This is a genomic window from Massilia pinisoli (assembly GCF_024753285.1).
In the GTDB taxonomy this organism is placed as follows: Bacteria; Pseudomonadota; Gammaproteobacteria; order Burkholderiales; family Burkholderiaceae_D; genus Telluria; species Telluria pinisoli.
In genome coordinates this window covers 1-57,671 of the sequence record NZ_JANUGW010000031.1, presented here as the reverse complement: position 1 = coordinate 57,671, position 57,671 = coordinate 1, and the positions used below count along the sequence as shown (strand labels likewise).

Genomic DNA, 57,671 nt, shown 5'->3' with positions numbered 1-57,671 from the left:
CCGCCATGGAAATCCTTGCCGCCGTCCGTGTAATTCCAGTGCTCGCACACGGCCATGTTGGGCGGTCCCTTGTACCAGCGGATGGCTTCGTCGAAACGGGCCCACATGCCGGGGCCGGCGTGCGTCGTCAGGTGCGTGCCGACGAGGCCCGAGCTGTTCGCGAGGCCATGCGGGAAGCGGTCGCACGCGGAATTCAGCAGCAGGCGCGGCGTCTCGATCGCATAGCCCGATACGACGACGTGGCGTGCGCGCTGGAAGCGCCACTGGTCGCTGCGGCGGTAGTGCACGCCCGTCGCGCGGCCATCCGGGCCCAGTTCGATGCGGCCGGCCATCGCCAGGTCGCGCACTTCGGCGCCGGCCGCCAGCGCGCGCGGAATCCAGACGATCAGCGCGCTCTGCTTGGCGTTCGTCGCGCAGCCGAAATTGCAGAAGCCCCGGTAGACGCACGGCGGCGACTTGCCGCGCGGCGCGGACACGGTCGCCAGCGGGACGGCGGCCCACGGGATGCCCATCTTCTCCGCGCCGCGCGCCAGCACGAGGCCGGCCGCGTTCATCTCGTGCTCGCGGTACGGATAGCGCCCGCGCGGCGGGCCCCACGGATAGCGTATCGGCCCGGACACGGCCAGCGCCCGTTCCGCCTCGTCGTAATAGGGCGCCAGCTCGTCGTACGTGATGGGCCAATCGAAGCCGTAGCCCAGCCGGCTGCGCGCCTGCAACCAGTCGGGCCGGAAGCGCAGCGAGATCATGCTGAAGTGGACGGTCGAGCCCCCGACGCCCCAGCCCGAGTTGTTGCCGCCGAGGGCCAGTGCGTCCGCGCCGCCGGAGATGCGTTCATCCGTCCAGTACAGCTGCTGCTGCGCCTCCTCGTCCGACGCGAAGTCTTCCAGTGGCCGCCAGAACGGCCCCGCTTCCAGCACGACGACGGAAAATCCGGCCTCCGCCAGCTTGCACGCGAGCGTGGCGCCACCGGCGCCCGCGCCGACGATGGCGAAATCCACCACCTCGTCGTCGCCGTATTCGCGCATGGTGACCCAGCCGCCGCGCTCGAACACGTCGGGCGCGCGGCCGGCGCCGGTGCGGGGCGCATGCTGTCCGCTCATGGCGCCTCCTTCGCTTCCCATGGGTCGCGGCTGTCGAAACCGAGCCGCACATAGCCGCGCGGGCTGGCGGGACCGCCGAAGCCGATCTCGTTCCACGCGAGCGGGTGGGCGTAATAGATGCCCGCGGCCGTTTTCAGCAGGTGGTGGATGAAGAAACGCTGCGCGTCCAGTCCCTGCCAGCGTGGGGATACGGCGCGGCCGTCGGCCAGGGCCCGCAGCACGGCGTCCTGCGTCGTCTTGTCCAGCCGGACGAACGGGAGGTTGTGCAGGCGGTGCGCTTCGTCGTCGACGGCGGCGAGGCCCTGGCGCCACGCGGCGCGCAGCGGAGGCATGTCCGGGTGGCGGAAGCCTTCGCCGCGGTCGTCGTGCAGCATCGTGTCGATCCACGGCGTGATGGGGATCGGGTGTGCGCGCTCCGGCTGCGGCAGCAGGCGTGCGTTGATCGCTTCCAGCAGGTCCCATTCGGCCTCCGTCAGCCAGCGGCGCGGCGGGACGGCATCGAGGCGGGCTGCGAGGACGCCACGCGTCGTGTCGTCGAACGACGGGCTGTCCCACTTCGCCAATACGTCGTAGCCGGGGAAGCGGGGCGGTGGAGCGTCGGCGTCCCGTGTCATGCGGCCTCCCGCTGCGGGCCTGCTTGCGCCGCGCGCAATGCCAGCGCCGCGCGGCCGGCCAGCGCGAGGGCGCTGAAGCTCGGCGGCGCCGGCAGGGGCGGGCCGGAGAGCACGTTCTGGCTCCAGTTGCGCCAGCCGCCCATCTGGCGCGCGATGCCGCGGGCGTGGAAGCCCATGCCCACTATGCCCAGCCACGTGCACACCTTGAGCAGCGCGTTCGTCAGGCGCCTCGGCCCTGGTGGGCCAGGCAGGGCCGCGCCGGCCAGCATCACGGCCGTCACGGGCGGCACGGTGACCGGGACCCACATGGCCGGATGCTGGAACGTGCCGCGGAAGTGCAGCAGCGCCGCCTCCGCGCTCGTGCCGGCGAGGCCGAACGCGGCGAGGCCGCACAGTGCGCGGCCGCTGGGCAGGCCGGCCAACGTGGGCGCGCCGGCGGCGACGGGGCGCGCGGCGAGCCCGATCACGCCGGCCAGCAGCAGCGCGGCCGGGGCGCCGAGCGGCGCCGCGTAGAACAGGTTGGCCCACGACAGGCCGCCGGGCCGGCGCAACACGTTGTACGCGTGGAAGCCGAGGCCAGCGGCGCCGACGGCGCAGGCGGTGGCGTAGGGCACCGTGGCGGCGGGATGGGCGTCGTCCGCCCGATGGAGGCGTCGCGCGGGCTGGCGGGCGTGTACAGGCGCGCGACTGCGTACGCGGACCGCCGGCGCGCCCAGTTGCGGCGTGGGAGCGGCCCGGGCCGCGTCCCGTCCCGCGCCGCGCAGCGCGCAGGCCAGCACGACTGCCGCGCTGGCGAGCGGCGTGAACATGCCGGGGTTCTCGAAGCCGCCGCGATAATGTTCGAGCGCGCTGTCGCTCAGCACGGACGCGGCCAGCATCGCGGCGGCCTGGTACAGCCGCCGGGCTTGCAGCGCCGACGTCGCGGGGTCGTTGCGGGCGGTGTGCTCGTGGCCGGCGTCGTCCGGCCATGCGGCACCGGTGGACGCGCAGGCGTCCGCGTCTCGCTGGTCCACGTCCGGCGCCAGCGGCAACCGTCGCCGCACCTGCGGACCCGGCACCGCGGCGGACGGCCCACGCCGCGCCAGCAGCAACGCCCCCAGCGCCAGGCCGAAGGTGGCGGCGCCGAGTGCGCGCGCCAGCGGGCGCGCGTCCGCGGGCGCCGCCGCGTTCACGGCTTGTCCCCGGGGAGGATCGCGCTGAGCACCTGGCGTGCCACGCCCGCGAGCATGGAGCCTTCGCTCGGGTCGCCCTTGCCGATGGTGGTCATGAAGTGCTTGGCCTGGTCGAGCGTGATGTGCGACGGCAGCGGCGGCACTTCGGGGTCGGTCTTGAATTCGAGGACGACGGGACGGTCCGCGGCGAGTGCCGCGCGCCACGCTTCGCCCACTTTATCCGGATCGTCGCAGAAGATGCCCTTCAAGCCGATCAATTCGCCGAAGCGGTGATATGGCACGTCGGGGATCTGCTGCGTCGCCTCGAACTTCGGATTGCCTTCCATGACGCGCTGTTCCCATGTGACCTGGTTCAGGTCCTGGTTGTTGAAGACGCAGACGATCCAGCGCGGGTCCTTCCAGCGCTTCCAGTATTTCGATACGGTGATCAGCTCCGCCATGTTATTCATCTGCATGGCGCCGTCGCCGACGAGCGCGATCACGGGGCGGTCCGGGTGGGCGAACTTGGCGGCGATGGCGTACGGCACGGCCGCGCCCATCGACGCGAGGCCGCCGGACAGCGAATACATCTGGCCGCGCTGCACTTTCAGGTCGCGCGCATACCAGTTGGCGCAGGAGCCGGAATCGCTCGTGACGATGGCGTCGCGCGTGAGTAGCGGCGACAGGTCGTGGCACACGCGCTGCGGGTTGATCGGGTTCGCGGACGCGAGCGCCCGTTCCTCCAGCAGCTTGTACGAGTCGCGCACTTCCTTCTCGACCTTTTCGCGCCAGCTTGTCTCGGTCTTTTCCTTCAGCAGCGGCAGCAGCAGGCGCAGGGTCTCCGCGCTGTCGCCGTGCAGGTTGACTTCGGCCGGGTAGCGCACGCTCAGCATCGACGGGTCGATGTCGATCTGGACGGCGCGGCCCTTGCCTTCCTTCGGCAGGAATTCCGAGTAAGGGAAGCCGGTGCCGACCATCAGCAGGGTGTCGCAGTCGCTCATCATTTCCCAGCTGGCCTTCGTGCCCAGCAGGCCGATGGAGCCCGTCACCCACGGCAGATGGTCGGGCAGGGCAGCCTTGCCCAGCAATGCCTTCGCGGCGCCGGCCTTCAGGCGCTCGGCCACGGCGATGACTTCGTCGGTCGCCAGCAGGGCGCCGGCTCCGACGAGGATCGCCACCTTGCTGCCCGCGTTGAGGACGTCGGCAGCGCGCTGCAGGTCGGCTTCGTACGGCACGATGCGGGGCTTCGTGTAGCCGATGCCGGAAAACACGTTGCCGTGCTTGCGCGGCGGGTCCTCATACGCTTTTTCCTGCAGGTCGTTCGGCAGCACGACGACGCTCACGCCGTTGCGGCCGCGCGCCGTGCGCATCGCGCGGTCGAGCAGGTGGCGCACCTGCGACGGCTGGCTCGCCTCGTACACGTAGTCGGCCACGTCCTGGAACAGGCGGTCCAGGTTCAGCTCCTGCTGGTAATGGGCGCCGCGGGACGTCGTCGGCGCCTGGCCGCAGATCGCGAGCACGGGCACGTGATCCATCTTCGCGTCGTACAGGCCCGTCACCATGTGCGCGGCGCCGGGGCCCCCGGTCGACAGGCAAACGCCCGGTTCGCCCGTGAACTTCGCGTGCGCGGAGGCCATGAAGGCGGCCATCTCTTCGTGGCGCACCTGGATGAACTCGATCTTGCCGCCGAAGCGCTGCAGGGCGCCCAGCACGCCGTTGATGCCGTCGCCCGGATAGCCGAAGATGGTCCGGACGCCCCATTCGTACAGGCGTTCGACGAAGAAGTCGCCTACGGTCTTGCTCATGTCTGTCCTCGCTTCGATGGTTGGTCAGTGGCGGCGCAGCTGGCGCAGGCCCAATGCGATGCCGGCGGCGCCCATGCCGGCCAGCAGCCAGCCGCGATGCGTCGTGGCCCACAGCTGCAGGCTTCTCGTACTGGCGCCGGCGTCGAACGTGCCGTGCGCCGCATACGGCCCGGGCACGGGGCGCCACAGGTTGTCGGGCCGGTCGGCCGGAATCGTGTCGGCGCGCTGCTGGCCCGCCACGCCCTTGCGCGCCAGGTAGCGGTCGAGCACGCGCGGGACGAATTTCTCGGCCAGCATCGTGGCCAAGGTGGGGTAGCCGACGCAGATCTCGGCCCGGCGCGCATGGGCGGCCCAGTAGATGGCGCGCGCCGCCAGCTCCGGCTGGTAGTACGTGCCGATGGGTTGGGGGTGGTGCGTGAGCGTCGTCTTGCACCATTCGAATTGCGGCGTGTTCACGCCCGGCATGTCGACGACCGCGACGTGGACGTTGCTGTGGTCGTGCTCCAGCTCCGTGCGGACGGATTGCGTGAAGCCCTTGATCGCATGCTTCGCGCCGCAATACGGCGATTGCAGCGGGATCGAGCGGTACGCGAGCGCGGAGCTCACCTGCACGATCGTGCCGCGGTCGCGGGGCCGCATGCGCTTCAGCGCGGCCATCGTGCCCCACACGAAGCCGTGGTACGTGACGTCGGTGACGCGGCGGAAGTCTTCCGGGGCGATGTCGGCGAACGGCGCGAACACGGTGGCCATCGCGTTGTTGACCCAGATGTCGATGGGGCCCAGCTCGTTTTCCACGCGCTCGGCGGCCGCCTCGACCTGGTCGTGATCGGCCGTGTCGGCCGAGATGGCGATGGCGTGCGGCGAGCCGAGGCGCTCGGCTTCCGCACGGGCCGCCTCCAGCCGGTCCGGGTCGCGCGCGATCAGGGCGATGCGTGCGCCGCGGCGCGCGAACTGCTGGACGGCCGCGCGGCCGATCCCCGCGCTGGCACCCGTGATCACGACGACTTCGTTGCGTGCTTTCGACATGGCGGCCCTCCGATGGTGCTGCATTGCAGGGCAAGCTTAGCACCAAGCGTCGATGAGCCTCGTCACGTTATGTTTGTGCAAAAGTTTTTGAACAAATGCATGGACCGTCGGATCACTCGGCGCGCGGCGTGCTGCGCAAGGTCACGACCGCCGGTTCGAGGCCGGCACCGGCGGCGCGCACCGTGATCGTCCCGCCCGCGCCGGCCCGCGTGCGCACGATGCCCAGCACGAGGCCGTTGAACGCGGCCCGGTCGGGAGACTGGAACGGCGTGAAGTCCGTCGGATCGCCGTTGTCGGTGGCGGCGACTTCTGCAGGCCCGTCGACGGTGAAGCGCACGCGGTCGCGCGCGCGGGGCGCCGGCACACCATCCTTGTCGACGATGCGCACGGTGACGAACGCCAGGTCGCGTCCGTCGCTGGCGAGCGCCGTGCGGTCCGCGTCCGCCCGCAGCGCGGCCGGGGCGCCGGCCGTCCTCACGGTCTCGCGCGCCCACTCGCGGCCGTCCTTGTACGCGACGACGGTGATCTCGCCCGGCGCGTACGTCACGTAATCCCAGCGCAGGCGGTAGGCATACGGCGCCTTTTTCTGGCGGCCCTGCGACTTGCCGTTGACGAACAGCTCGGCCTCGTCGCCCGACGTGAACACGTGCACGGGCGTCACCTGGCCCACGCGTTCCGGCCACGTCCAGTGCGGCAGCACGTGGACCATGGGCACGTCGGGGCGCCAGCGCGACTGGTACAGCCAGTAGCGGTCCTTCGGGAAGCCTGCGAGGTCGACGATGCCGGAGTACGAGCTGCGCGCGTCGTAGTAGGGCGTCGGTTCGCCCAGGTAGTCGAAGCCCGTCCAGACGAATTCGCCGGCCACGGTCGGGTTCTCGTCCAGCGATGCGAACGCGCGGTCGGCCGACGCACCGAAGTCCGCCGCGAACAATTCATAGGCGCTGACCTGGCGCGTGGCCGGATCGCCACCGACGCCGGGACGCACGGCGGCGCTCAGCACGCCGGGGACGGGGAACTGGTATTCGCCCCGGCTGGACAGCGCCGATGCGCTCTCGCTGTGCAGGATCACCTTGTCCGGAAACGCGGCGCGGAACTTCGGGAACTGGCCGGGCAGCGTGCGGATGCCGGTGCCCTGGTAGTTCAGCGAGACGACGTCCAGCACGCGCGGCAGCGGCATGTCGGCCTTCGCGTAATTCATCGCGCTCGTGGCGGGGCGCGTGGGGTCTTCGTCGTGCGCGATCGCGACGAGCTCGCGACCGACGGCGGCACCGTCCTCGCCCGTGTACTGCTCGCCCACCTCGTTCCCCACGCTCCACAGGATGATGGCCGGGTGGTTGCGGTCGCGCCGGATCATGGCGCGCAAGTCCTGCTCGTGCCAGTCGGGGAAGATCAGGTGGAAGTCGAGCGGCGTCTTCTTGCGCTGCCAGGAATCGAATATCTCGTCCATCACGAGGAAGCCCATGCGGTCGGCGAGGTCCAGCAGTTGCGGGTCGGGCGGGTTGTGGCTCATGCGCAGCGCGTTGGCGCCCATCGCCCCCATGATCCGCAGCTGGCGCTCGGCGGCGCGCACGTTGAACGCGGCGCCCAGCGCGCCGAGGTCGTGGTGGTTGTTCACGCCGCGCAGCGGGATGTGCTCGCCATTGACGACGACGCCGCGGTCCGGGTCGAAGCGCACGGTGCGGATGCCGAACGGCGTCTCTTCGCGGTCGACGACGCGGCCATCCTCACGCACGGTCGCGACGAGCAGGTAGCGGTGCGGCCGCTGCGTGGGCGGCGGGCCCCACAGGCGCGGGTGCGCGACGACCGCCGATCCGCTCACGGCGGCGCCGCGGCCGGGGGCGACCGCGACGGGTGCCGACACCGCGGTCGCGACGGGCTTGCCGACCGCGTGGCCGGCGTCGTCGAGCGCATACAGGTCCGTCGTCACGGTGGCGGTGGCCGCAGCCGCGCCGTCGTTGTCGAGCGCGATGCGCCACGTGACGCGCGCGGACGCCGCCGTCGCCTCCGGTGTCGTCACCGTCACGCCCCACTGGCCCACGTGCACGGGCGCCGTCTTCGTCAGCCACACGTCGCGGTACAGGCCCGCGCCCGGATACCAGCGCGCCGATTCCGGCGGGTTGTCGAGGCGGATCGCGAGCTGGTTCGCCGCGCCCGGCTTGAGCCACGGCGTCAGGTCGATGCGGAAGGAGCTGTACCCGTACGGCCAGCCGCCGGCGAGGTGGCCGTTGACCCACACGCTCGCGTACGACATGGCACCGCCCACGTCGAGAAAGATCTTCTTGCCTTTGTCGGTGGCGGGGATGTCGAGCTTGCGCCGGTACCAGACGGGACCCCACGTCTTCAGGCGGCCCATGCCGCCGTACGGACCCGTCGTCAGGAACGGGCCTTCGATGGCCCAGTCGTGCGGCAGGGTGACTGCACGCCAGGAGCCATCGTCGAATGCGGCGCGGGCGAACGGTGCGTCCACGGCCGGTTCCGCGGCGGGCCGCGCGTGGTGCCGCGCCGGGTCGCGGATGAACGGGTTGCCGGTCGGGAGGATCCACGGCTTCAGCACGGGGATATTGGCGCCGGCGACGCGCGCCGCCTCCTCGGGCACGGCGTCGGCCATCTTGCCGTCGGCCGATACGGTCACGGCGGGCCGGACGTCGTACAGATAAGGCGCGGAGTTGCCGTCCGGGTCGCCGGCGTGGAAGCGCCAGCCGTCGTCCAGCAGGATGCGTTCGCGCGGCGCGAGGCGGGCGTTTTCTGCGGTGACGGCAGCGGTGGACAGCAGCATGGCCGCGAGCGCGACGACGAGCGCTGCGTGACGAGTGATTTGCACGATCTCCTCCTGGCAGGAAGGTTGCGATTTGTTATAACATATTAAAATGGTAGCGCAACCATCTCAAAGTGTAGGCGCAAACTCGACCGGGGTCAATGGATGACCGCCGCGGTTCTGCGGCGCCCGCGATCAAGTTCGTGATCGTTGCGCAGGCCGTGCCCGCGATTGGATGACGATTGGAATTTTAGGCAAGAGTTTCGGAAAATCGCCTATGGAACCGTATCCAGCCTGCATCTAGAATCATCTATTGCGGTACCTCAAACCAGGCACCGTACGACGCGAGGAGGAATGATGTCCGACACGAAGCAACCCATCTGGTTCATCGCCGATGCGACGGCCGGCCTGGCTGCCGCGCTGGCCGAAGCCGTGCTGGCGTCCGGCCAGCACGCCGTGCTCGCCGCGCGCACGCCGGCGCGGCTGCAGCCGCTCGTGGAGCGCCATCCGGGGCGTGCGCTGGCGCTGGCGCTGGACGTGACGGACATGGCCAGCGTCGACATGGCCGTCGCCGCTGCCGAGCGCCACTTCGGCCGCATCGACGTGCTCGCGACGAGCGCCGCGCAGTGCTATCCCGGCGCGATCGAGGAGGGCGAGGACGGCGCCATGCGCGCGCTGTTCGACGAAAACGTGTTCGGTCCCGTCAATCTCGCGCGCCGCGTCCTGCCCGGCATGCGCGCGCGCCGCGCCGGCCACGTCGTGATGCTGGCGCGTGCCTCCGTGCCGGCGCCCGCGTTCGAAGGCTTCAGTCAGGCGGCGCGCTCCGCGCTGGAAGCGCTCGCGGAAGCCTTGTTTTACGAGGTCGAACCGTTGGGCATCGGCGTCACCCTGGTCGATCCGGGCAGCGGCGACGACACCGATCCCCTCGTGCCGCGCGCCGCCGGCATCGCCGACTACGACGGCCTCGCGGGCCGCGCCGCGCGCGGGAGCGCCGCTGCGCGGGTGGATGCCGCGCGCGCCGCGCTGGCGGTCATGCAGGCCGTCGCCGCCGGCCGCGGCCCGCTGCGCCTCGTGCTGGGACGGGCCGCGCTGCAGCGTGCCTACGACCGGCTGCGCGTGCTGAAGGTGGGTTTCGATGCGTGGGCCGACCTCGCGGCATCGGCCGACGTGCCGGCGCCCGTGCGTCCGGCCCATCCGCAGCCGCCGCCGGGCGGGCGCACGCGGCGCGCCGTGCGCTCACGTGCCTGACGCGAGGAGCAGCGGCGGCACGGCGGCGGCGGGCATCGGCCGCGCGAACAGATAGCCCTGGAATTCGTCGCAGCCGAGCGCGCGCAGCAGCGCCAGCTGTGCCTCGGTCTCCACGCCTTCGGCCACGATGCGCATCTGCAGGCCATGGCCCAGCGCGACGACGGACGCCACGATCGCCGCGCTGTCGGCGTCGCGCCCGAGGTCGCGCACGAACGCGCGGTCGATCTTCAGCCGCTGCACGGGAAAGCGCTTCAGGTAGGCGAGACTCGAATAGCCGGTGCCGAAATCGTCGATCGACAGTTCGACGCCCAGGTCGCGGATGCCGCCCAGCACGCGCTCGACGACGTCCACGCGGCTCATCGCGATGCTCTCCGTGATCTCCAGCTCGAGCGCGTGCGGCGCGAGGTCGGCGTCGGCCAGCGCGGCGGCGATCACCTGCAGCAAGTCCTTCTGGTAGAACTGGCGGATCGACAGGTTGACGGCGATGCGCGTCGCGATGCCGTGCTCGCGCGCCCAGCGGCCCGCCTGCGCGCACGCGGTGCGCAGCACCCACGTCCCGATCGGCACGATGAGGCCCGTCTGTTCCGCGATCGGAATGAAGCGGTCGGGCGGGACGGCACCCAGCACGGGGCTGTTCCAGCGCAGCAGGACTTCGAAACCGGCCACCTTGCCCGTCGCGATGTCGACCTTCGGCTGGTAGTGCGGCGTCAGCTCGTCGCGTTCGAGCGCGTGCCGCAACTGCTCCTCGATCGTGAGCCGCTCGTCCAGCTGGATGTGCGTGGACTCGGAATGGAAGTGCACGGGTTCGCCCGCCTCGCTGCGGGCGCGGTGCTTGGCGATGTCGGCGAGGCGCATCAATTCGTTGGCGGAGCCCGAGTCCTGCGGGTACACGGCGATGCCGATGACGGGCGCCAGGTGGAACTCGCGCCCGCCCACGCGCACGGGTTCCGACATCAGCGCGTACAGTTCCAGCGCGACCGCGTCGGCCGGCGGATACGCGGGGCCGGCCGGCAGCACGAGCGCGAATTCGTTCGCTTTTACGCGCGCGACGCAGAGCGGTGCCGGTGCCAAGGTTGCCAGGCGCGCGGCCACCTGCCGCACGGCGTCGTCGCCCGCCTCGATGCCGAGCAGGTCGGCCACTTCCTGCTGGCGTTCCAGCGCGATCAACAGCAGCACCACTTGCTCGCCCCGCACGGCGGCGTCGTGCAGTGCGTCCGCCAGCACCCGGCGCAGGCGGTTCAGGTTCGGCAGCCCCGTCAGGGGATCGTGGTCGGCCAGGTAGGCCAGGCGCAGTTCGATCTGCTTGCGTTCCGTGATGTCGGTGAGGCTGTTGACGATCTGGATGGCGTCGCCCTCGCTGTCCAGGCGCGCCGCGAGCTGGATGGCGGTGCGCAGCGCGCCGCTGCCGTCGCGCACTTCCGTTTCGAGCGCGTGCACGCCGTCCGCGGCGCTGGTGGCGTACAAGGCGTCGCGCGCGGGCGCGCCGGCCGGGTCGAGCACCTCCGCTTCGAGGTGGCCCGTCACCGCGCCGTCGCCGCGTCCCGTGAACTGGGCGAAGGCGCGGTTGAACAGGACGATGCGGCGCGCGCCGTCGAGCACCCACAACGGCGTGGGCACGGCATCGAGGATGGCCTTCAGGTAGGCGAAGCTGTGCGCGAGCCGGCCTTCGCTGGCCTGCAGGCGGGCGATCAGCGCCGCCTGGCGCGCCGTCTCCCGGCTCGTGCGCCAGGCCAGCAGTGCCAAGGTCGCCGACAGCAGCGCCCACGCGAGCACGCCCACCCACAGCCAGCCGCGCCACACGGCCAGGATATCGGACAGGTCGCGGCCCGTGACGATGACGAGCGGATAGCCGGCGACGGCGCTGTAGCCGTACAGCCGGCGCACGCCGTCGATCGGGCTCGTCGCCTCGAACGCGCCGACCGCGGCGCGCGGCAAGTGTACCCGGAAGAGCGGCGAGCGGTCGAACGAACGTCCGATCATCGCGGGCAAGGTCGGGCTGCGCACGAGCATCGTGCCGTCGCGCTGGTGCAGGGTGACGGAGCCGCCGTGGCCCAGGTCGGCCGAATCGAAGATGTGCTGGTAATAGGCGGCGTCCGTCTCGATGACGGCGCCGCCGGCGGGCAGCGCGCGCGCCAGCGTGATGGTCGCGTGCGCGCCGTGCGGCGGCAGCGCGATGCCGATGCGCGGTCCGGCGCCCGGCGCGCCCGCCGCATCCGCGTCGAGCCGGCGCACGCGCGCGGGGATGTCCTCGAGGGCGCCGCCCGGCATGGCGGCCACCGTGCCGTCCTGCGGCAGACGCTCGGCGGCGCGGGCCAGCGCGAGGTCGAGCGCGAGGGTCGCGTAGTGGGTCTGGGCGGCGAACGCTTCGGCCAGGTTGCGCAGATTGGTCTGTTCGCGCGCGATGGTGTCGTGGTAGCTCGACACGAGCAGGCCGGCCAGCGTGAGCGTGATCGTGACGATCAGCGCGGCGGCCGCCGCGAGCGGGCGTGCGTTGCGGTGGCCGCCAGGGGGCGGAGAGAGTGTGGGTTCGGACACGGTCGTCAATACGATGAGGATGGGGCCGAGTATAAACCGGGCGGCGCGCCGGCGGCGCCGGGCCGGTGCCGCGAGGTCACAGTCGCGGCAGGCGGATGACCACCTTCAGGCCGTGCGGCTCGGCGTCCTGCAGGTCGACGGTGCCGCCGTGCTGGGCGACGATGTCGCGCACGATGGCGAGCCCCAGCCCGCAGCCTTCGCCCTGGTCCGTCGCGCGCACGAAGCGCTCGAACACGCGCGTGCGGTCGGCGGGCGGGATGCCCGGGCCGTTGTCGGCGACGACGATCAGGACGTCGCCGCCATCCGTCGCGACGCCGACCGTGACCTCGCCGCCGCGATTCGCGTCTTGTCCGGAGTATTTGATCGCGTTGTCGATCAGGTTCGTCAGCGCCTCGCGCAGCAGCAAGGCGTTCGCCTTGATGTGCGGCGGCGTGCCCACGCCGGGCAGGGCGGTGTCGTCCATGCCCAGGTCGACGCGCGCGCGCATGGCCCGCGGCACCCATTCGGCGACGATGTCCTGCACGAACGCCTGCACGTTCAGCGGCGCCCTGTCGGCCGGCGCCACGACGTCGGGGTCGGCACGTGCGAGCATCAGCAGCTGGTTGATCAGGTGGGCGCCGCGCGAGGCGCTCTGGTCGACCAGCTTCAGGCGGGCCACCAGCGCCGGGTCGTCCGTCGCCGCGATCGCCAGCGCCGTCTGGCTCTTCAACCCCGCCAGCGGCGTGCGCAACTGGTGGGCCGCGTCGGCGATGAAGCGCTTTTGCGTGTCGACGTTCTGGCGCACGGAGGCCAGGAGTTCGTTCAGCGCCCGCACCAGCGACCTGACTTCCTGCGGCGCCGATTCGATGTGCAGCGGCGCCAGGTCGATCGGTGAGCGGCCCTCGACCTCCTTGCGCAGGCGCACCAGCGGCGCGAGGCCGGCGCCCGTGCCGATCCAGACGATGAGGGTCATCAGCGGGATCAGCGCGGACAGCGGCAGCAGGGTGTCGATGAGGATCATCTTGAAGATGTCTTCGCGGTGCGCCATGTTGCGCGCGACCTGCACGAGCATCCACTGCCGCTTGCCGCCCGGTTCGTCGTAGGGCAGGTACAGCGCCGCGATCCTGACCTTGATCGGGGGCCCGTCTTGGCGCTGCGCGGCCGCGCCGGACGGCAGCAGCTCGCCGTCGTAGAAATACGGATCGTTCAGACGGGGCCGCATGCCGGGCGGGGGCATCGGGATGCTGTTGTTCCCGAGGATGAATTCGCCCGGCGGCGTGCTCACCATGTAGAACAGGCGGTCGTTGGGATCCGTCTCGAGCACTTCCTGCGCGGCGCGGGGAAAGTCGATCAGCAGGCCGTTTTCGATGGGCTTGACGCGCCGCGCGAGGGCGCGCGTGGCCTGCGACAGCGTGGCGTCGGCCGCCTGGTTGACGTAGCGGACGGCGAGCCGGTAGGTGGCCCAGCCGCCCGCGACCCACAGCACGAGCTGGGGCACCAGCACCCACACGACGAGCTGGCGGCGCAGCGACAGGTTGCGGGGACCGAGGCGGAACCGGCGCGGCGAACTCGATTCAGGCCGACCGTCCATCGGGGCGCTCGACGGCCAGCAGGTAGCCGAGGCCGCGCACGGTCCGGATTTCCATGCCCGAACCTTCCAGCTTGCGGCGCAGGCGGTGGATGTGGACTTCGGCCGTGTTGCCGGCGCCGACCTCGGTGCCGTCGCCGGCCCAGGCGGCCGCGATCTGTTCCTTCGTGACGACCTTGTCGGCATGGATCAGCAGCAGTTCGAGCAGCGTCGCCTCGCGCGGGCTCAGTTCGACCGCCTCGCCATGGATCACGGCCCGCCGCGCGGCCCGGTCGACGTGCACGCCGGCCTCCGCGACGCCGCCGCTGGCCGGGTCCTTGCGCGCGCGGCGCAGCACGGCGCGCAGGCGCGCCTCCAGTTCCGGGAAGTCGAACGGCTTCGTCATGTAGTCGTCTGCGCCGGCGTTCAGGCCCGCGACGCGGCTGTCGAGCCGGTCGAGGGCCGTGAGGACGACGACGGGCAGATTGGGTTTCGTCGCCCTGAGCTTCTTCAGCACCGTGAGCCCGTCGATCATGGGCAGCCCCAGGTCGAGGATGGCGATGTCGAAATCCTGCCTGGCGAGGAGGAATTCCGCCACCGGGCCGTTCGGGGCATGCTCGACGGTAAAACCCGCCGCGTTCAACTGGGCAGTCAAACCGTTCGCAAGAATGGGATCGTCTTCGGCGAGTAATAGTTGCATTTCTCGATATTAACGGATAACGGACGGGGGAACAATCGGCATGCCGCCTTCACACAGCCGCCCTGTCGCGTTAAGATGATGTTCTTCAGGCTCCGCCGGCACTGCGGGGCGCGCGCGTTGCGGGAGCGAGTCATGGCCTTCATTTCCATTCGACGTCCAGCCGGATGGGACGCCGCGATCGCACTGGCGATCGCGTGCCTGGCCGCCGGCGCCGTCCGCGCGGGCGAACTCGAGGTGCTCCATTACTGGGACGTCGGCGACGACGCCAAGGCGGCGCAGGTCTTGAAGGCGGCCATGCAGCGCCAGGGCCATACCTGGCGGGACTTCGCCGTGTCGTCGGACGGCAACGGCTTCCCGCTGTCACTGCTGCGCTCGCGCGTGTTGTCGGGCAATCCCCCATCCGCCGCGCAGATCAAGACTCCCGTGATCCAGCAATGGGCCCGTGAAGGCGTCCTCGCCAACGTGGACGACGTGGCGCGCGCCGAGCACTGGGACACCATCCTGCCGAAGGCGGTCGGCGACGCGATGAAGTACAAGGGCAGCTACGTGGCGGTGCCCGTCAACGTGCATCGGCTCAACTGGCTCTGGATTAACCTGCGCGTCCTCAAGCGGGCCAACGCGCGCGTGCCCGCCACGTGGGACGAATTCTTCGCAGCCGCCGACGCGATGAAGCGCGCGGGCTTCGTGGCCGTCGCGCACGGCGGGCAGCCGTGGCAGGATTTTCTTCTGTTCGAAAGCGTCGCGCTCGGCGTGGGCGGGCCGGACTTCTATCGCCGGGCGTTCGTGGCGCTCGAGCCCGGCGCGCTGGCGGGCCCGGACATGGAACGCGCCCTGCAGACGTTCCGCCGCATCAAGGCCTATACCGACCCCGCGGCGATGGGCCGCGACTGGATCGTCGCGTCGTCGACGGTGGTCAAAGGGGAGGCCGGCATGCAATTGATGGGCGACTGGGCCAAGCCCATGTTCCAGGCCGCGCAGAAAAACGCCGGGATGGAGTTCGCCTGCGTGCCCGCACCCGGCACGGCGAAGGCGTATGCGTTTGCCGTCGATTCGTTCGCGTTGTTCAAGGTGAAGAGTCCCGCCAAGATCAAGGCGCAGAAGGACTTCGCGTCGGACCTGCTGTCCCCGGCCGTGCAGCACGCGTTCAACCTCGCCAAGGGTTCGATCCCCGTCCGCCTGGGCGTCGACCTGGCGGGTTTCGACCAGTGCGCCAAGCTGTCGGGCGCCGCGTTCGATGCCGCCGCGCGCGCGAACACGCTCGTACCCAGCGTCTCGATGGCGCTGCCGCCCGCGCTCGAGGACGCCATGCGCGACGCCGTCAGCGCCTATTGGCATGACGACCGCATTACCGCGCAGGCGACGATGCAGCGCCTCGTCGCGGCCGCCCGGCTGCGCCAGGATGGCAAGTCCGTCGTGGACGGCCGCTGAGTTCTCTACGCAATATTTCTTGCCATTTAAGAAATTTAGTGGGCTTACCGTTGTTGACATTGCGCAAGCATCAAGCGTAGACTTCATTAACGGTAAATTAATTGAAGTGAATTTGCGTTAATGGCGTGGCGTCATCGACGCGATGCCCGTCGAGATCCGTAACGGCGCGCCTACAGTTTATCTCCTCTGCTAACCGCAGATTTTGGGGCGGCCTGGGCTTGCCCCTTTTTTCATCCCACCGGGAGACGACCGCCATGCGAAAACTGTTTCTTTCACTGCTGTTCCTCGTCGCCGCCGGCGCGCATGCGCAGACGGACGTCATCGACCTCTGGCCGGAAGGCGTGCCGAATGCGCGGGCGAACCCGGGGCCAGAACACGTCGACGGCGACCGCATCAGCAACGTCTCGCGGCCCACGTTGATCGTGTATCCCGCCGCGATCGACCGGCCCGCGCGCACCGCCGTCATCGTCTGTCCGGGCGGCGGCTACGAATTCCTGTCGTTCACTCGGGAAGGGCGCCAGTACGCGCAATGGCTGTCGAGCCTCGGCATCACCGCGTTCGTCCTGAAGTCGCGCCTGGGCGACTACGGCCATCCCGCGCCGCTGCAGGACGTGCTGCGCGCGATCCGCACGGTGCGCGCGCAGGCGGAGAAATTCGGCGTCGCGCCGGACCGCATCGGCGTGATGGGCAGCTCGGCCGGCGGCCACCTGGCGGCCAGCGCGGCCACCTTGTACGACCAGCCCGCCGGGCGCACGGGCGCGCAGCTCGATGCCGTCAGCGCGCGGCCCGACTTCGCGATCCTGATGTATCCGGTGATTACGATGGACCCGTCCGCCGCGCACATGGGGTCGCGCCAAGCGCTGCTGGGTGCGCATCCGTCGGCGGAACTCGTCCGGCTGATGTCGGTGGAGAAGCAGGTGACCGCGCAAACGCCGCCCACGCTGTTGATGCACTCGCAGGACGACGGCGCCGTGCCGATCGAGAACAGCATCCTCTTCTTCCAGGCGCTGACCCGAGCCCACGTGCCGGCGGAGATGGTTTTCTTCGAGCGGGGCGGCCACGGCATGGGGATGAATCCCGGCCTCGGCAATGCGTCGAACTGGCCCAGGCGTGCCGAGGACTGGCTCCGCTATCGCCATCTGATCGTGCAATAACCGCCTCTCTTCCCCTCTGTGGCCGGCCCCTGCGCCGGCTGCACCGCCTCTGACCTTCCCACGGCGGCACGACCGTGTCCGCGTCTTCCCGCCGCCTCCGTCCCCGCGGTCCCCGCGCCGGGCGATCTGTTCAAACACATTTTTCGGCTCACCGTCTTGACTTCGTTCACTCGTGCAGACCATTGACAGTGGAAAACATTGAGGTTTAGACTGCGTTCATATTCATTAATTCTCACAGAATATTTCGTTAACGTCGTTGCCGCATCGGATGCCAACCGAACGCGAACAACGCAACCGTCTGCCGTGCGGGCCTGCGCCGGCGCCGTGGACGGGCGACGAAGCCTTGCCGAACTCGCACGACGACCGACACAGAATCGGCGCGCGCATCCGGGCCCGATCGGCAAGGCAGGGCAGGCAGGGCACCGGAACCAACCCGAGCAACAGAAAGCGTGTTTTCACCGTTTTGCCGGCCGCGTTCGGCGCGGTCGAACGCGCCCGATACCGGATACAACCATTTTCCTTTCAGAGGAGACATCGTGAACAGAACTCACAAACTCATCATCCCGGCCCTCGTCGCCGGCCTTCTCGCAGGCTGCAGTGGCGGCAGCACAACCCCGGGCGCGGCGGGCACGTCCCCCGTCATGGCGGCGACCGTCGGCTCGGCCACCACCTGGACGAGCGCGAAGTGGGGCGGCGGCGGCTACGTCACCGGCGTGATCTACCACCCGGTCAATTCGAGCCTGCTGTACGCACGCACGGACGTCGGCGGCGCCTACCGCTGGAACACGGCCAATTCGACGTGGACACCCATTACCGACGGCCTGGGTTTCGGCCCCAACGAAGGTCGGTTCCACGGCGTCGAAAGCCTCGCCCTCGACCCAAACAACGACCAGCTCGTCTACATGGTCACCGGCGATTCCGCGACGTCGGCGGACCCGGCTCCGAAGGGCCGGATCTATATCTCCAGCGACCGCGGCACCACCTGGACGCACTACGACCTGCCGTTCGCGGTGGGCGGCAACGATGACGGCCGGGCCTACGGCGAACGCCTGTCGATCGACCCCCAGCTGCCGTCGATCATGTACTATGCCACGCGCCAGGACGGCCTGTGGAAGAGCACGGACTCGGGCCACACCTGGGCCCAGGTCACGAGCTTCTCGAGCATCAGGCTGACCACCGGCGGCCAGGTGTACGGCACCCAGCAGGTCCTGTTCGATACCCCGAACCGCGGGACGGGGACGCAGACCTGGGTTCTCTGGGCCACTGTCAACCCCGACTACGCCCAGCGGGCGGGCCTGACCTCCGCGCTGTACCAGTCCACGAATGGCGGCGCGACGTGGACGCCGGTGGCGGTACCGTCCGCGGTGTCCGGCTACTACATCCCGCACGTCGTGCGCGCCGCAGACGGCTATTTCTACATGGCGTTCAACCAGACCGGCGGCCAGGGCAGGCCCGGTCCCGGCTATGTCTACAAGTTCGGCGGCGGGGCCAATGGCGGAACCTGGACCCAGTTGCTGAGCACGACCAGCATGGGCGTCGGCGGCCTGGCGATCAACGGCACCGGCTCGACCACCCGCATCGCGGTGGGCATGACGGGCTGGGCCGACAGCAGCAAGCAGATCCAGGTGTCCGACAACGCCGGCCTCACCTGGCACGAAGTCGAGGCCAACATGCCGCACACCTCGGACGACTGCAAGGGCTGGATCGAGGGCGTGACGATCGACCCCGCCAACCGCGACCACATCATGCACATCCACGGCGGCGGCATTTGCGAGACCACGAACGCCTCCTCGGCGACGCCGACCTGGAGTCCCAAGGTCAACAACCTGGAGGAGACCGCCACGCTGGCCGCCGTCGCAGCCCCGGCCGGCGCATCGTACAAGCTGATCAACAGCGCGGGCGACATCGGCACCTGGCTCGTCTCGGATCTCACGACGCGGCCGACGAAAGGCCCCTTGAACTCGTGGAGCAGCGGCAACGCGGCCGACATGGCGTGGGCCGATTCGACCTATATCGCCGCCACCGGCGTCGACAATGTCAACGGCCATGTCGTCAAGGCCTTCTGGTCCGGCGACGCCGGCAATACCTGGTCGCAGTTCGCGTCGCTGCCGACCGGCGGCTCGGCGAGCTCGAGCCAGGTGCAGAGCGTGGCGGTCACGTCCCGCAACAACCTGGTCTGGGCACCGCAAGACTCGGTGCCGTCGTATACCACGAACAATGGCGCGAGCTGGACGTCGACCAACCTGCCGGCGTTCACCGCCACCTGGAACGGCTACTTCCGCGCCTACCGCCTCGCTGCGGACCGCGTGAACCCGAGCAAGGTCTATGCCTTCGATTCCGGCGGTGCGTCGTGGAGCGGGCAGCCGGGCAAGGTCTACATCTCGTACGATGGCGGCCATAGCTTCGGGCTGAGCGGGATGTGGGGCGCCCAGAACATGGCGCCGAACGGCTGGGGGGACACGTCGATGGTCGTCAACCCGAACGCCGAGGGCGACATCTGGGTGACCGACGGCAATTCCCTGTACCACTCGACCAACTCGGGCTGGAACTGGGTGCAGGTCGGCTCCTTCGCGTCCGCCAACGGCACGATGGGTGCCACGAAGGTGGCCTTGGGCAAGGCGCAGGCGGGCTCCTCGTACTCGGCCGCGATCTACGTGGAAGGCACGCTGAACGGCCAGTGGGGCATCTTCCATTCCGACGATGGCGGTGCGACCTGGTCGCGCTGGAACGATGACACGCACCAGTTCGGCGGCAACGCCGTGATGGTGGGCGACTGGAACAACTATGGTCGCATCTATGTGAACGGTGTCGCGCGCGGTCTGATCTACAGCAACTGAGTAACCCGTTCCTGACATGGGCGATGACCGCTGCGGCTTCGGAAGGAGCCGCAGCGGTTTTTATTTTCTTGAGCAATTTGCGCCGTCCCGCATCGTTTCGGTCACGCGCTATTGCCGCTACGTCGTCCTCCACGCACCGTCCCGCCAAATTTTCTGTGGATATATACATATTGACAGTTAGAATGTGTGAGATTTATCCTGCATTAACTCTCATGCATATTATTGAGTGTTGAGTTAATTTGGCTCGCGGGTAATTTCTTCACAGTGTGCCGAGCGAGCGACCTGCTCTGTTGATGGAGGCGACAGAACGGGCGATCAATGGCAATCCCGGTTGGATGCGGTACAAGGATGCGGCGCATCCCGGCATCTGTGCACGGTCGTAGTGGTTTTAAATATATAAAATACTTAGGTGCGATCCAGACGGGTGTCGCAAGGCGAGCGAAGGCTTGCCGTGCGACACCAGCGACGACACCGAAGGACAGGAAGCGCGCTTCGTGCCGGTTTGGCGAGGACTTCCTTGTCGCTGCGCCGGATGATGTCCGGCCCGGCGGCAGGGCCAGCGCGGCGGGACTACGTTGATCTATGCCGGAAAACGTTAATCCAATTCCTTCAGAGGAGACATAATGATTCGGAAACACACAATGATCGCCCCGGCGCTGCTCGCAGCGCTTCTCGCGGGTTGCAGCGGCGGCAGTACGACCCCGGGCGCGTCCGGCACCGCGCCGGTCCTCGCCGCGACCACCGGCTCGGCTACCGCCTATACGAGCGTAAAGTGGGGCGGCGGCGGCTACGTCACCGGCCTCATCTATCATCCGACCAGCTACAACGTCCTGTACGCGCGCACCGACGTCGGCGGCGCCTACCGCTGGAATGGAGGCGGTTCGTGGACGCCCATCACCGACGGCCTCGGCTTCAACGGGGGCGAAGGTACCTACCACGGCGTCGAAAGCCTTGCCGTCGATCCGACCAACGACAACAAGGTCTACCTGGTCACGGGCTTGAGCACGCACAACTATGACGGCAGCACCCTGTTCAACGGCCGCATCTATGTTTCGCAAGACCGCGGCGCCAACTGGACGCACTACGACCTGCCGTTCCCGGTGGGTGCCAACGAGAACGCCCGCGCCGTCGGCGAACGCCTGAAGCTCGACCCGACGAATCCGTCGACGATGTTCTACGCCTCGCGCACGGCCGGCCTGTGGAAGAGCACGGACTCGGGCCAGACCTGGACCCAGACCGGATTGTCGAGCAAGGTGCTGACCGGCAGCGAGATCGTCGGGATGGGCGGAAGTTCGGTGGGCGTCGAGCAGATCATGTTCGACAACTCGAACGTGGGCGGCGGTGCGACGACGTGGAACATGTATGCCGCCATCGCGCCGGACTACGCGCAGAAGGCGGGCCTGACCTCCACGCTGTATAAGTCCGTCAACGGCGGCTTCTCGTGGACGCCGGTGTCGGTGCCGTCCAACGTGTCCGGCTACTACGTCCCGCACATGGTGCGCACCAGCGACGGCAACTACTACGTGGCGTTCAACAAGAACGCCGGGCAGGGCGCCGGCGGTCCCGGTTACCTCTACAGGTTCGGCGGCGTGTCCTTCGGCGAGACCTGGACCCAGCTTGCCACCACCACGCAGGGCGGCTACGGCGGCGTGTCCGTGTACGGCAACGGCTCGACGGCCCGGATCGCGCTCGCGGTGACCGGGACGTGGAGCTCGGGCCAGCCGGTTGTCCAGCTGTCCGACAACGGCGGCGCCAGCTGGCGCGAAATCGCGGACGGCATGACGCATTGGGGCGGCGGCTACCGGGGCTGGGTGGACGACATCGAAATCGATCCGACCAACAAGGACCACATCATGCACATCCACGGCGGCGGTGTCTGGGAAACGTGGAACGCGTCCGCGGCCAGCCCGAGCTGGGACGCTCCGGTCAACAACCTCGAGGAGACCGCAACCTTGGCGCTCGTCACGCCGCCGGCCGGCGCGTCGTACAAGTTCGTCAACAGCGCCGGCGATATCGGCACCTGGGTCCAGACGGACCTCGCGGCGACGCCGACCAGGACGCCCAACAGCGCGTTCGGCAATGGCGACGCCGCCGACGTGTTGTGGTCCGACTCGAACTACATCGTCACTGCCGGCATCCTCTCCAACACGCCCACGAGCGCCTACGGCGCCTGGTCCGGCGACGGCGGCAACACGTGGTCGAACTTCGCGAGCCTGGCCGCCGGTGCCTCCACCAACTTCGCCGACACGGTGAGCATCGTGACGACGTCGCGCAACAACATCGTCTGGGCGCCCGCCAACTCGATCCCGTCCTACTCCACGAACAATGGTGCGAGCTGGACCCAGGTCAGCGGCCTGCCCGCGCCCAACGGCGGCCTGAATAACGTCTATCGCCTGGTCGTCGACCGCCAGAGCCCGAACAAGGTCTACGCCTTCGATGGGGGCGGCGCATGGTGGAACCAAACCACGGGCAAGGTCTACGTCTCGACCGATAGCGGCCATTCGTTCACGCTGGTCCAGGGTTCGGTAGCGGCGAACTTCGCTCCCAATGAATTCGCGCTCACGACGATGGTGGGCAACCCCAACGCCGCGGGCGACCTTTGGGTGGCCGACGGCAACGCCGTGTACCACTCGACCAATTCGGGCGCGAACTGGACCAAGCTCTCCGGCTTCGCGACGGTAGCCGCCAGCGGCTCGACGGGGGCGCTGCAAGGCGCCACCAGGATCGCGCTGGGCAAGGCGCAGACGGGCAGCTCGTACTCGGCCGCGGTCTACGTCGTCGGCACGAGGGGCGGTGTGTGGGGCGTGTGGCACTCGGACGACGGCGGTGCCACCTGGGCGCGCTTCAACGACGACACGCACCAGTACGGCGGCATCAGCGTGATCGCGGGCGACTGGAACACCTACGGCCGCATCTACTTCGCTGGTAACGGCCGCGGGCTCATCTACACCAACTGAGCAGTACGTCCATGACGTAGCGCATGACCGTTGCGGCTCCGGAAACGGACCGCAACGGTTTTTTTTTGCGATTGTGAATTCTGTTGACAGTGAAAAAATGTGAGTATTAAACTATATTTAATACTCATTCATTCTGTTCGCATCGTCGTTAATGTGAGCGGACGCCCGATACCGGGCCGGGCTGGCATCGCGCCTGGTCCGGTATAGCCAACGAGCGCTGCCCGGCCGATGGAGGTCGGCGGGGCATGCGTCAAGTTTTCCATGTTCGACGCCGTATGCTGCCGTGACGTCATCACGGTCTCTGCACGCGGCGAGCTTGGTTTCTAATATATAAAAAACGTTGATGCGGGGCATGCCGCCGGATCGCGATCGAACACGTCGCCCCGGTACGCGTGCCACGACGTCGACGACAGGAAGCGCGCTGCGCGCCGGTCCGGCGCGGTCTTCCTTGTCGCCATGCCGGACGCATTCGGCAAGCGGCAGGGCCAGCGCGGTGGGACTACGTGGTGTCAGACCGGAAAACGGCAAGCCAATCATCCTTTCCTTTTTAGAGGAGACACAATGAATCGGAAGCACAGTTTGGTCCTCCCGGCGCTGTTCGCGGCGCTACTTGCAGGCTGCAGCGGCGGCAACTCGACCCAGGGCACATCCAGCCCCGTCGCCACGGCCGGTCCCGTCATGGCCGCCACCGTCGGCTCGGCGACCGCCTACACGAGCGTGAAGTGGGGCGGCGGCGGCTACGTCACCGGCCTGATCTACCATCCGACCAGCTACAACGTCATGTACGCCCGCACCGACATCGGCGGTGCCTACCGCTGGAATGGGGGCGGCTCGTGGACGCCCATCACCGACGGCATCGGCTTCAACGCGGGCGAAAGTACCTTCCACGGCGTCGAAAGCATCGCGCTCGACCCGACCAACGACAACAAGGTGTACCTGGTCACGGGCATGTACTCGCACGACTGGCAAGGCACCCCGATCAACGGCCGGATCTATGTCTCGAGCGACCGCGGCAACAGCTTTACGCACTACGACCTGCCGTTCCCGGTGGGCGGCAACGAGAACGCCCGCGCCGTCGGCGAACGCCTGCAGCTCGATCCGACCAATCCGTCGACCATGTTCTACGCCTCGCGCACGGCCGGCCTGTGGAAGAGCACCAACTCGGGCCAGACCTGGACCCAGACCGGGCTGTCGAGCAAGGTGCTGTCGGCCAGCGAGATCCAGGGGCTGGGCAACGCGCCAGTGGGCGTGGAGCAGATCATGCTCGACAATTCCAACGTGGGCGGCGGCGCGACGACGTGGATCATGTATGCCGCCATCGCGCCGGACTACGTGCAGAAAGCGGGCTTGACCTCCACGCTGTACAAGTCCGTCAACGGCGGCGCCACGTGGACGCCGGTGTCGGTGCCGGCCAACGTGGCCGGGTACTACGTCCCGCACGCGGTACGCACCAGCGACGGCAACTACTACATCGCGTTCAACAAGACCGTCGGGCAGGGCGCAGGCGGTCCCGGCTACCTGTACCGGTTCGGCGGCGTGACGTTCGGCGAGACCTGGACCCAGCTCGCCACCACCACGCAGGGCGGCTACGGCGGCGTGTCCGTGTACGGCAACGGCTCGACGGCCCGGATCGCGCTCGCGGTGACCGGGACGTGGAGCTCGGGCCAGCCGGTTGTCCAGCTGTCCGACAACGGCGGCGCCAGCTGGCGCGAAATCGCGGACGGCATGACGCATTGGGGCGGCGGCTACCGGGGCTGGGTGGACGACATCGAAATCGATCCGACCAACAAGGACCACATCATGCACATCCACGGCGGCGGTGTCTGGGAAACGTGGAACGCGTCCGCGGCCAGCCCGAGCTGGGACGCTCCGGTCAACAACCTCGAGGAGACCGCAACCTTGGCGCTCGTCACGCCGCCGGCCGGCGCGTCGTACAAGTTCGTCAACAGCGCCGGCGATATCGGCACCTGGGTCCAGACTGACCTCGCGGCGACGCCGACCAAGGCGCCGACGAGCGCATGGAGCAACGGCAACGCCGCCGACGTGCTGTGGTCCGATTCGACCTACATCGTCAGTGCCGGCGTCATCAACAGCACTGGGGGCGCCTTCGGCTCCTGGTCCGGCGACGGCGGCAACTCGTGGTCGAACTTCGCGACCCTGCCGGCCGGCGCTTCCAGCAACACCGCCGAATCGGCGAGCATCGTGACCCCGTACCGCAACAATGCGATCTGGGCGCCCGCGAACTCGGTGCCGTCGTACACGACGAACAATGGCGCGAGCTGGACTTCGACCAACTTGCCGGCGCTGTCCGCCGTCGGTATCAATCGCGGCTACCGCCTCGTGGTCGACCGCAGGAATCCGAACAAGGTCTATGCGTACGATTCCGGCGGCGCTTCCTGGGCTACGGCTGGCAAGGTCTATGTCTCGACCGACGGCGGCCATAACTTCACGCTGAGCCAGGGTTCGGTGTCGGCGAACCTGGCGCCGAACGCCTGGTACGCAACCTCGTTGGCGGTCAATCCGAACGTCGAGGGCGACCTCTGGCTGGCTGACGGCAATACCGTCTATCACTCGACCAATTCGGGTGCGTCGTGGACCAAGCTCTCCGGCTTCGCGACGATCGCGGGCAACGGCTCGACGGGCCAGTTGCAGGGCGCGAGCGTCATCGCCCTGGGCAAGGCGCAGACGGGCAGTTCGTACTCGGCCGCGGTCTACGTCGTGGGCGCGCGCAATGGTGTGTGGGGCGTCTACCACTCCGACGACGGCGGCGCCACGTGGGCCCGCTTCAACGACGACGCGCACCAGTACGGCGGCATCGGCGTGATGGCGGCTGACTGGAGCACCTACGGCCGTATCTACTTCAGTGGCACGGGCCGCGGCCTGATCTACACCAACTGAGCCGGGCCTCGCTGACGTCAGCGACGACCGCCGCGGGTCCGGCAACGGACCGTGGCGGTCTTTCGTGCCGGCGCACGGCCGGACGAATCCCGACACACCCAACATGAAAAGCGGCAAGACCATCCTTGTCGAGGAGACAGCATGAATCGGAACCACAACGTCATCATCCCGGCGCTGCTCGCGGCGCTGCTTGCAGGCTGCAGCGGCGGCAGCACGACGCCGGGCGCGACCGGCACCACGCCCGTCCTTGCAGCCACCACCGGCTCGGCCACCAGCTTCGCGAGCGTGAAATGGGGCGGCGGCGGCTACGTCACCGGCCTCATTTATCACCCGACCACGGCGAACGTCCTGTACGCGCGCACCGACATCGGCGGCGCGTATCGCTGGAACGCGACCACGTCGTCTTGGACGCCCATCACCGACGGCCTGGGTTTCGGCGGCGGCGAGAGCCGCTTCCACGGCGCCGAAAGCATCGCGCTCGATCCGAACAACGACCAGCTCGTGTACATGGTCACCGGGATGTACACGTTCGAAGGCAACGGCCGCATCTATATGTCGAACGATCGCGGCACGACGTGGACGCATTACGACCTGCCGTTCCCCGTCGGCGGCAACAATCCGGCGCGCGCGATCGGCGAACGCCTGTCCGTCGACCCGAACAATCCGTCGACCTTGTTCTACGGCTCGCGCACGGCCGGGCTGTGGAAGAGCACGGACGCCGGCCATACCTGGGCCCAGGTCACGTCGCTGGCGACCTTGCAGTTGACGAACGATCAGGTCAACACGATGGGCGGCTGGGTGGCCGGTGTCGAGTGGGTCATGTTCGATACGTCGACGAAGGGCACGGGCACGCCGACGTCCACGCTGTATGCGGCCATCGCCAAGGACTACGCCGACGCGGCGGGCCTGGCGTCGACGTTGTACAAGTCCGTCGATGCCGGCGCGACGTGGACGCCGGTGACGGTCCCGTCCACCGTGTCCGGCTATTACATCCCGCACGCGGTGCGCGCCGCGGACGGCACCTTCTACGTGGCGTTCAGCGCGGGCGCCGGCCCGGGTGTCGCGGGCCCCGGCTACCTGTACAAATTCAGCGGAGGCACGTGGAGCCTGCTCGCCAATAATGCGTCCGCCGGCTATGGCGGCGTGTCCGTGTACGGCACCGGGTCAACGGCCCGCATCGCGCTTGGCGTCTCCAACACGTGGGGTTCCGGCCAGGTCGTCCAGCTGTCGGTCGACGGCGGCAACACGTGGCGCGAAATCGAGCAGGGCATGCCGCACACGCCGGCCGGCGGCGCGGGCGGCTGGGTGGACGATATCGAGATCGATCCGAGCAACCCCGACCACATCTCGCACGTCACGGGCGGCGGCGTCGTGGAGACGCGCAACGCGTCGGCCGGCACCCCGACCTGGAGCGATGCCGTCAACAATCTCGAGGAGACGGCCACCAATGCGATCGTCACGCCGCCGGCCGGTGCGGCGTACAAGTTCGTCGACAGCGCCGGCGACATCGGCACGTGGCTGCAGACGGACCTCGCCGTGCGGCCGACCAAGGGGCCCAGCAACACTTGGAGCAACGGCATCGCGGCCGACGTGCTGTGGTCCGACCCCACGTTCATCGTCGGCAGCGGCGTGCTGAATTCGTCCAGCACGGCGTTCGGCTTCTGGTCCGGCGATGGCGGCAATATGTGGTCGAACTTCGCCAAGCTGCCCACGGGCGCCTCCACGAACAAGGCCGGCACGGCGAGCATCGTGGCCACGTCGCGCAGCAACATCGTATGGGCGCCCGCGAACTCCGTGCCGTCGTACTCGACGAACAACGGCTCGCGCTGGACGGCGACGAACCTGCCGGCACTCGCGAGCCTCGGCTGGGATCGCGGCTACCGCCTCGTGGCCGACCGCAAGAACGCGAACAAGGTCTACGCCTACGATTCGGGCGGCGCGTTCTGGGGCACGGCCGGCAAGGTCTACGTGTCGACGAACGGCGGCCACACGTTCACGCTGAGCCAGGGTTCCGTGTCGGCGAACCTCGCGCCCAACGCATACTGGATCACGTCGATGGCGGTGAACCCGAACGTCGAGGGCGACCTCTGGCTCGCGGACGGCAACGCCGTCTACCACTCGACGGATTCCGGTGCCACGTGGACGCGGCTGAACGGCTTCGCGTCGGTCGCGGCCACCGGCTCGACGGCCCAGTTGCAGGGCGCGAGCGCGATCGCGCTGGGCAAGGCGCAGGCCGGCTCGCCGTATTCGGCCGCGATCTACGTCGTCGGCACGATGAATGGCGTGTGGGGCGTCTACCACTCGGACGACGGCGGCGCGACCTGGGCCCGCTTCAACGACGACACGCACCAGTACGGCGGGATCGGCGCGCTGGCGGCGGACTGGAACACGTACGGCCGCATCTACTTCAGCGGCACGGGACGCGGGATCGTCTACACGAACTGACGACGTAGCCGATGACCGCCGCGGCGCCGATACGGGCCGCGGCGGTTTTTTTACATCTGCCGGAACAGGTGCGCGAACAGGGGACTCACGCGCAGCTTGTCGGTCCTGTTGCGCAGGTTCAGCGTCAGCTTGCCCGCGTCGTCGCGGCTGGCGCTCGCCACGTGGCGCAGGTTGACGATGGCACCGCGGCTGATCTGGCGGAACTGGTCCGGGTCGAGCTGCGGCAGCAAGTCCTTCAGGCTCAGGCGGATCAGCGCGTCGCCGTCGCCGCTCGCCACGTTGACGTATTTGTCGAGCGCCTGGAAGTACGCCACGTCCTGCACGGGAATCATGCGCACGACGTTGCCGACGGCCGCGCGGATCACCGTGAGGTGCTCTGACGGCGCGGCGGCCGGCAGCAGCGCGCGCATCTGCTCGACGAGGCCCGCGAGCCCGTCGCCTGCGGCGCCGCCGGCGGCGGGGGCGAGGCGCGCTTTCAGCCGCTCGACGGTGCGTGCGAGCCGCGCGTCGCTCACGGGCTTCATCACGTAGTCGACGGCGGCCTGCTCGAACGCCTGCACGGCGTAGTCGTCGTACGCGGTGACGAACACGATGTGCGGGAACGGCCCCGCATCGTCCCAGCCCTCGGCCAGTTCCTGGGCGGCGTCCAGGCCCGTCTGGCCCGGCATCTTGATGTCGAGGAACAGGATGTCGGGGCGCAGCTCGAGCGCCTGCTGGACGGCGGCGACGCCGTTCGGTGCGGTCCCGACGATGTCCAGTTCGGGCCACAGGCGGCGCAAGGTGGCGGCGAGCGTGGCGGCGAGGATCGGTTCGTCCTCGGCGATGAGGGCGCGCGGCGGCGTGGATGGGTTCATGCGGTCTCCAGGGGAAGCGTCAGGCGGGCCAGCGCGCCGTGCGGCTGGGCGGAAACGAGGGTCAGGGCGGCGCGCGCGCCGTACAGCGCGTGCAGCCGTTCGCGCGTCGTCGTCACGCCGACGCCCGAGCCTTTCGCGGCCGGCTGGGCGTCGTCGAGGCCGAGGCCCGTGTCGGTCACGCAGATCTCGAGCACGCCGTCGTGCGCGCGGGCCTCGACGGTCACGTTGCCGCCCTCGATCTTCGGCTCCAGGCCGTGGATGATGGCGTTTTCGACGAGGGGCTGCAGCAGCATCGCGGGCAGGCGCGCGCCGCGCAGGGCGGCGGGCAGGATGCAGCGGTACGACAGCCGCGCGCCCATGCGCACTGCCATGAGGCCGAGATACGCTTCCGCGGCGTCGAACTCCTGCGCCAACGTGGTCGTCTCGGCGCGCGTGGCGGACAAGGTGGCGCGCAGGTACTGGATCAGATGGTCCAGCATCCGGTTCGCCGCCTGCGGGTCGATGGCGATCAGACCCTGCAGGTTCGCGAGCGTGTTGAACAGCATGTGCGGCTCGATCTGCGCCTGCAGCAAGCGCAGTTGCGCCTGCAGCGCCTGGCGCTCGATGGTTTCGGCGCGCACGCGGGCTTCCGTGCGTTCAAGCTTGATGCGCTCGACCCGTTCGCGGTTCAGGATCATCAACACCATCGCGCCGATGCCGAGAAGGGTGAACAGGATCATGCCGCGCTGGCCGCGCTCGTTCGGGTAGTCGTGCAGGTCGGGCGAGCCCGTGCCGAGGATCAGCCCACCGATCACGATGCCGCAGTAGTGCGCGATGGGCGCCGTCGCGACGAGCAGCAGCAGGAAGGGCACGAGCCAGCGGCGCCGCCGCTCGGGAGCGTCCAGCAAAGTCAGACGGACGCCGTCGAGGATCGTCATCGCGATGAGGCCAATGCAGATCGAGTACACCATCTGGTCGTACAACTCGTACGTCTTGCCGTTGACGAGCGTGATGAGCACGGCGGCGAGGGCGCTGACGACGATCGTCAGGCCGAAGTCGTCGGCCAGCCGGCGCCATGTCGGGCGCGACCGGCCAGGGGACAGCAGGAATTGGGCGATGGGAGTCATGGCTGGCGGTGCAGTGCGATAGCGGGCATTGTGCCGCCGCGCCCGGGCGGCGGCAAGGCGGATGCGACGAAACCTGGTGCCGGCGGCGCGAAACGGGGCTGGCGGCGACCGGAATGTGCACGCCGTCCGGCGCCCGCGTCGGCGATAATGACGCCACGACCCGCTTTCTTTGTGCGACATGGACTTCCAGTTCCTCGGCACCTCGTCCGGTACACCGACGACAACCCGCAACGTGACGGGCCTCGCGCTGCGCGGCCCCGCCGGCGGCTGGTCGCTCGTCGACTGCGGCGAGGGCACGCAGCACCGCATCCTGCAGACCACGTTGTCGCTGCACGACCTGCGCGCCGTCTTCGTCACGCACCTGCACGGCGACCATTGCTACGGTCTGCCCGGGCTGCTGGCCAGCGCGGGCATGCAGAACCGCACGGCGACGCTGGCGATCGTCGGCCCGCCGCCGTTGTGGCGCTTCCTCGAAGGCGTGATGGCGACGACGGAACTGGGACTGCCGTATGCGCTCGACTTCATCCCCATCGCCGAGCTGGCCGGCAAAGCAGTGCTGCCCGACCTGGCCGTCGACGCGATCGCGCTGTCGCACCGGATGCCGTCGTATGCGTTTCGCTTCACGGAGCGCGCGGTCGAACGCAAGCTCGATGCGGCGCGCCTGCGCGCGGCGGGTATCGCGCCCGGGCCCGCGTGGGGCGACCTGCAGCGCGGCGTCGACGTCGTGCTGCAGGACGGCCGGGTGCTGCGCGCGGACGACTGGCTGCTGGCGCCGCGCAAGGCGCGCACGATCATCGTGGGCGGCGACAACGACGACCCCGGCCTGCTGCTGGACGCGGCGCGCACGGCCGACGTGCTGATCCACGAGGCGACGTACACGGAAGCCGTCCTGCAAAAAGTGGGGCCGGGCCCGATGCACAGTTCCGCGCTGCGCACGGCGCGCGCGGCCGCGGCGGCCGGGGTGCCGAATCTCGTGCTCACGCACTTCAGCCCACGCTACCAGGAGGGCGACGGGCCTCTGTCGCTGGCCGCGCTGGAGGCCGAGGCGCGCGGCGTATACGGCGGCAACCTGTTCCTCGCGCGCGATTTCGACCGCTACGTGCTGGAACGGGATGGGGTGTGCCGGCGGCACGTTCCGGCTTGAACCCGCGGCCGTCAGCGCAAATATTTTTTGTAACATGCAAAAAAATCTGCGATATCCGTTTTTGTTTTCGAATCGATTCCATTCCGAAAAAAGTTATCGCGCGGCGGCTCATCGATATCGATATTTTCCGTTTCTCGAATGATTTTTCATTTTTTGGAATCGCAAGCATTTCTTTGCTGAAATCTGTAAATTTTCCGGTCGAATCAGGCACTTAGGTGCGCCGCCAGCCCTGTTGCAAAGCATTTGAAAATACCGCATTCTCCGCCCGTGATATGGATGACCGTATCGCCGCACGCATAATTATTACGACGGAGATTACATTGAAAAACCTGTTATTCCGCGCGGGATGGGGAGCGCTGTTCGCGTCCTGCTTCATCGCCGCCGATGCCGGCGCCCAGGCCGGCGCCACCTTGCCTACCTTCCAGAACGCATCCGTGCACGACCCGTCCGTGATCAAGGTCGGCGACACGTTCTACGTGTTCGGCTCGCACCTCGCATCGGCCAAGTCGAAGGACCTCATGAAGTGGACGCAGATGACGGACAGCGTCAGCGCCACCAATCCGCTGTTCCTCAACGGTTCGAAGAACGTGTACACGGAACTCGCGGAGACGTTCGCGTGGGCGAATTCGTCGACCCTGTGGGCACCGGACGTGCGCCAGCTCGCCGATGGCAAGTACTACATGTACTACGACGCCTGCGAAGGCGACGCGCCCCGGTCCGCGCTGGGTGTCGCGGTCGCGAACAACGTCGAGGGCCCGTACGTGAACAAGGGCGTCATCCTGAAGTCCGGCATGTGGGGCCAGACCAGTTACGACGGCACCGTGTACGACGCGCAGAAGCATCCGAACACCGTCGACCCGAACGTCTTCTTCGACAATGCGGGCAAGCTGTGGATGATCTACGGCTCGTACTCGGGCGGCATCTTCATCATGCAGATGAACCCCGCCACGGGCTTGCCGTACCCGAACCAGGGCTACGGCAAGCGCCTCATGGGCGGCAACCACGCGCGCATCGAAGGCGCGTACGTGATGTACAGCCCGGCCACCGCGTACTACTACCTCTTCACGTCGTTCGGGGGGCTCGATGCCAACGGCGGCTACAACATGCGCGTGGCGCGTTCGACGAATCCGGACGGCCCATACTACGACGCGCAAGGCAACGCGATGGCGAACGTGAAGGCCGATCCGAGCAAGCCGCTGTTCGACGACGCGTCGATCACGCCGTACGGCGTCAAGCTGATGGGGAACTTCCTGTTCGAGCGCAAGCTGGGCGAGGCAGGCACCGGCATCGGCACCGGGTATGTGTCGCCGGGCCACAACTCCGCGTGGTACGACCCGGCGACGGGCAAGCATTTCCTCATTTTCCACACGCGCTTCCCGGAACGGGGCGAGCAGCACGAAGTACGCGTGCACCAGATGTTCATGAATGCGGACGGCTGGCCCGTCGTCGCGCCGTACCGCTACGCCAACGAGACGCAGCCGGCGTTCCTGCGGCCCGAGTTCGTGTTCGGCGACTACCTGTACGTCAACCACGGCAAGGACATCACGGCGACCATCAAGAAGTCGCAGCTGATCACGCTGAACGCCAACGGCAGCATCACGGGCGCGGTGACGGGCACGTGGCGCCGGCCGGGCGGCAACCAGGTCGAGATCAACCTCACCGGCGGCGCCACGTACAAGGGCGTGCTGCTGACGGAGTGGGACGAGACGTCGAAGTCGTACGTGACGACGTTCACCGCGTCGTCGCGCGACGGCGTTGCGATCTTCGGCAGCCGCCTGATCCCGCGCAGCGACATGCAGGTTGCAACCGCCATCTACAATGAGCTGAGCCTGGGCCCCACGACGGCCGTGACGGGCAACCTCACGTTGCCGACGACGGCCGCGCGCAATGCCCTCATCAGCTGGACGTCGTCGAACCCCGCGGTCGTCAGCAACACCGGTGTCGTGACGACGCCAGCGAGCGGTGCCATCAACGTCACCTTGACGGCACGGATCGCGAAGGGCGCGATCGCGTTGACGAAGACGTTCACCGTCACCGTGCGCAAGCTCGGTGGCCTCGTCGCCTACTATGCGTTCGACGGCAACCTGGCCGACTCGAACGGCGCATTCGCGCCCGGCTCTGTCATCGGCAACAAGATCGACGTGGCCGGCGGCAGCCTGACGTACGGCGCCGGCGTGCGCGGCAACGCGGCCGTGTTCGACGGCGCGACCGGTGTGCGCCTGCCGAACGGCCTGATCTCGTCGAACACGTACACCGTGTCGATGTGGCTGAAGCCCGCGCAGCTCACGGCGTTCACGCCCACGTTCTTCGGCGCGCGCACGACGGATTCCTGGATCAGCTTCCTGCCGATGGGCCATGGGTTCGTCAACGGCGCGACGATGCTGTGGTCGGGCACCGCCTGGTATGACGCGGGACTCGGCATGAACATCCCCGTCAACCAGTGGTCGCACGTGGCGTTTTCCGTCAACAACGGCGCCGTCAACGTGTACGTCAATGGCATCAAGCGCTTCTCCGGTACGAACTTCCCGAACGTGTTCACGACGACGACCGGCACCTTCGCGCTGGGCGTCAACTACTGGGACACGCCGTACAAGGGCGCGATCGACGAGCTGCGCATCTATAACGCCGCGCTGAGCGACGCCGAAGTCGCCGGCCTCGCACATTGAAAGGGACCACCATGAAAAAGACCATCAGCGGCCTCGCGCTGCTGTCCGCCTGCGCGTTCGCCAACGCGGCCGTCATCCACTTCGACGACCTGTCCGGCGACGAGACGCAGCCGATTGCCGCCGGCTACGCGGGCTTCATTTGGGACAATATGGGGACCGTGCGCGCCGACGCGTATCCGGGCAGCGGCTTCGACACGGGCGCCGTCTCCCCGATGAACACGGCGTTCAACGCGTACGGCGCGCCGGCGGCGGTTTCGTCGGCGGACGGCAACGCGTGGCAGTTCACGGGTGCTTACTTCACGTCGGCGTGGGTCGACCAGGAGATCTCGTTCGAGGGCTGGCGCAGCGGTACGCAGCTGTTCGCGTCCGGTGCGTACACGATCGATACGCTGGGGCCGCGCTGGATCGAGCTCGATTGGGCCGGCATCGACACGCTCGTCGTCTACAACAGCAGCCCGACGCAGTGGGCGATGGACGAGTTCACGGTGCCGGAGCCGGGGTCGCTGGCGCTGATGGGGACGTCGCTGGCCGGGCTGATGTTCGCGCGGCGCCGCAAGCGGTAGGGGGGACCGGGGCGCGTAGCCGGCTGCGCCGTCCACGCGTTCAACCTCCGCATGCAATCGCGCATCGATTATTCTTGCGCTGGTTGAACGCGTGGGCTCGCATTTCCAGCCCCCAGCTGGAAATGCGAGCCCACCAAACGTTTGATTGACCGGTCATTCGAGATGTTCGTGGTGCTCCGCCACACCGCGTTTCCAGTACGCCGACACGCGTGTCGCCTCGCGCGGCACGCCCTTGTCGTTCAACACCGCGCGCACCTGCGCCATCAACGCGGCTTCGCCGCCGCCCCATGTGAACCCGCGGCCGTCCGGCAGGGTGAGCGCGCCTAAATCCGTCACCAGGTCCTCGCCCGTGTCGAACCAGCGCAGGTCGACGTCGGCCGCGCCCGCGAACGCGCGCCGGTCCGCGCGCGCCGCGTGCACGCGCACGAGCACGCGGCTACCGCGCGGCAGCTCTTCCAGGCGGCGCGCGATCGCGGGCAGGGCGGTGGCGTCGCCGACCAACAGCTGCCAGTCGAGGCCAGGGGGCAGGATCATCGACCCGCGCGGCCCGCCCACGACGACGTTCTGGCCGGGCGTCGCCTCGCGCGCCCAAGTGGACGCCCTGCCGTCGCCGTGCAGCGCGAACTCGACGACGAGCGCGCGGGCTTCGCGGTCGAAGCGGCGTGGGGTATAGTCGCGCCTCACCTGCGTGCCGTCCGCATCGGTGAACATGAATTTGACGTGGTCGTCGAACGACAGCGACACGAAGTCGGCCAGTTCGTCGCCCGTGAACGTGATGGCGGCGAAGCCGTCACCCAGCTTCTCGACGCGCGCGACGGTGAGTTCGCGCAGCTTGAGTTCATGGCGCACGCGGCGTACAAACGTGTCTTGTTGATCTGCTTGCGGCATGGCAGCTCCGAACTAGTTGATAATGTCCTCCATTATGCGAAAGATAGTTGATAAGGTCAATCAAAATCCTCCATCGCCGGCGCTGGAGGTGCTTGAGCGCGTGCACGCGATCATGCACCTGTACCGTTCCGCGCAGCAGCGCAGCCTGCGCGCGGGCCCGCACGACCTGGCGCACATGGAGATCAAGGTGCTGGGGTTCTTCGCGCGCCGGCCGGGTGCGACGCAGAGCGACCTGGCCGCGCATTCCGGACGCGACAAGGCCCAGCTGGCGCGGCTCGTGCGCGGACTGCGCGACCGGGGCCTGCTGGACGCCGTGGCCGACGAGGCGGACAAGCGCAGCACGCGCTTGTCGTTGTCGGAAGAGGGCAAGGCGATGTTCGCGGCGCTGCACGTCCACGACGGCGCATTGGCCGAGGCGGCGCTGGCCGGCCTCACGGAGGCGGAACGCTCGACCTTGCTGGACCTGCTCGCGCGCGTGCACGCGAACCTGGAAGCGGGCCAGGACTGACCCGCGCGTGCGTCAGGCGGGGAGGTCGCGCAGCAGCACTTCGCGCCGTTCGGCCGCGCTGATGCGACCGGCGTCCAGCAGGCGCATCACGGTGAGCGCCTGACGCGCCGGCACGGGGTTCGGTCCCGTGCCGAGCAGGGCGTCGCGGATGCCCGCGTAATAGGCCGGGTAGGCGCCTTTCTCCGTCGGCAGGCTGCTCGTGGCGACGGTCCCGTCGCGCAGCACGGCCAGGGTGCCTGCTTCCGCGTCGACGCCCCATGCGGACGGCGCCCCAGTGGGACGGTGGCCCGCGATCAGCGCGGCCTCCTGCGGGTCGAGGCTCTGCTTGACCCAGCTGCCCTGCAAGCCGTGCAGCGCGATGCGCGGGCGCGCGACGGCGGCGACCATGCTGGCGCCGAGGTCCACGCGCAGGCCGTCCGCGTAGCGCAGGCGCGCCTGGAACTGGTCTTCGCAGCGGCTGCCGGGGCGCAGCAGCGGCAGGTCGGCCTCGATGGCTAGCGGTTCGCCGAAATACAGCAGCGCTTCGTCCAGCAGGTGCGGGCCCAGGTCCATCCAGATGCCGCCGCCGGCTTCCGCGTCTTCCTTCCAGCGCGCTTGCGGCTGCGGGCGGAAGCGGTCGAAATGCATGGCCGCGTGGCGCACCTGGCCCAGCGTGCCGGCGGCCAGCAGGCGCAGCGCGGTGCGCGTCGTGCTGTCCCAGCGGCGGTTGTGGTAGACGCTCAGCAGCAGGCCCTTGTCTTCGGCGAGGCGCACGAGCGTGGCGGCCTGCGCGACGGTGTCGGTGAACGGCTTGTCGACGACGACGTGCTTGCCCGCTTCCAGCGCGGCTTGCGCGAGGGGGAAGTGCGTCGCGTTCGGGCTCGCGAGCACGACGAGCCGCACGGCCGGGTCGGCGAGGAGGGCGGCCGGATCGGCGTGGACGGTCACGGGGCCGAGATCGGCACGCACCTTGTCGCCGTTGCGGCTCGCGACGGCGCCGATGGCCAGGCCCGGTGTCGTGCGCAGCAGCGGCGCGTGGAAGACCTGGCCGGCGAAGCCGTAGCCGATGAGTCCAACGTTGATCGTGTCAGCGGTCATTGTGTTCCTTTTGGTGGTGCGGAGTCAGTGCGGCAGTGCGAGCCCGGCCGGCCGGGGGCTCGATCCGCGTGCGGCGCTGCGGGCGATGCTCTGCACGTCCAGGGGACGCGTGACGCGGTAGCGCGCCAGCGCGGCGGCGCCCACGGCCACGGCCTGCGCGCCGAAGTGCGACGTGCGGATGGCGGGCGGCTGCAGCATCGCCGCGTGCGCGTACGCGGCCAGCACGTGGCGCGCGGGCGCGATGAACGCGTCGCCCAGCTGCAGCGCGGGACCGCCGATGACGATCGCCATCGGATCGAAGCCGGCCCACAGATTGTTCAGCAGGATGCCGAGCTGGCGCCCGGCCGCATCGACGGCGGCGCACGTGGCCGCATCGCCCTCGGCCACGCGCTGGAACAGGTGCTCCAGCGCGGGGTGGCTGGGACGCTCGCGGCCCAGCAGCGAATCGAGACCGATCAGTGCATCGGCGCAGCCGCGCCGCCCGCACGAGCACAACGGGCCGCCGGCCTGCAGAATCGTGTGGCCCACTTCGCCGGCAAAGCCCGACAGGCCCGTCAGCAGGCCGTCATGGACGATCACGCCCGCGCCCACGCCATAGCCGATCGACAGGTAGATCAGCGGGTCGGTGCCCGACTGGTCTGCAAATTCGAACTCGCCCAGCGCCGCCACGTTCGCCTCGTTCTGCATGTACAGCGGCAGCCCGTCCAGCGGCGAACCCGCGACGTGGGCTTGCACGATGCCGGCCACGTCCACGTCGCGCCAGCCGAGGTGCGGCGCGTGGTGCAGTATGCCGCGCGCTTCGTCGACGGCGCCGTGCAGGCCGAAGCCCACGCCGAGCACGCGCCGCCCCGGCGCGTTGCCGCCCGGGCGTGCCACCCGCTTGGCGAGCTTCACGAGGGCGACCGTCGCCTGGCGGATGCAGGATTCGGGGTCGCCGGCGTCCTCGTACGTGAGGATCCGGGTATCGAGCACTTCGCCCAGCAGGTTCGTGGCGACGACGCGGGCCTCGTCCACGCCAAGGTCGGCGCCGAGCAGGGCCAGGTGCGACGGGTCGAGGTGCAGCGGCGTGGCGCGCCGGCCCACTTCGCCCGTCACGAGCAATTCGCTTTCCGTCAGCCAGCCTTCGTCGACGAGTTCGCGCACGAGCAGGCTGATGGTGGACTTGGTCAGGCCCAGCACGTCGGCGAGCGCGGCGCGCGACAGTCCGGGCTGGAGGCTGACCTGGCGTACCAGTGCCATGCGATTCAGTTGCTTGAGGAGTTGCTGGTCACCGGTTACGGGCATGGGCGGAGAAAATCAAGTGGATTGTGATGATTATGCAACAGATTGGAAAATTTTGTACATCATGCATTAAGCATAAATATGACGGCGCCGGGGTTGGCTGGTGAAAAGTATAACGGCCCCGCCTGCGCAGCGGGTTGGAACGAAGTGATTGATTTATTTATGAAATCGATTTCTTGAGTTGTTCCGGGTCGCCCAGGTACGTACGTTACGTAATGTGAAATCAGGCAAGAAAGTCAGCATTATTTCAGTGCATACATACCTTTTTTAGTGCAAAAATTTCGTTCGACCGATTGACCAATGTCTGGATTCTTCTTAATCTTGAGCAAATGATGTCCGCTATCAATGACCGTAGAGTCAACATTGTGACGGCCGGAAAGGTCGCCGCGACACGGACATGCGCCAGGAGTAGTACCACCACTACGGACGCCGCCGCCGTCCGGCGCGGCGTTTTTTTTCGAGAGACGAGAGGAGACACAGTGCTGCACACCAAGAAGGTTTTTTCCCATCACCTGAACACCAGGCATCGCCTGATCAGCCTCGCCGTTGCGAGTGCCTGCGCCGGCCTGGTTGCGCCGGCCTATGCGCAGGATACGGGCGCCGCCAACGGCATCGCCGGGCCGACCGACCAGGCGGGGGCCACGCCCGTGCAGGGCGTCGAGACGAATACCGTCGTGGTGACCGGTATCCGAGCCAGTATGCAGTCCACGCTGAACCTGAAGAAGAACTCCGATGGTATCGTCGACGGTATCGTCGCTGAAGACATCGGTAAATTCCCGGACACGAACCTGGCCGAGTCGCTGCAGCGCATCACCGGCGTGTCGATCGACCGTCAAAATGGCGAAGGCCAGAAGATCACGGTGCGCGGCATGGGCCCCGACTTCAACCTGGTCCTGTTGAACGGCCGTCAAATGCCGACGGCTGACCTGAACGACGCGAACGGCCGCTCGTTCTCCTTCGACAACCTGGCGTCGGATGCCATTTCGCAGCTGCAGGTCTACAAGACCAGCCGCGCCCAGGATCCGTCCGGCGGCATCGGCGCCACGGTCAACATCATGACCGCGCGTCCTTTCGACCAAAAGGGCACCGTGGCGAGCGTCGGCGTCAAGGGCGTGGTGGACCAGTCGAGCCAGAACCTGCCCGACTTGCTGAAGGGGAAGCGCGTTACGCCTGAAGTGTCCGGCATCTTCAGCACCGTCACCAAAGATGGCATGTGGGGCTTTGGCGGCAACGCCAGCTACTCGAAGCGCGACTCGGGCTTGAATCGTGCCCAGATCGCCAATGGCTGGATCGGCCCCTACAAAGGTTCGGATGTTATTCCCGGCTCGACCTTGCCGCAGCCCGGTGCGCCCGTCGGCAGCGTAACGAATCGTCCAGGTCCGAACGATCTGTATGAGCGCCCACAGAACTTTGGTTACCAGGTCAACGGTCTCGAGCGCGAGCGTGTCAATGGCCAGGCCGTGCTGCAATTCCGTCCGGTCAAAGAACTGACCTCGACCCTCGACTACACCTTCGCGCAGAACAAGCTGCACACCCGCCGCGCCGAGATGAGCGTCTGGTTTGCCCAAACCCCGACCTCGACCAGCACCTGGCCGGGCGGCAGTAACCAGGCACCGTTGACTTACTCCGAGGTGTACAACACGCCGCAGGATATGTCGGTCATCGCCGCCGACTTTGCCACCAAGAACACGCTGAATTCGGTCGGCTTCAACACTGTCTGGAAACCGAAATCCGGCCTGCGGTTCACGCTCGACGCCCACTCGTCGAGCGCCGAATCGAAAGCCGACAGCCCATGGGGTAGCAGCAATCAGCTGAGCAACGCCAGCTTCAGCCGCGGCAGAACCTCGATTGACTTCACCCACGAGCTGCCGATCCTGGGCATCGACGGCACCAACGTGGCCGCCGAGCCGATCCAGGCAACCGGTTCGCAGTTCTCCAACACCTACGTCAAGTCGACCGTCAAGCAGTTGCAGTTGAGCGGGGAGTGGAGGGTGGCAGAAGCGTCGAACCTGAACTTCGGTGTGGGCGTGACCGACGTGAAAAACCGCTCGACCTCATCGCTCGTGCAGAACAACGGATGGTCGGGCTTGACCAGCAAGAACGACTATCCCGCCAGCCTGTTCTCGAAGAGTGACACCGCCAGATACTTCGACCAGTTCGGTGGCGACGGCGCGGCTGGCATGTTCCGGGACTTCTACACGGCCGATTTCGGCGCGCTGCGCGCGGCAACTGAAGCGGCCGCGACCAAGCCCGGCTATGTCAGTAACGACGGCCCGAAAACGGCGGCAAACTTCCTGCCGAATTTCGCCACGACCGACAGCGACCAGCGTCTGGAGGAAAAAACGACGACGGCCTACGTGGCCTTGAGCCAGGACTGGGACCTGGCCATTCCGGTCCACACCTCGGTCGGCCTGCACTTTGAAAAAACCAAGGTCACTTCGGTGGCCCAGGTGCTCCCAGCCACGGGCGTGACCTGGATTTCGCAGAATGAGCTGCCGCTGACCTTTGCCGGTACCGCCTACTCGACCACGCATGGCTCCTACAGCAACGTGTTGCCAAACGTGAATGCCGACTTCGACGTGACCCCGGACTTCAAGGTGCGCGTCGGCGCCGGCGAAACCATCAGCCGCGCCCGTTATAACGAGCTGCAGGGCGGTCTGAACATCGGCACCGGTTCCGACTACTATCTGGGTGGTACTGCTGCGACGGGTAATCCGAACCTGAAACCGGTGAAGTCGAAGAACCTGGACTTGTCCTTCGAGTGGTATTTCACCAAGCATAGCGTCGCCTCGCTGGGCCTGTTCAACAAGAAATTGACTGACTACACTGCCCAGAATCAGGTCCTGGAAAACCAATACGGCATCCATACCCCGATCGGCGGCGCGTACTATAACGCCGCCCTGTCGACGGGTGGTTGCACCGTTGCCGACACCAACTGCATCCGTAACTACATCCTCAACAACTTCAACGGCCAGCCTGGCGTCACGAAGACCGGGGTGAACTCCGTTGGCAATGCCACCGGTGTGATCACGGGCATCCCGAGCGACCCGCTGATGCAGTTCAGGACGTCCAGCTTCGTGAACTCGCAGCCGGCCAGCTTGCATGGCGCCGAATTGGCCGTTCAGCATATGTTCGGCGAGTCGGGCTTTGGCGTTCAGGCGAACTACACCTACGTGACCTCGCCGTTGAAATACAAGAACGACCAAACCACCGATCAGTTCGCAATCCTGGGTCTGAGCAATTCGGCCAACGTGGTGGGTATTTATGAAAACTACGGTTGGACGGTACGGCTTGCCTACAACTGGCGCGACGCGTTCCTGGCGTCGAAGCTCGACGGCGGCGGCCACCTGGATCCGGTCTACACCGCCGCGTATGGTCAGACCGACCTGAGCGTGGGCTATGCCGTGACCAAGAACCTGAACGTGCTGTTCGAAGGGATCAATCTGACCAATTCGACGCAGAAACAGTACGGCCGCACCAAGGGCCACTTCCTGAACGCAACCCAGACCGGCCCGCGTTACATGGTTGGCGCACGTTACACGTTCTGATTGCTGAAGTCAGCACGTGGTATGTGAGTAGGTCCTGAAGCAGGCCGTGGTGACGACCATGGCCTGCTTTTTTCTTGCTACACTGAATCGCTATAACTACTTACTACGATGGAAGATTCGCGTGCGCAGTCAACCCCTGGAACAAGTCGTGATTGTCGGTGGCGGCTCGGCCGGCTGGCTGACCGCCGCGCTGGTCGCGGCAGCGCATCAGACCAGTGCCGGCCCGGCCTTGAAGGTGACCCCGATCGAATCGCCCGACGTGGCCGGTGGGTGTCGGCGAGGGAACCTGGCCCAGCATGCGTGACACCTTGCACCGCATTGGCGTGTCCGAGAACGATTTCTTCCGCGCCTGCGACGCTTCGTTCGGCCGGTTCTTGCGGCGCCACTCACAATGACCCGCAAGATGCTAGCGGGGCGGCCCGGCAACCGCGAACTGATCGGGCATATCGTGAATCACGGCATGCCGACCAGGTAGTCAATGAAATTTGAACGAAAAGGCAAGCAATGACCCACCCTGTTTTGTTGAACAACGTCGAACACAAAGACCTGAAAATCATTCTTGGCCGCGGCACCCGGTTCGGTGACGGCGAGACGATCTGCCCGACCTTCCCGGCCGAGTTTCGCAATGTGCTGGCCCACTATCCGATTGTGTTCCGCGAGACCGGCAACGAACAGCGCTACGAGCCGGTGGCGCTGTTCGGCTTTGTCGAGGGCGAAAACCTGTTTGCCGGCGCCGATGCCTGGGATGCGCTGTACGTGCCGATGGCCGTGGCGCGCCAGCCCTTCTCGATGGGCCTGTCCGGCGACAGTCTGCTGGTGCATGTCGACCTCGATCATCCAAAAGTGAGCACGACCATCGGCTATCCGCTGTTTCTCGAATATGGCGGCCAGAGTGAGCTTCTGGAACAAGTCAACAGCCTGCTGCTGGCCTTGCACCAGGGGTTGCAGAGTAACGCCGGCTTTGTCGCTGCGCTGCTCGACTATGACCTGATCGAGCCGTTCACGCTCGACATCGAATTGAACAACGGCTCGCAAAACCAGCTGCTTGGTTTTTCGACGATCAACGAGGAAAAGCTGGCCGCGCTCGACGGTGCGGCGCTTGCGCACCTGCATCAGCACGGCTACCTGATGGCTGCCCATCAGATGGGTGCATCGCTCGTCCAGCTGCGCGAGCTCATCGAGCGCAAAAACCAGCGCGTTGCGGTCGATGGCTAAACCGATGCGCGAGATCAGCGGCGCGCTACCTTCCGCGCTGACTGACGCCATTCTCACTGCGACCGAGCCGCTGGTGCTGCGCGGCCTGGTCGCAAGCTGGCCGCTGGTCAAGGCCAGCCTGCGCTCGCAGCGCGAGGGCATCGCCTATCTGCGCCGCTTCTACCGGGGCGAGGTGGTCCGTGCACTGGTCGGTCCGCCCGAGATCGCGGGGCGCTATTTTTATAACGACGACATCAGCGGGTTTAACTTCGACGCCGTCAACGCCAGGCTCGACGCGATCCTCGATCAGGTGCTCGAACACCTCGATGACCCGTGTCCGCCGACGTTTTATGTCGGCTCGACGACAGTGGACACCTGTCTGCCAGGCTTCCGGGACGAAAACGATCTCGACCTGGGCGATCGCGATCCGCTCGTCAGCGTGTGGACGGGCAACCGTTCCCGCATTGCCGCGCACCAGGACTTGCCCGATAACGTGGCCTGCGTGGCCGCCGGGCGCCGCCGCTTCACCTTGTTCCCGCCCGAGCAGTTGAGCAACCTGTACATCGGTCCGCTCGAATTTGCGCCGGCCAATCAGCCCATCAGCCTGGTCGATTTCCATCAGCCGGACCTGGTGAAATTCCCCAGGTTTGCCGAGGCCATGGCGCATGCGCAGGTGGCCGAATTGCTGCCGGGCGACGCCATCTTCATGCCCAGCATGTGGTGGCACCATATCGAGGGGCTCGACAGTTTTAATGTCCTGATCAACTACTGGTGGCGTCAGTCGCCAGGCTATATGGATGCCCCGGTCAATACGCTGATGCACGCCATCCTGACGCTGCGCGAACTGCCGCCGCCCCAGCGCCTGGCATGGCAAGAGGTGTTCCGCCACTACATATTTGAAGCGGACGGCAGTGAAGCGGCGCATATCCCGGAACCGGCGCGCGGCGTCCTCGGCCCGCTCGATATCGACAAGGCGCGGTCCATGCGCGCCGCAATCACTCAGAAACTAAAACGGTAGCAGGAGACACCCCATGCAGCAGAACAATCCGGAAAAAAGCGGCAGGAAGCCAGTGCGGCGCGTCGTCATCGCCGGCGGCGGCACGGCCGGCTGGATGGCCGCCGCGGTCATCTCCAGGATATTGGGCAAGACACTGGACATCACGCTGGTCGAATCCGACGAGATCGGTACCGTCGGGGTGGGCGAAGCGACCATCCCCAGCTTGATCAGGTTTCACCAGCTGCTGGAACTGAACGAAGCCGACGTCATGCGGGCGACCCAGGCGACCTTCAAGCTGGGCATCAGCTTCGAGAACTGGCGCGCGCCCGGCGAGGACTATATCCACTCGTTCGGCTTGACCGGCATCGACCACTGGACTGCCGGCTTCCAGCATTTCTGGCTGAAGGGCCGCCAGCGCGGCCTGGCCAGCGACTTCGGCGACTATTGCCTGGAATTGAGGGCGGCCCAGCTTGGCCGCTTCGCGCATCTGCCGAACGACGCCATGAATTACGCTTACCATCTCGACGCGACCTTGTACGCCAGGTTCCTGCGCAAGTACAGCGAAGGTTTCGGCGCCAGGCGGGTGGAAGGCAAGATCGACCAGGTGATGCTTGACGCCGCCAGCGGCCACGTGACCGGGCTCAAGCTCGGTAACGGCGCCTTGATCGAAGGCGATTTGTTCATCGATTGCACCGGCTTTCGCTCGCTGTTGCTGGGCCAGACCATGGGTGTGGAATACGAGGACTGGTCGCAATGGCTGTTTAACGACACCGCCATTGCGGTGCAGACTGAATTGATGGGCGAACCGGTGCCAATGACGCGCGCGATTGCGCACGGCGCCGGCTGGCAGTGGCGGATCCCGCTGCAGCACCGGGTTGGCAATGGCCACGTATTCTCCAGCAAGTATATGGACGGCGAGGAAGCCATGCAGATCTTGCTCGACAATCTGCAAGGCGAGCCGCTGACGCAGCCGCGCATGATCAAGTTCAAGCCAGGCCAGCGCAAGCAATCGTGGAAAGGCAACGTCGTCGCCATTGGCCTGTCGAGCGGCTTTCTGGAGCCGATCGAGTCGACCAGCATCCACCTGATCCAGCGTAATCTGATCCGTTTGATGCAGATGTTCCCGGCCGACGGCATCTGCCGCTCCGACATCGACGAGTTCAACACCCAGGTGCAAAGGGAGATCGCCCACATCCGCGATTTCATCATCCTGCATTACAAGGTGACCAATCGCGCCGATACCCCGTACTGGGAAGCTGCCAGGAACATGGAAGTGCCGGCATCGCTGCAACACCGCATCGACCTGTTCCGCGAAACCGGACGGGTGTTCCGCACCGACGGTGAGTTGTTTACCGAGTCGTCGTGGCTGCAAGTCATGCTGGGCCAGGGATTGACGCCCGAGCAGCATCACCAGTCGGCCGACCTGATGGGCGACGCCGAGTTGTCGCAGTTCCTGGGCTCGATTCGCCAGAAGATCGAAAGGACGGTCCAGCAGTTGCCGTCGCACCAGGCCTACGTCCAGCGATTCTGCCGCGCGCAGCGGCCGACTTAACCTTCTTGTTCAAAGCCGCCCATGTTCAACCCAAATCCCTCGATGAATCGAGTCGCGCTGAGCGATGGTCGTTCTTGTGTGGTCGTTGACAATATCCTGCGCGATCCCATGCAATTCGTCGCCCATGCCGTCGCGCGGCGTGCGGATTTTTCGCCGGAAGATTCTCACTACTATCCCGGGCCGGAACTGCGGCTGCCCCCAGCCGCGCACCAGGCATTCGAAGCGTTTTTTTCACAATATATACGGGGCCAGCTTGGCGCCCGGCGCACCCGCAGCGCCTTGTGCAGGATGTCGATGGTCACGCGCAAGCCGGAAGATCTGGAGCCATTTCAGAGAATCCCGCATGTCGATGGCGGCCCGTTCCAGCCGGGCGAAGGCAATTTCGCCATGGTCCTGTATTTGTTCAAGGATGAACGGCTGGGTGGCACGAGCTTTTTTCGACCGCGGGTCGACGCCGCGACATTGTCGGCCATGATGGCGCGCGGGCAGCACATGGATCGCGACGCGTTTTCGGCCCTGATCGACAGCGCTCCCGCGTATCCGACCAGGACCAACGCGTATTTTGAAAAGATGGCGTCCGTCCCGGCGGCGTTCAACCGCGCGGTGTTTTACGATGGTACGATCTACCACAGCGGCGACATCCGCCACCCGGAGCTGCTCAGCGCCGATCCGGAACAAGGGCGGCTGACCGTCAACGCGTTTTTTGGGGTGCGCCTGAACGCCTGCTGAAGCGCGGCTTCGAAAAGCTAGCGCGCTTTCGCGTGGTCGATGTTAAACGCGATGGCGATGCGATCCTCATCGGTCAGGTTGGGGCCGACGTGGTGTTCGACCCAGCTTGGGAACATGATCAGCTTGCCCACTTCGGGCACCACGGATGCCGCCTCGGCCTGCACATTGCGGTAGAAGCTGCGGGTAAAGGTGCGCGCCAGGATCGGATCACGGAAGCAGAGCGAACCGGCGCGTTCTTTCGCGGCCGGCACCTGCGGGTAATACACGCCGCTGATCCAGCTGCCCGGGTGATTGTGGGGGCTGTTGGCGTGCCCTTTGCCATTGATAACAGCCCACATCGCGCCGAATTGCGCTTCCGTGACCTCCGGTTCCGCAAACCATGCGCCTTTGACCATGCGTTCGTTGAGCACTCCAAGCACGAGTTGCTTGAGCTGTGCAAACACTGGGCGCGCCAACAGATCATAGCTGCGGAAGCCGCCGTAGTTCGACAGGCCAGTCTTGCCGGCGATGCCGGCCGCGACTTCCTCGTCGCGAATGGCATAGATCTGGCGCGCCAGTTCCTTGTTGTCTACCCCTTGGGTCTGCACAACGAAAACCGGCGTCGGAAATAACTCCAACACCTGCATGGACGCTTTCATATTACTCATGGACTTGTCCAGGTTACGCCCTCGCTAGCGAATCCGAGGACTGGAATTGTCGAGCTCCAAATTATGGCATAAGTGTCGAGCACCTGTGTTCTCGGATGCGGGTGAAACACACCCATTTCACGCGGCGTGCGCCGCTCGTCCTCGGACAGTTCCATGCGTTTCATCGCCCACCCTCTGCTGTAGGGGCAATTTACCTTCGACAGCAAATTTTGGACGACTACTTAGCTCGTAGTTGAGTAACGCGGAGGATTTTCACCTCCACGTCCTCCCAGAACCGGACGTGAGCCTCTCGACTCATCCGGCTCCTATTGCCCACCGTCTAGGGAAGGTTCCAGTGCAAGGCCTCGCTGAAGGGCGCGGAAGTCAACTGGCAGCACATGTTCAGCAACGGCCCCGGCTTCCAGGCCAACTACACGTACGTGAAGTCGAGCCTCAAGTACGACAACATGGGGATGGGTAACCAGTTCGCGCTCGTCGGCCTGTCGAACTCCGCCAACCTGGTCGGTATCTACGAAGACCAGAAGTGGTCGATCCGCCTGGCGTACAACTGGCGCGGCGAATTCCTCGCGAGCGTGGCCGACAACGGCAAGCCGAACCCGCGCTACGTCGTATGGCCAGACCGACCTGTCGATCGGCTACAACGTGAACAAGAACCTGTCCGTGTCGCTGGAGGCGATCAACCTGACCGACTCCACGCAGCGCACGCATGGCCGCACCGACATACAGGTGCTGACCGTCACGACGGGCGGCCCGCGCTACATGCTGGGCGCACGCTACAAGTTCTGACCGGGTGATGGGGCGGCGCTCGCGCGCCGTCGTATTGACGGGCCGTCCTGCGAGGGGCGGCCTTTTTTATGTCCCTGTCCGCCGCCCCGCGGCGACGCATGGTAGCGCATCGCAACGCATAATTTTTCCCCCGTCGGCGTTTTTAACGATTGCGCATGTGATCGCTAACAGCGACAATACCGCTTCAACAATAATGCGCACGCCGCCGCCATCGGCCGGTACCGTGCCGCGGAGACGATCCCATTTGTTCGCCACGCGCTGCCGCGGGCGACAAAGCCCGTCATGACAGTCTCTCCGGCTTGGCGCCGGCGCGCGGTGTGCGTCGCCCGATTCACCCCCTGCGATAGAGGACTGGATGAGACTTACCCCGCACCGCATGCTGATTGCGCTAACATCGGCGCTCGCTTTCGTACCCGCGGCCTTCGCCGCCCCACTGACCACGCTGGACCGTAACGGTGCCTGGGTGTCGGTGGAAGCGTACGGCCCGAACGTCGTCCACGTGACGATCGCCGTCGACAAGGACGAAGTCCTGAAGGGGCCGGGCTACGGCATCCTGGCCAAGCACGCCGACAACGGCGCGTTCCGCCACGCGGCCGGCAAGGATGGCGACACGTTCACGTCGAACGGGATGACCGTGCACGTGAACGCGGCCCCGCCCGCGCGCACGCCGAGCCAGCCGGAAAAATACTTCGCGCCGTCGCTGGCCCCGGTCGGCCTGCAGGTGACGAATGCGAAGGGCGAGAAGGTCCTCGAGATGCAGGGCTGGGAGATGTCGCCGCAGACCGTCTCCGGCGAGAAGACGTACCAGGTCGGCGCGTCGTTCGCCGCCGCCCCCGACGAGCACTACTACGGCATGGGCCAGAACCAGGAGTCGACGGGCCCGCTGGACCTGCGCGGCCGCACGCTCGACTGCAAGCACTGGTACGACGCGCCGACGGGCGAGACCGTGTGCGTGCCGTTCATGGTGTCGTCGAAGGGCTACGGCATCGTGTGGGACAACCCGTCGGCCACGCGCTTCAACGCCGGCATCCACGGCCGCACGAGCTTCCAGTCGCAAGTGGGCGAGCGCGTGTCGTTCTTCATCATCACGGGCAACACGGCGGACGAGATCTACTCGGGCTATGCGCGCGTGACGGGCAAGACGCCGATCCCGCCGAAGGCCGCGTTCGGCCTGATCCAGTCGAAGGCGCGCTACTCGAGCCAGGAAGAAGTGCTGCGCGTCGCGGACACCTATCGCCAGAAAAAATACCCGCTCGACGTGATGGTCGTCGACTGGTTCTACTGGACCCGCATGGGCCAGATGGACATCAACCCGGCCGAGTTCCCGGACCCGGACGGCATGAACAAGAAGCTGCACGACATGGGGATGCAGTCGATCGTCTCGATCTGGCCGCGCTTCGAGACGGCCGGCCGCTACTTCAGTGAGCTCGATGCGAAGGGCTATCTGCTGAAGGACAAGGACGGCAAGACGGTCGACGGCCTGCCGTTCCGTTCCGACCGCACCGGTGGCCTGATCGACGCGACGAATCCGAAAGCACGGCAGTGGTTCTGGGAGAAGTCGCGCGACAACATCCTGTCGCACGGCTTCGACTACCCGTGGCTGGACGAGACGGAACCCGACCTCGTGCCGGATGGCTTCTTCTACTCGATCGGGTCGGGCGACCGCTACCACAACCTGTTCCCGCTGCTGCACGTGGAAGGCGTGGCGGACAACATGCGTGCGTGGAAGCCGAACAAGCGCGTGCTGATCCTGTCGCGCGCCGCCTACCTCGGCTCGCAGCGCACGGGTGCGCTGTTCTGGTCGTCGGACGTCAACCCGACGTGGGAAGCGCTGCAGCGCCAGATCCCGACGGGCCTGAACATGACGGCATCCGGCATCGCGCTGTGGGGCAACGACATCGGCGGCTGGCAAGGCCTGCCGGGTTCGACGACGGCCACCAAGCCGCCGCTGCTCGATCCGTCCGATGCGCGTGACGTCGTCGGCCAGTACAACGACTATCCGGAACTGCTGACCCGCTGGTTCGAGTACGGCACCTTCCTGCCCACGTTGCGCCTGCACGGCGACCGCAAACGCACCGAGATCTGGGCGTTCGGCAAGGAGGCGGAAGCCGTCATGGCCCGCTACGACACGCTGCGTTACCAGCTGATCCCGTACATCTACAGCCAGGCCAAGTTCACGCACGACACGGGCGCCCCGTTCATGCGCGCCCTGTGGATGGACTTCCCGCACGATCCGAACGTCGCGAACATCGGCACCGAATACATGTTCGGCCCCGCGTTCCTCGTGGCGCCGGTGACGGAGCAGGGCCAGACGGAGAAGAGCGTCTACCTGCCGGCCGGCACCGACTGGTACAACTTCTGGACCGATGAAAAAGTCGCGGGCGGCCAGTGGGTCAAGGTCGCATCGCCGATCGACCAGATCCCCGTGTTCGTGAAGGCCGGCTCGATCGTCCCGTTCGGCACCGACATCCAGTCGACGGCGACGAAGCAGGGCATCGCCCACATCAAGGTCTACCCGGGCCGCGACGGCACGTTCGACCTGTACGACGACGACGGTGTCTCGTACGACTACGAGAAGGGCAAGGGCACGACGACGCGCCTGCACTGGAACGACGGTGCGGGCAAGCTCGAGGCCAGCGGTGGCGATGCCAACGTGGCCAAGAACGTCTCCAGCCTCGTGAAAGTCGTCGGCAAGTAAGCACGGCGCTTCACGTAAAACGCCGTCCCGGGGATGCCGGGACGGCGTTTTTTTTCATGCCTCGGGGGCATCGGCCGAGGCATGCTGCGCGAATAAGGCGGCCCGGCACTCACGGAGCGGCTGTCCCGCGGCCGCTTCTTTTTTATCGACGGTGTTCGGGGATCGGTCGGGTGATGGTCACATTGGCTTCGAGCCACACGGTCGGCCTCGCGTTCAACAAGGACACGGGGTTCGGCGCCAGTCCGAACGTCAGCGACCGGGGCGTGCCGCTCACTTTGACCTTGCCGCTCGAATCGGCCAGCGGTTGCAGCCCGCACATGCCGGGACAAAGAGGAGCGGCATCCGGCGGCACGACGCTGACGCTCGCCGTCGCGAAGGTCACAGAACCGCGCCCGACTGCCGCCGCGCCTTGCACCGATACCTGCAGGCGCTGTCCTTTCCACCGCATCGTGCAACCCCAGATCTCCCGGGTATGAAACTGCGCGGGGTAGCCGTCGCCAGCGAAGATGGGGATGGTGCCGCTGACCTCGCAGAGCGGCGTCATCTTGCTCACGCGTCCATGACTTGCCTGGACGAGACGGACGGTCACGGTCATCTGCGCTTCCCCCAGTTGCGGCGGCGGCGGTGGCGGCGGGGGAATGGCCTGCGCCGCCAACGCGCACGACAACAGCGGCATCGTCAGCCACCGGGTCAGGTTCGATGTGCGCATCGTCGCCCCCGGTCCGTCAGCGACCAGCGGTGGTCCACGTGAACCTCACGCCATCGCTCCCATCCGGCAGCGGCCCCGGACTGTCCGCGCGCAGCGCGTGCGTGGCCGGATCGACGCGCAGGAAGCGGTTCGTGACGAGCGACATCAGCACGAGTTCCCCCGTCGGCGTCTCGATCCACTGGAAGCTCTCCGCGTTGCCGGGCTGCCCCTTGCGCGCGGCCACGCGCCTGCTCGCGTCGACGCTGGCCCAGGCCGCGCCCGATTGCAGTGCCACGCGGCCCTGGCCCATATCCTTCACGCGATACGACGCCACCTGGCGGCCGGACTTGAATTCCGCGAGCCGGATACGCTGGCCCACCGGGATCGCGCGCATCAGCCCGTGCGGATTCGGCTGGTAGACGTCGATGCTGTCGAAGTCCGCGTAGCCGCCGGCCTTGCCCGCCTGGTTGTAATTGAAGAGGGCATAGCGCACGCCCTGGAACGTCTTCAGCTGGAACACCATCGTGAACGGTTCGCCGATCGGCGTGAACGTCTTCCCGTCCACGGACCACGAGAAGTGGGCCTGCTCCGTGAGGAAATCGCAGTCGGCGCGCAGCATCACGCGCGTGGCGCCCGCGGGCAGCGGCACGCGCACGGTGCGGTCGCGCGCCTGGTCGTACAGCGCCAGCTGCAGGCCGGTGGCCGTCTTTTCCACGCCCAGCGTCGCATACGGCAGGTTCAGGAGGGCGAGGCCGGCGACGTCGCCATCGGCGAGGCCGGATGCGTCCAACGTGACCGTCGGCGACGAGCGCGGGCCGATGGCGCGTTGCGTCAGGCTGTCGCGGGCCTGCCAGAACGACGTCGCGGGCAGCGCGTGCAGCCGCAGGAAGCCGGGCCGCTCCGTCAGCGACCATTGGCCGTCGACGGGTACGTGGTTCCACTGCCAGACCGGTTGCAGCGCAGGCGCGGAAAAATCGTCGCTGCGCGCATACGGCACCGTGACGGGGGAGGTCGCAGCCGTCTTCGGCTTGACCCACGTGCGCGGGTTGCGTCCCAGGTTGCCGGGCAGGCCGAAGTACGGCCAGCCGTCCTTCCACGTGATCGGTGCGAGGCTGAGCAGGCGGCCGACGGAATTAAAATCCTGCATCGAGAAGCCCCACCATTCGCCGGCCGGCGTCAGCACGATCCCGCCCTGGTGCAGCGAGTTGGCGTTGCGCGCGGACGGATCGGGCGGCACGATGGCCGTCGGCGTCTTGTTGTCCGCGAGGCGGTACCCCTTGGCCATGCCGAAGTCCTCGTCGCGGCTGATGGCCTGGTTCACTTCGTACGGCCCGTCGACCTTGTCCGCGCGCGCGGCCGGCATGCGGAAGCCTCCCGCGTAGTTGGCGGACAGGATGTAGTACTTGCCCTGGATTTTGTAGAAGTGCGCGCCTTCGCCCATCCCGGCGTCCTGCGCGAACACCACCTTTTCCGTGCCGGGCACGATGTCCGTGAGGTCGTCCGTCAGTTGGGCGATGTGCATGCGCTGGTGGTCCCACACGACCCAGGCCTTGCCGTCGTCGTCGAACAGCACGGACAGGTCGTGCAGGCTGCGCGTCATCTCGCGCCGCGTCCACGGCCCGCGCGGATCGGTGGCCGAGAAGACTTGCGTGGCGCGGCCGTTCACGTTGCTGAAGATGTAGAACGTGCCGTTCCGGTAGCGCAGGCTCGGCGCCCAGATGCCCTGGCCGTAGATGCTCTTGCCGTCCTCGAGCCGGTAGGCGGGGCCGAAGTCGAGCTTGTCGACGGCATAGCTCAGGAATTCCCAGTTCACGAGGTCGCGCGAACGCAGCACGGGGAGGCCCGGCATCGCGTGCATCGTGGTGCCGGTCAGGTAGAACCAGTCGCCCACGCGGATCAGGTCCGGGTCGGAGAATTCGTCGTAGAACAGCGGGTTCGTGAAGGTGCCGTTGCCGTTGTCGGCCGTCCACGTTGCCGTCGACAGGCCGGTGGCGGGGCGGGCTTCCTCCTGCGCGCGGGCGGGCGCGCTCATGCAGGCGATGGCCGCGAACACGGCAAGGGCCGCTGCGGCAAGATAGGGGCGAGGTGGGGTCATGTGGGTCCGGTGGCAATCAGGTCAACCGGCAATGTAGGCGATCCGTGGTAGCGCTGTCAAAACGGCCGGGTGCCGCTGCGTGGCGCACGGCATGCTGAAGGGATTGGAGCGCAAGTGCTTGTTATTCCAAGGATTTTTCGCACCACAAGGCGACGTTGGCCGGCTCGCACACGGCCGCGCCGGTCTATTTGCAACTAACCGACGTGAGGCGATGCCGAACCGGATATCGGTCGCGATGAAAAATTCATCGCTCCCGGGCGATCAGGCGGGCGCCGGGAGGCGGATCACCGCTGCACGGGCGGGACGGGCTGCTCGGCGAGCGACTGCAGCGGCGCCGCCGTCCCGGCCGCGGCCACGCCGGGGGGCGGCGCCACGCGCACGGGCCGGCTGTGCAGGTTGGCGGACGAGGGCGCGTCGCTCTCCGGTCCGGGCACCGCGTCCCAGACGGGTGGCGCGATGCCCTCGAACACCGACTTCAACTGCTGGCCCCAGGTGTTGCGCAGCAGCTGGAAGTACTGGTTGTTCTCGTCGATGGTGACGAAGCGCGTGACGGCCAGGCTGCCGTCTTCGTACACGAGCAGGTCGAGCGGCAGCCCGACGGAGACGTTCGAACGCAAGGTCGAATCCATCGAGATCAGCGCGCATTTTGCCGCGTCGTCGAGCGACGTGCGCGGGGTGATCACGCGGTCGATGATCGGCTTGCCGTACTTCGCCTCGCCGATCTGGAAATAGGGGTTTTCGTCGTGCGACTCGATGAAGTTCCCCGCCGAATACACGTAGAACATGCGGCACCGTTCGCCCCGGACCTGGCCCCCGAACACGATGCTGATGTTGAAGTCGACGCCGTGTTCCGCCAGCTTGCCCGCTTCCTGCCGGTGCACCGTGCGCACGGCCTCGCCGACGATGCGCGCGGCTTCGAACATGTCCGGCGCGTTCCAGATCGTCATGCCGTCGGCGCCGACGTGGCTCGACACGATCTGGCGCACGGCCTGCGAGATCGACAGGTTCCCGGCGGTCATCATGACCATCAGCCGGTCGCCCGGATTCTCGAAGACGCTCAGCTTGCGGAACATACCCACCTGGTCGACACCGGCGTTGGTGCGTGTATCGGCCAGGAACACGAGGCCGGCGTTGAGGCGCATGCCCACACAATAAGTCATCGACGATATCCGTTGCGGTTCGGGAAAGGCGCCATTCTACCTGCTCGCGGCGCGCTCACTGGACGGGGACGATCTGCGCCTCGACGCGCATGATCTCGTCGCCGCCGCCGCGCCGCATGCCGCGCACGGGCGCCGCCGATTCGTAGTCGCGTCCGATCGCGAGGCGGCAATACCCGTCCGTCATCAGGTGCGCATGGGTGACGTCGATGCTGACCCAGCCCGTGAAGTCGGGATCCTCGACCCACGCGTCGACCCAGGCGTGGCTGGCCGCATGGCCCGTCGAGCCGGGGTCGATGTAGCCGGACACGTAGCGCGCGGGTATCCCGTGCGCATGGCAGCAGGCGAGGAAGATGTGGGCATGGTCCTGGCAGACGCCGGCGCCGAGCTGCATCGCCTCGGCTGCCGTGCTGGCCACGTGGGTGGCACCCGTTTGGTACGCGACCGCACCGCGGATGTGCGCGGCCAGCCGCAGCAGGTCGTCCGTGCCGACCTTGTTGCCCAGGGCGGGCAGCGATGCCGACGCGACGTCGGCGAGCAGCGCCGTCGGCCGGGTCAGGCTCGTGGGCACCGTGAAGATCAGCGGCGGCAGGCTGTCGTGCGCGCGCAGGCGGCCACCGGGCAGCGGCACCGTCGCGACGATGCCCTCGACGACGATGCGCACGGCGTCGTGCGGCGCGTTCAACGTGAGCATGTGCGACGCGTTGCCGAAGGCGTCCACATACGCGGCGCAATGGCCCGGCGTCGCGATGTGCCAGGACAGCACCTGCTGCTGCGGTTCGGCGCGCGGCGTCAGGTGCAGCTGCTCGATGCTGTAGGCCTGCGGCTCGGTGTAGCGGTACAGGGTCTCGTGGCGGATGGACAGGTGCATGTCATGCTCCCAGTGGGACGAGGAAATCGCGGCTGATGCCATTGCCCAGCGCGTAGATGTTTTCCATGAACTTGCCGAGCGTCTCGTCGATGCCGGCGGCCAGCACGTCCTCGATGCGCGCGAACTGCAGCTCGGCGTGCATGCGGCCCGCCAGCCGTTCCGTGCCGGCGGAGACATCGTTGCGCACGGCCTTCAGGTTCGCGACGACCTGCTCCATGCAGGCGAGCAGGGAGCGCGGCATGTCGGCGCGCAGCATCAAGAGTTCGGCCACGCGCGCCGGCGTGATGGAGTCGCGGTACACCTTGCGGTAGATTTCGAAGCCGGCCACGGAGCGCAGCAGCGCCGCCCAGTAGTAGAACTCGCGCTGCGTGAGGATGTCGTGCGTGGCGCCGTCGCCGGCGCCGTGATACTTCACGTCCAGCAGCCGCGCCGTGTTGTCCGCGCGTTCCAGGAAGGCGCCGAGGCGGATGAACACGAGGGCCTCGTCGTCCAGCATGGTGCCGAGCGTGACGCCGCGCGCCAGGTGGCAGCGGTGCTTGACCCAGTCGAAGAATTCGCCCGGGTCGACGTCGAGACCGCCGCGCACGCGGTCGCGCAATTCGATCCACGTGGCGTTCTGCGTTTCCCACACCTCCGTGGTGAGGACGCCGCGCACCGCCCGGGCGTTCTCGCGCGCGGCCGTGAGGCACGACACGATCGACGACGGATTCGCCGCGTCGGTCGCCATGAACGCGATGACGTTCTTCGCGTCGAGCGTGCCGTAGGCGGCGTCGAACGCGTCCTGCAGCTCGGAGATGCCGAGCATGGCGCGCCAGGCCTGCTCCATGTCGCCGGCGGACTGCGGCAGCATAGCCGTCTGCACGGCCACGTCGAGCATGCGGGCCGTGTTCTCGGCGCGCTCGGTGTAGCGCGCCATCCAGTACAAGTGGTCTGCGGTGCGGCTCAGCATCATTCCTCCAGTATCCAGGTGTCCTTGGTGCCGCCACCCTGCGACGAATTCACCACCAGCGATCCCTCGCGCAGCGCGACGCGGGTCAGGCCTCCCGGCACCATCGCGATGGTCTTGCCCGACAGGACGAACGGGCGCAGGTCGATGTGACGGGGCGCGATGCCGCTCTCGACATAGGTCGGGCAGGCCGACAGGGCCAAGGTCGGCTGTGCGATATAGCCGTCCGGCCGCGCGACGAGGCGGCGCCGGAAGTCCTCGATCTCCTGTTTGGTCGCCGCGGGCCCGATCAGCATGCCGTAGCCGCCGGCGCCGTGCACTTCCTTCACGACGAGCTGGTCGAGGTGCGCGAGCGTGTACGACAGGTCTTCCGGCCGCCGGCACTGCCAGGTCGGGACGTTGTTCAGGCGCGGTTCCTCCGCCAGGTAGAAGCGGATCATGTCCGGCACGTACGGGTAGATGGACTTGTCGTCCGCAACGCCCGTACCGATCGCGTTCGCCAGCGTGACGCGGCCCGCGCGGTACACGGACAGCAGGCCGGGCACGCCCAGCGTCGAATCGGCGCGGAAGGCGAGCGGGTCGAGGTAGTCGTCGTCCAGCCGGCGGTAGATGACGTCCACCCGGCGCGGCCCGCGGATCGTGCGCATGTACACCGCGTTCGCGTCGACGAACAGGTCCTTCCCCTCGACCAGTTCCACGCCCATCTGCTGGGCGAGGAAGGCGTGCTCGAAGTAGGCGGAGTTGTGCATCCCCGGCGTCATGACGACGATGGTCGGATCGAGCACGCCGGCCGGCGCGACGGAGCGCAGGTTCTCCAGCAGCATGTCGGGATAGTGCTCGACCGGCGCGATGCGGTGGCGTGCGAACAGCTCGGGGAATAGCCGCATCATCATCTTGCGGTCCTCGAGCATGTACGACACGCCCGACGGCACGCGCAGATTGTCCTCGAGGACGTAGAACTCGCCCGCGCCGGCGCGCACGATGTCCACGCCCGCGATGTGGGCGTAGATGTCGGAGGCGACGCTGATGCCCTGCATCTCTGGGCGGTACTGGGCGTTCTGGTAGATCTGCTGCGCGGGGATGATGCCCGCGCGGACGATGTTCTGCTCGTGGTAGATGTCGTGCACGAACATGTTCAGCGCCTGCACGCGCTGCGCCAGCCCGGCCTGCAGCGCGGCCCACTCGCGTGCGGGAATGATGCGCGGGATCGTGTCGAACGGGATCAGCCGCTCCGTGCCGGCGCCGTCCCCGTACACGGCGAACGTGATGCCGACGCGGCGGAACGTGAGGTCGGCCTCCGCGCGCTTGCGGGCGATCCGGTCCGCCGGCTGGTGCTGCAACCACGCCTCGAATGCGCGGTAGTGCTCGCGCACGGCGCCGGAGTCGCCGGCCGTCATCTCATTGAAATAGTTTTCCATGGCCACCTTCCGTGAGTGTCGACACGGTAGACGTATCAAGAAACGTGCCAGAAAAATAA

At 67.2% G+C, this 57,671-nt stretch carries 41 protein-coding genes (1 of these 41 running past the window's edge); 20 read left to right on the top strand and 21 right to left on the bottom strand.

The annotated features are described in order from the left end of the window. From NX784_RS27255 to galB, 6 genes are all read right to left on the bottom strand, one after another. On the bottom strand, positions 1–1,100 hold the 5' portion of the coding sequence (locus tag NX784_RS27255) for a GMC family oxidoreductase (RefSeq protein WP_258819810.1). 538 nt of this gene lie to the left of the window's left edge; 1,100 of the gene's 1,638 nt are visible here — the first part of the coding sequence; the start codon lies at positions 1,098–1,100; its stop codon lies beyond the left edge, outside the window. After that, positions 1,097–1,714 (bottom strand): gluconate 2-dehydrogenase subunit 3 family protein, encoded by a 618-nt coding sequence (locus NX784_RS27250; protein WP_258819809.1) that lies wholly within the window; start codon positions 1,712–1,714, stop codon positions 1,097–1,099. The genes NX784_RS27255 and NX784_RS27250 overlap by 4 nt, the downstream gene beginning before the upstream one ends. Continuing rightward, positions 1,711–2,886 (bottom strand): hypothetical protein, encoded by a 1,176-nt coding sequence (locus tag NX784_RS27245; RefSeq protein ID WP_258819808.1) that lies wholly within the window; start codon positions 2,884–2,886, stop codon positions 1,711–1,713. The genes NX784_RS27250 and NX784_RS27245 overlap by 4 nt, the downstream gene beginning before the upstream one ends. Continuing rightward, positions 2,883–4,670 carry a thiamine pyrophosphate-requiring protein gene (locus NX784_RS27240; protein ID WP_258819807.1) on the bottom strand — a complete coding sequence of 596 codons (1,788 nt, stop codon included), beginning with the start codon at positions 4,668–4,670 and terminating at the stop codon, positions 2,883–2,885. Before NX784_RS27240 ends, NX784_RS27245 begins: the two co-directional genes overlap by 4 nt. Positions 4,671–4,694: 24 nt before the next feature. Next, positions 4,695–5,696, bottom strand: coding sequence for an SDR family oxidoreductase (locus NX784_RS27235; RefSeq protein ID WP_258819806.1), 1,002 nt, complete (start codon positions 5,694–5,696; stop codon positions 4,695–4,697). Positions 5,697–5,808: 112 nt separating this feature from the next. Further along, on the bottom strand, positions 5,809–8,517 hold the full coding sequence (galB, locus tag NX784_RS27230; RefSeq protein WP_258819805.1) for a beta-galactosidase GalB: 2,709 nt from the start codon (positions 8,515–8,517) through the stop codon (positions 5,809–5,811). A gap of 291 nt (positions 8,518–8,808) precedes the next feature. Here galB and NX784_RS27225 point away from each other — a divergent pair, with 291 nt between their 5' ends. Further along, positions 8,809–9,699, top strand: coding sequence for an SDR family NAD(P)-dependent oxidoreductase (locus NX784_RS27225; protein WP_258819804.1), 891 nt, complete (start codon positions 8,809–8,811; stop codon positions 9,697–9,699). On the opposite strand, the gene NX784_RS27220 is transcribed toward NX784_RS27225, so the two are convergent. The 3 genes from NX784_RS27220 to NX784_RS27210 all read right to left on the bottom strand — a co-directional run bounded on the left by NX784_RS27220 (position 9,688) and on the right by NX784_RS27210 (position 14,480). Continuing rightward, positions 9,688–12,234: a putative bifunctional diguanylate cyclase/phosphodiesterase gene (locus tag NX784_RS27220; protein WP_258819803.1), complete on the bottom strand. Its 2,547-nt coding sequence runs from the start codon at positions 12,232–12,234 to the stop codon at positions 9,688–9,690. The two genes, NX784_RS27225 and NX784_RS27220, sit on opposite strands and share 12 nt — an antisense overlap. A gap of 76 nt (positions 12,235–12,310) precedes the next feature. Further along, positions 12,311–13,804 (bottom strand): sensor histidine kinase, encoded by a 1,494-nt coding sequence (locus NX784_RS27215; protein ID WP_258819802.1) that lies wholly within the window; start codon positions 13,802–13,804, stop codon positions 12,311–12,313. Next, positions 13,788–14,480 (bottom strand): response regulator transcription factor, encoded by a 693-nt coding sequence (locus tag NX784_RS27210; protein ID WP_258819801.1) that lies wholly within the window; start codon positions 14,478–14,480, stop codon positions 13,788–13,790. The genes NX784_RS27215 and NX784_RS27210 overlap by 17 nt, the downstream gene beginning before the upstream one ends. A 132-nt stretch (positions 14,481–14,612) precedes the next feature. Between NX784_RS27210 and NX784_RS27205 the strand changes: the two genes are divergently transcribed. The 6 genes from NX784_RS27205 to NX784_RS27180 all read left to right on the top strand — a co-directional run bounded on the left by NX784_RS27205 (position 14,613) and on the right by NX784_RS27180 (position 28,199). Beyond that, on the top strand, positions 14,613–15,908 hold the full coding sequence (locus NX784_RS27205) for an ABC transporter substrate-binding protein (protein ID WP_258819800.1): 1,296 nt from the start codon (positions 14,613–14,615) through the stop codon (positions 15,906–15,908). 254 nt (positions 15,909–16,162) lie between these two features. Further along, entirely contained in the window at positions 16,163–17,062 is a 900-nt protein-coding gene (locus NX784_RS27200; RefSeq protein ID WP_258819799.1) for an alpha/beta hydrolase, read from the top strand. 536 nt (positions 17,063–17,598) lie between these two features. Beyond that, on the top strand, positions 17,599–19,899 hold the full coding sequence (locus tag NX784_RS27195; RefSeq protein ID WP_258819798.1) for a beta propeller repeat protein: 2,301 nt from the start codon (positions 17,599–17,601) through the stop codon (positions 19,897–19,899). Positions 19,900–20,522: 623 nt separating this feature from the next. Then, a complete protein-coding gene (locus tag NX784_RS27190; RefSeq protein WP_258819797.1) occupies positions 20,523–22,856 on the top strand; it encodes an exo-alpha-sialidase in 2,334 nt (777 codons plus the stop codon). A 561-nt stretch (positions 22,857–23,417) separates the two neighbouring features. Beyond that, positions 23,418–25,754 carry a dockerin gene (locus NX784_RS27185; protein ID WP_258819796.1) on the top strand — a complete coding sequence of 779 codons (2,337 nt, stop codon included), beginning with the start codon at positions 23,418–23,420 and terminating at the stop codon, positions 25,752–25,754. Between the two features lie 141 nt (positions 25,755–25,895). Further along, positions 25,896–28,199 (top strand): dockerin, encoded by a 2,304-nt coding sequence (locus tag NX784_RS27180; RefSeq protein WP_258819795.1) that lies wholly within the window; start codon positions 25,896–25,898, stop codon positions 28,197–28,199. 50 nt (positions 28,200–28,249) lie between these two features. Here the strand turns inward: NX784_RS27180 and NX784_RS27175 are convergent, their stop codons facing one another. After that, a complete protein-coding gene (locus tag NX784_RS27175) occupies positions 28,250–29,053 on the bottom strand; it encodes a LytR/AlgR family response regulator transcription factor (RefSeq protein WP_258819794.1) in 804 nt (267 codons plus the stop codon). Continuing rightward, positions 29,050–30,159 carry a sensor histidine kinase gene (locus tag NX784_RS27170; protein WP_258819793.1) on the bottom strand — a complete coding sequence of 370 codons (1,110 nt, stop codon included), beginning with the start codon at positions 30,157–30,159 and terminating at the stop codon, positions 29,050–29,052. The genes NX784_RS27175 and NX784_RS27170 overlap by 4 nt, the downstream gene beginning before the upstream one ends. 178 nt (positions 30,160–30,337) lie before the next feature. On the opposite strand from NX784_RS27170, the gene NX784_RS27165 reads away from it, so the two are divergent. The 3 genes from NX784_RS27165 to NX784_RS27150 all read left to right on the top strand — a co-directional run bounded on the left by NX784_RS27165 (position 30,338) and on the right by NX784_RS27150 (position 34,532). Beyond that, the gene (locus NX784_RS27165) at positions 30,338–31,303 is read left to right on the top strand and encodes an MBL fold metallo-hydrolase (RefSeq protein ID WP_258819792.1); all 966 of its coding nucleotides are present in this window, start codon (positions 30,338–30,340) and stop codon (positions 31,301–31,303) included. 320 nt (positions 31,304–31,623) lie between these two features. Continuing rightward, the gene (locus NX784_RS28885; protein WP_307736174.1) at positions 31,624–33,969 is read left to right on the top strand and encodes a family 43 glycosylhydrolase; all 2,346 of its coding nucleotides are present in this window, start codon (positions 31,624–31,626) and stop codon (positions 33,967–33,969) included. 11 nt (positions 33,970–33,980) lie between these two features. After that, positions 33,981–34,532, top strand: a complete 552-nt coding sequence (locus NX784_RS27150; protein WP_258819791.1) for a PEP-CTERM sorting domain-containing protein — start codon at positions 33,981–33,983, stop codon at positions 34,530–34,532. A 153-nt stretch (positions 34,533–34,685) separates the two neighbouring features. On the opposite strand, the gene NX784_RS27145 is transcribed toward NX784_RS27150, so the two are convergent. Beyond that, positions 34,686–35,420: a siderophore-interacting protein gene (locus NX784_RS27145; RefSeq protein WP_258819790.1), complete on the bottom strand. Its 735-nt coding sequence runs from the start codon at positions 35,418–35,420 to the stop codon at positions 34,686–34,688. A gap of 100 nt (positions 35,421–35,520) precedes the next feature. Here NX784_RS27145 and NX784_RS27140 point away from each other — a divergent pair, with 100 nt between their 5' ends. Continuing rightward, on the top strand, positions 35,521–35,928 hold the full coding sequence (locus NX784_RS27140) for a MarR family winged helix-turn-helix transcriptional regulator (protein WP_258819789.1): 408 nt from the start codon (positions 35,521–35,523) through the stop codon (positions 35,926–35,928). A 12-nt stretch (positions 35,929–35,940) separates the two neighbouring features. Here the strand turns inward: NX784_RS27140 and NX784_RS27135 are convergent, their stop codons facing one another. Together NX784_RS27135 and NX784_RS27130 are read right to left on the bottom strand one after the other, a co-directional pair. Then, positions 35,941–37,005, bottom strand: coding sequence for an oxidoreductase (locus NX784_RS27135; RefSeq protein ID WP_258819788.1), 1,065 nt, complete (start codon positions 37,003–37,005; stop codon positions 35,941–35,943). Between the two features lie 24 nt (positions 37,006–37,029). Then, positions 37,030–38,244, bottom strand: a complete 1,215-nt coding sequence (locus NX784_RS27130; protein WP_258819787.1) for an ROK family transcriptional regulator — start codon at positions 38,242–38,244, stop codon at positions 37,030–37,032. 521 nt (positions 38,245–38,765) lie between these two features. Between NX784_RS27130 and NX784_RS27125 the strand changes: the two genes are divergently transcribed. The 7 genes from NX784_RS27125 to NX784_RS27095 all read left to right on the top strand — a co-directional run bounded on the left by NX784_RS27125 (position 38,766) and on the right by NX784_RS27095 (position 46,306). Then, complete coding sequence (locus NX784_RS27125) at positions 38,766–41,834, top strand: TonB-dependent receptor (protein WP_258819786.1); 3,069 nt, start codon at positions 38,766–38,768, stop codon at positions 41,832–41,834. A gap of 46 nt (positions 41,835–41,880) precedes the next feature. Then, on the top strand, positions 41,881–42,138 hold the full coding sequence (locus tag NX784_RS27120) for a tryptophan 7-halogenase (protein WP_258819785.1): 258 nt from the start codon (positions 41,881–41,883) through the stop codon (positions 42,136–42,138). After that, positions 42,131–42,229 carry a hypothetical protein gene (locus tag NX784_RS27115; RefSeq protein ID WP_258819784.1) on the top strand — a complete coding sequence of 33 codons (99 nt, stop codon included), beginning with the start codon at positions 42,131–42,133 and terminating at the stop codon, positions 42,227–42,229. The genes NX784_RS27120 and NX784_RS27115 overlap by 8 nt, the downstream gene beginning before the upstream one ends. Positions 42,230–42,338: 109 nt before the next feature. Then, positions 42,339–43,049, top strand: coding sequence for a SapC family protein (locus NX784_RS27110; protein WP_258819783.1), 711 nt, complete (start codon positions 42,339–42,341; stop codon positions 43,047–43,049). Positions 43,050–43,053: 4 nt separating this feature from the next. After that, on the top strand, positions 43,054–44,046 hold the full coding sequence (locus NX784_RS27105; protein WP_258819782.1) for a cupin-like domain-containing protein: 993 nt from the start codon (positions 43,054–43,056) through the stop codon (positions 44,044–44,046). Between the two features lie 13 nt (positions 44,047–44,059). Continuing rightward, entirely contained in the window at positions 44,060–45,577 is a 1,518-nt protein-coding gene (locus tag NX784_RS27100; protein WP_258819781.1) for a tryptophan halogenase family protein, read from the top strand. A 21-nt stretch (positions 45,578–45,598) separates the two neighbouring features. Then, a complete protein-coding gene (locus tag NX784_RS27095; protein WP_258819780.1) occupies positions 45,599–46,306 on the top strand; it encodes a DUF6445 family protein in 708 nt (235 codons plus the stop codon). Between the two features lie 17 nt (positions 46,307–46,323). Here the strand turns inward: NX784_RS27095 and NX784_RS27090 are convergent, their stop codons facing one another. Beyond that, the gene (locus tag NX784_RS27090) at positions 46,324–46,953 is read right to left on the bottom strand and encodes a TIGR02466 family protein (RefSeq protein WP_258819779.1); all 630 of its coding nucleotides are present in this window, start codon (positions 46,951–46,953) and stop codon (positions 46,324–46,326) included. 642 nt (positions 46,954–47,595) lie between these two features. On the opposite strand from NX784_RS27090, the gene NX784_RS28985 reads away from it, so the two are divergent. Both NX784_RS28985 and NX784_RS27080 read left to right on the top strand, forming a co-directional pair. Further along, a complete protein-coding gene (locus NX784_RS28985) occupies positions 47,596–47,739 on the top strand; it encodes a hypothetical protein (protein ID WP_370662979.1) in 144 nt (47 codons plus the stop codon). Between the two features lie 355 nt (positions 47,740–48,094). Next, the gene (locus NX784_RS27080; RefSeq protein WP_258819778.1) at positions 48,095–50,437 is read left to right on the top strand and encodes a glycoside hydrolase family 31 protein; all 2,343 of its coding nucleotides are present in this window, start codon (positions 48,095–48,097) and stop codon (positions 50,435–50,437) included. A gap of 142 nt (positions 50,438–50,579) precedes the next feature. On the opposite strand, the gene NX784_RS27075 is transcribed toward NX784_RS27080, so the two are convergent. The 6 genes from NX784_RS27075 to NX784_RS27050 all read right to left on the bottom strand — a co-directional run bounded on the left by NX784_RS27075 (position 50,580) and on the right by NX784_RS27050 (position 57,612). Then, positions 50,580–51,146 (bottom strand): hypothetical protein, encoded by a 567-nt coding sequence (locus NX784_RS27075; protein WP_258819777.1) that lies wholly within the window; start codon positions 51,144–51,146, stop codon positions 50,580–50,582. A gap of 16 nt (positions 51,147–51,162) precedes the next feature. Next, positions 51,163–53,220 carry a glycoside hydrolase family 43 protein gene (locus tag NX784_RS27070; RefSeq protein WP_258819776.1) on the bottom strand — a complete coding sequence of 686 codons (2,058 nt, stop codon included), beginning with the start codon at positions 53,218–53,220 and terminating at the stop codon, positions 51,163–51,165. A 284-nt stretch (positions 53,221–53,504) separates the two neighbouring features. Continuing rightward, complete coding sequence (locus tag NX784_RS27065; RefSeq protein ID WP_258819775.1) at positions 53,505–54,380, bottom strand: proteasome-type protease; 876 nt, start codon at positions 54,378–54,380, stop codon at positions 53,505–53,507. A 55-nt stretch (positions 54,381–54,435) separates the two neighbouring features. Beyond that, complete coding sequence (locus NX784_RS27060) at positions 54,436–55,248, bottom strand: transglutaminase family protein (RefSeq protein ID WP_258819774.1); 813 nt, start codon at positions 55,246–55,248, stop codon at positions 54,436–54,438. A gap of 1 nt (position 55,249) precedes the next feature. Beyond that, positions 55,250–56,197 carry an alpha-E domain-containing protein gene (locus NX784_RS27055; RefSeq protein ID WP_258819826.1) on the bottom strand — a complete coding sequence of 316 codons (948 nt, stop codon included), beginning with the start codon at positions 56,195–56,197 and terminating at the stop codon, positions 55,250–55,252. Continuing rightward, positions 56,197–57,612, bottom strand: a complete 1,416-nt coding sequence (locus NX784_RS27050) for a circularly permuted type 2 ATP-grasp protein (RefSeq protein WP_258819773.1) — start codon at positions 57,610–57,612, stop codon at positions 56,197–56,199. Before NX784_RS27050 ends, NX784_RS27055 begins: the two co-directional genes overlap by 1 nt. Positions 57,613–57,671: the final 59 nt, after the last annotated feature.

Bases quoted from the DNA above. Each gene is read 5' to 3' on its own strand.
- NX784_RS27145 (WP_258819790.1), bottom strand. From the start codon at position 35,420: ATGCCGCAAGCAGATCAACAAGACACGTTTGTACGCCGCGTGCGCCAT.
- NX784_RS27135 (WP_258819788.1), bottom strand. From the start codon at position 37,005: ATGACCGCTGACACGATCAACGTTGGACTCATCGGCTACGGCTTCGCC.
- NX784_RS27050 (WP_258819773.1), bottom strand. From the start codon at position 57,612: ATGGAAAACTATTTCAATGAGATGACGGCCGGCGACTCCGGCGCCGTG.
- NX784_RS27170 (WP_258819793.1), bottom strand. From the start codon at position 30,159: ATGACTCCCATCGCCCAATTCCTGCTGTCCCCTGGCCGGTCGCGCCCG.
- NX784_RS27210 (WP_258819801.1), bottom strand. From the start codon at position 14,480: ATGCAACTATTACTCGCCGAAGACGATCCCATTCTTGCGAACGGTTTG.
- NX784_RS27225 (WP_258819804.1), top strand. From the start codon at position 8,809: ATGTCCGACACGAAGCAACCCATCTGGTTCATCGCCGATGCGACGGCC.
- NX784_RS27130 (WP_258819787.1), bottom strand. From the start codon at position 38,244: ATGGCACTGGTACGCCAGGTCAGCCTCCAGCCCGGACTGTCGCGCGCC.
- NX784_RS27190 (WP_258819797.1), top strand. From the start codon at position 20,523: ATGATTCGGAAACACACAATGATCGCCCCGGCGCTGCTCGCAGCGCTT.
- NX784_RS27095 (WP_258819780.1), top strand. From the start codon at position 45,599: ATGTTCAACCCAAATCCCTCGATGAATCGAGTCGCGCTGAGCGATGGT.
- NX784_RS27055 (WP_258819826.1), bottom strand. From the start codon at position 56,197: ATGCTGAGCCGCACCGCAGACCACTTGTACTGGATGGCGCGCTACACC.
- NX784_RS27185 (WP_258819796.1), top strand. From the start codon at position 23,418: ATGAATCGGAAGCACAGTTTGGTCCTCCCGGCGCTGTTCGCGGCGCTA.
- NX784_RS27070 (WP_258819776.1), bottom strand. From the start codon at position 53,220: ATGACCCCACCTCGCCCCTATCTTGCCGCAGCGGCCCTTGCCGTGTTC.
- NX784_RS27205 (WP_258819800.1), top strand. From the start codon at position 14,613: ATGGCCTTCATTTCCATTCGACGTCCAGCCGGATGGGACGCCGCGATC.
- NX784_RS27200 (WP_258819799.1), top strand. From the start codon at position 16,163: ATGCGAAAACTGTTTCTTTCACTGCTGTTCCTCGTCGCCGCCGGCGCG.
- NX784_RS27180 (WP_258819795.1), top strand. From the start codon at position 25,896: ATGAATCGGAACCACAACGTCATCATCCCGGCGCTGCTCGCGGCGCTG.
- NX784_RS27240 (WP_258819807.1), bottom strand. From the start codon at position 4,670: ATGAGCAAGACCGTAGGCGACTTCTTCGTCGAACGCCTGTACGAATGG.
- NX784_RS27165 (WP_258819792.1), top strand. From the start codon at position 30,338: ATGGACTTCCAGTTCCTCGGCACCTCGTCCGGTACACCGACGACAACC.
- NX784_RS27075 (WP_258819777.1), bottom strand. From the start codon at position 51,146: ATGCGCACATCGAACCTGACCCGGTGGCTGACGATGCCGCTGTTGTCG.
- NX784_RS27115 (WP_258819784.1), top strand. From the start codon at position 42,131: ATGCGTGACACCTTGCACCGCATTGGCGTGTCCGAGAACGATTTCTTC.
- NX784_RS27215 (WP_258819802.1), bottom strand. From the start codon at position 13,804: ATGGACGGTCGGCCTGAATCGAGTTCGCCGCGCCGGTTCCGCCTCGGT.
- NX784_RS27235 (WP_258819806.1), bottom strand. From the start codon at position 5,696: ATGTCGAAAGCACGCAACGAAGTCGTCGTGATCACGGGTGCCAGCGCG.
- NX784_RS27150 (WP_258819791.1), top strand. From the start codon at position 33,981: ATGAAAAAGACCATCAGCGGCCTCGCGCTGCTGTCCGCCTGCGCGTTC.
- NX784_RS27175 (WP_258819794.1), bottom strand. From the start codon at position 29,053: ATGAACCCATCCACGCCGCCGCGCGCCCTCATCGCCGAGGACGAACCG.
- NX784_RS27250 (WP_258819809.1), bottom strand. From the start codon at position 1,714: ATGACACGGGACGCCGACGCTCCACCGCCCCGCTTCCCCGGCTACGAC.
- NX784_RS27090 (WP_258819779.1), bottom strand. From the start codon at position 46,953: ATGAGTAATATGAAAGCGTCCATGCAGGTGTTGGAGTTATTTCCGACG.
- NX784_RS27080 (WP_258819778.1), top strand. From the start codon at position 48,095: ATGAGACTTACCCCGCACCGCATGCTGATTGCGCTAACATCGGCGCTC.
- NX784_RS27100 (WP_258819781.1), top strand. From the start codon at position 44,060: ATGCAGCAGAACAATCCGGAAAAAAGCGGCAGGAAGCCAGTGCGGCGC.
- NX784_RS27060 (WP_258819774.1), bottom strand. From the start codon at position 55,248: ATGCACCTGTCCATCCGCCACGAGACCCTGTACCGCTACACCGAGCCG.
- NX784_RS27110 (WP_258819783.1), top strand. From the start codon at position 42,339: ATGACCCACCCTGTTTTGTTGAACAACGTCGAACACAAAGACCTGAAA.
- NX784_RS27065 (WP_258819775.1), bottom strand. From the start codon at position 54,380: ATGACTTATTGTGTGGGCATGCGCCTCAACGCCGGCCTCGTGTTCCTG.
- NX784_RS27105 (WP_258819782.1), top strand. From the start codon at position 43,054: ATGCGCGAGATCAGCGGCGCGCTACCTTCCGCGCTGACTGACGCCATT.